This is a genomic window from Arthrobacter cavernae (assembly GCF_017368795.1).
In the GTDB taxonomy this organism is placed as follows: domain Bacteria; phylum Actinomycetota; class Actinomycetes; order Actinomycetales; family Micrococcaceae; genus Arthrobacter; species Arthrobacter cavernae.
Genome location: NZ_JAFNLL010000014.1, coordinates 56,250 through 112,789 on the forward strand (window position 1 = coordinate 56,250; position 56,540 = coordinate 112,789).

The following is a 56,540-nucleotide window of genomic DNA, read 5'->3' on the forward strand; positions in this document are numbered from 1 at the left end:
CCGAGTCCTCGGCAGCACGGGTGTGCCGGGTGACGGCGTAGACCGCCATCAGCGCCACGAAGAACATGCTGAACATCTGGACGCGCCAGGTCACGAAGCCAATCGCCGTGGTGAGCTCCGCGGCGGGTCCGAACAGCAGCGTGAACGCGGGGTTGGTGCTCAAGGTGGCCTGGAGCAGCATGGCCTCGGCGGGTGAGGTGAAGATGGAGCCGTAGGCGGCGTAGGTGGCTGCGGGGATGGCCCCGAAAATCAGCAGCCAGGGAAGCAGCTTCCAGCGGTCCAGGCGGATGGCGTGCCGCAGCAGGGGCAGGGTACCGGTAAACCCTGTGCCGGTGAACCCTGTGCCGGCAAGCCTTGTGCCGCTGACTTGGATTCTGCTCACTCCGGGCGCCTCCCCTCGGCGTCGTCGGCGTCTTCGGGGTGGAGGCGCTCGCCGTAGTGCTGCAGGAAGAGGTCCTCCAAACTGGGCGGCGTGACGGTCAGGGCGCTGAGGCCGTGCAGGGCGAGGGCGCCCATGGCTGCCGCCAGCGAGCCGTCGTCGACGCTGAACCGCACGCGCCGGCCCTCGATCCTAAGATCGTCGACGCTGGGCAGCCCGCCGAGCGGGGCGGCGCCGTCGCTGAGCGTGGCGGTGACGTTGGTCCGGACGTGGCGGCGCATCTGCTCGAGGCTGGCCGTCTCCACCACTTTTCCCCGGCGGATGATGCTGATGCGGTCCGACAACGCCTCCACCTCGGCGAGGATGTGGCTGGAGAGCAGCACGCTGCGGCCGCGTGCCCTCTGCCGGCGGATCTCCTCGCGGAAGATCGCCTCCATGAGTGGATCCAAGCCCGCTGTGGGTTCGTCCAGGATGAGGAGTTCGGCGTTCGACGACAAGGCCGCCACAATGGCCACCTTCTGCCGGTTGCCCTTGGAGTAGGCGTGGCCGCGCTTGGAGGGGTCCAGCTCGAAGGCCTCCAGGAGCTCCGCGCGCAGTTTCCGGTCCAGGCCGCCGCGGAGCCTGCCCAGCAGGTCGATCGCTTCGCCGCCCGTCAGGCTGGGCCACAGGCTGACGTCCCCCGGCACGTAGGCGATGCGCCGGTGCAGCGGGACAACATCCCGCCACGGATCGCCGCCCAGTATTTCGACCCTGCCGGAATCGGCCCGCAGGAGGCCCAGCAGGATGCGGAGGGTGGTGGACTTGCCCGCACCGTTGGGGCCGAGGAAGCCGTGGACCTCGCCCTCGCGGACGTCAAGGTCCAGGCCGTCCAGGGCCCTGAATCCGCCGAAGGACTTGACGAGACCCGCGATGCTGACAGCAGCCGACATGCACTGAGCCTACGCTTGCCGCGCCGCCGCGGACAGGCGCCGCAGGGGTTGCCTGCGGCGCCTGTGGAACCGGGTGGGACAGCTACACGACGGCGGGTTCCACCACGTGGCCATGCCTGAAGAGGTTCTGCGGATCCAGGCTGGCCTTGGCCTCCACCAGCCGGTCATAGGCCTCGGGCGTCCACGCCCTGGCCCGGTCTGCGGCGTCACCGAAATGGCCGTGCAGGTTGACGAAACTGCCGCCCGTGGAGAACGGGGCCAGGGCCTCGCGGATCCGCGCGAATTCGCCGGGCAGCGCCTCCGCGAACGGCGGCACGGCCAGCCCGGCTCCGAAGAAGCTGAAGGCCGCGTCCCGTGGCCCGATGCAGTCGCCGCCTGCAGGCCTGGTGGACAGCTCGCCGCCCATGAGCCGTAGCTCGGCCAGCAGCAGCGGGCTCTCGACGCCGGGACCCAGCAGTTCCAGCAGGGCCTCAACGGCGTCGTCGTCCAGGCGCTCCATCATGAAGCCGCCTTCCCGGACAGGCACGGGCTGGTCCGGATCCTGGTGGATCGAGTCCACCTCCGAGTACGGCAGGGGGCGCACACTGTCCATGGCGATGGGCGCGCATTCCCGCATGGGCCGCAACAGTTCGGCCCCCTCGAATTCCGTTCCCTGGTGCGCAAAGCGCAGGTGCATCACGAACTGCCCGCGCAGCGGTTCCGGCACCATTTCGAGATCGGGCAAGCGCAGGAAAGCGAGCGACGCCGACACCTCAGCGGGGAGCGACTGCGCCCAGGCCTTGAACGCCGTGAGGACGTCCCGGGCATGCCCGCCTGGGTAGTAGATGCCGCCGGCGTAGAACTCTCCGAGCAGGAACAGCTTGAATTCCATGGCCGTGACAATGCCCAGGTTTCCCTTGCCGCCGCGCAGCAGGGAGAACAGCCGGGGATCGCCTCCCGCCGTGACCCGCTGCTGGGTGCCGTCCGCCGTCACCAGTTCAAAGGCAATCACGTGGTCGCTGGCGAAGCCGTACTTGCGGCCCATGACCGGCAGGCCGCCGCCCAGAGTGTAGCCCACCACTCCGACGTCGGTGGTGGAGCCGTGGAGGCCCATCAGTCCGAGCGGGCCCGCGGCGTCAACCACGGCCTTCCACTGGACGCCGGCGCCCACCCTGACGGTCATTTCGAGCGGATCGATCTCCAGTTCCTGCATGCGCCGGGTGCTGATGAGGAGCCCGCCCTGGATGGCATTGGTGGCGCCATGGCCGGTGGCCTGGACGGAGATCGAGAGGCTGCGTTGGGCCGCCCACGCAACTGCCACCGCGACGTCGTCGGCGTCCAGGGCCCCGACGACGACGTCGGGAGTGTGCCTGGTGGAGAGGTTGAAGGCCGCCACTTCGGCGTCAAAGCCAGGGTCCGCCGGCGTGAAGACCGGGCCGCGGACGCTGTAGCGAAGGGCAGAGATTTCCTGGGCATCAATGAGGGGGAGCATAAGCATCTTTCGTGTTGAAGGACGGCTCCCAGCAAGCCTCAATCAGTTTATCCATCGAATAGATATGAGAGAAGGCTTTTAAATCACGCATAATCCCATTTGTTCCCCCCCGGCGCTTAACGGGGTGGCTTGTGAAAAAGTGAAATATCCGACTGTGACTGCCTGTGTACGGTAAGGATCGTTCGCAAGACACCGTATGAGGCTTCCCGGGGCACCCGGAAGCACGAGCATCGCCGTGTATCACTTGGCGTGTACGCACCAAAGTTACAGTTGCCTCCATTTGCGATACGCCACACGGCGAAGACCAGCCCCGTGGTTGAACCGAGGCAAACGGCGTGGCCAACAAGGGGTGGCCGTTTCTGGCGGAATCTTGCGCTAGCGTTGGGCTAATGCCCGCTGGCCCAGATCTGTCGGTTGAGGGGCAGATACCGCGCTATCAAGCGCTTTAAGGGGGATTTTAGCAACATGACTTCCAACCGTTTCGGACTCTATGGTGCCGTGACTATGGCCGGTCTTACCATCAGCCTTATCCTTACAGGCTGCGGACCTCAGCCGGCAGAAAATGCGGCTGCGGAAAGTGCGGCTCCCAGCCTGACGGCCGCTGCGAAATCGGCGCCCACGGCCCTTGCTACCGCCACTCCCACTCCCACAGCGTCTGCCACGACCGTTGCGCCTGCTCCTAAGCTTCCCGCCCAGCAGGTTGCCCTTGCCGCACCGGTCCAGCCGGCACCGGTCCAGCCGGTCCGGCCGGCACCGGTCCAGCCGGTCCGGCCGGCACCTGCCGCACCTGCTCCTGAGCTTCCCGCCCAGCAAGTGGCGCCGGTCGAGCCGGTCCAGCCGGCACCGGTCCAGCCCACACTGAAGTCCTTCACGTTCCCCGATGGGCACATTTCCTTCTCCTACCCGGCTTCCTGGTCCGTCAGAACACAACGGGGGCCGGGCCTGGAGGTGCCTCCCTGGCAGCCCGTTGACGCGATTGTCTCGGACCAAACCGGCACCGACCTCTTCAGCGTCTCAAGCGGCGCCAACGGCATCGGCTGCGTGGGTGCACCCACCAACCGCACAGTGCTCGACAGTGCAGCCGTCCCAGGAATGCGTGAAGTTGATGGCACCACGCCGATGTTCGGATTTATCGTGGAAAACATCGGCGGTGAAGACTGGTACAAAATGGCGGTCATGAACCCCCGCAACCTGGAGGAGGGCGCCGTCGGGCAGTCCTGCACGTTGCTCGTTATGGGAAACGGCGGCGTTGCCAACGGGGTCATCTTCGACCAGACGTTCTGGCCGAGCCCCCAGTCGGCGTTCCCGAGCCGACAGGCGGCGGAAGCGTGGATGGCCACAGAACAGTACGCACAGCTCAAGGCCCTGATCATGAGCCTGAACTACTCCTAGCGGTCTCGCAAGGGACGGCGCGACGGCGATGTTCGCCGTCGCGCCGGCGCTGACCGTCATGGCTAGCGTCTGGCGGCAACTCCTCTAGCCTGCCTCTGCAAGAGGGACCGGGGGAGGTGGGCCGTGCGTCTGGGCCGGAAACAAGAAGGCGACGGCGGCGCGGGCACGCCCCGGTCTTAGGCACCCAGGGGGTGGGGGAGGGGACTCTCTCGGCCCGGCTTCGGCGCCCGATCGTCATAGCGGCCGGCATGTCGAACGCATCAGGAAGTCGCGGGATCACCAAGATTCCGTTGCACCCCACCAGCAAAGGCTGCCTGCACGGCAGCCTCGAGCAGGCCCGCCTTCCCCGCGGCTGATCGGTACACCGTTTCCACGGCACCTCCGCTCCGGCATGCGCCGGCCGAATCGGTCCTACGCGTCCCTCACTTGGTCAAGCTGAATCTCTTCGATTGATCGGAAATTGGTGCAAGAACTGAAGTCGGGGACGCCGGGGAAGCCGGGGAAGCCGGGATCGCATAGCAACAGATCCACGATCGCCAGCGCCGTTCCATTCTTGAACGCGGAGGATTCAGCAATGACCGTGACCGTTTCTGTCTGAAGGTCACCGGTGCAGGGCTCAAAGCCGCCGGTGTTACTGCCAAAACCCCTGGCTATACGGCCCGCGTTGACCCGCTGGGAGATCATCAGATTTGAGGTAACGTTCCGGCCTTTGTCGCAGGTGAACGAGAACGACACTTCAACCGCCACGCCTTCTGCGAGGAGGGTGCCGTCGCTGATGTCGGTCACCGACGTGGCCGCGCTGGCCGGTCCGGCCATGGCGAACAGGCCAACACCAAGGGTCAGGAGCAAAGCGGCGGAACGCATGGCTGTATTCATGACTTAACTTCCTCCTCATTTGGGACAAGCGGCATCGCCTGCCCTGGGTGCCCTCCAGTCAGGGATCTGACTGGGGGAGCCCAAGCACCCGGACTTAAACCATAATCTTGGGCGTTGTAGCCGTCCCCTGCAAGGGGGTGGGGAGGGGTCCCTCTTCCGATTGCCGACGCTGACCGGTGGTCTTAGAGCCTCAGGTCGCGAACGCTTCCCAGGGATTTTGGAATCGACCAAGATTGGCATGGCCACTTAACAGGCGCTGCCCCCGTCGCGCCACAAGGGCACGGCGGGGGGCAGCGATCGAAAGAAGCTAGGAAGCCAGCCGGCGTTCCACGTCCTCGATGGCCGGGTAGGCGGCCTGCGTGCCTTTCTTGGTGGCGGCCAGGGCGGCGGCCACGGAGGCGAAGGACGCGGCCTCGGCCAGGGAATCCCCGGCCGCCAGCCGGGCGGCAACGGCGCCGGTGAAGGCATCGCCCGCGCCGGTGGTGTCCACGGCGTTGACCTTGGTGGGCGCAACCCGGGTGATCCGGGAACCGGCGGCCGCCTGCGAGTCGAGAACCACGGAGCCGTGGGCGCCGAGCGTCACCAGCACACGCTCCAGGCCGCGCGCGGCGAACTGCAGCCGGACCGGCTCCCACGCCGCGGCGTCGGCGTCGGCGTCTGGCACCTCGGCGTCGCCCAGGAACAGCGAGGCCTCGTGCGCGTTCACCAGCAGGACATCGCTCAAGTCCGCGAGGCTTTGCGGGATCTCCGCGTACGGCGAGAGGTTCAGCAGAACCGTTGCGCCGGCGTCGTGCCCTGCCTGTGCGGCGGCCGCGACCGTCTCGAGGCTGACCTCAAGGCAGAGGCAGACGACGGCCGCACGGTCGAAGGCATCCGCGGCGGCAGTGATGTCGGCGGGGGACAGGGTGCCGTTGGCGCCCGCCGAGATGATGATGTTGTTCTCGCCGTGCGCGTCCACGGAGATGACCGCGACGCCGGTGGCCGCAACGGAGGAGCTGCGGACGCGGGAAATATCCACGCCGGCGCTGGCGGTGGACGCCAGGAGCATGGCCCCGTTGGCGTCGTCGCCCACCGCACCGACCAGGCTCACGTGTCCGCCGAGCTTGCTGGCGGCCACCGCCTGGTTGGCGCTCTTGCCGCCGGGGTTGACGGCAAAGCCGTTGCCGTGGACAGTTTCGCCCGGCAGGGGGAGCCGCTCGCAGTAAATGGTCAGGTCCGCGTTCAGGGACCCGACGACGACGATCCGGCCGGCTGTGCCTTCTGGCGTCACTTGGCGACCTCGGCCTCGACGGGCTTCGGGATCAGCAGGGAGGCCGCGAAGGCCGCTGCGGTGATGGCCAGGCCGGTAACCACGACGGTCAGGTAGGAGGCCTTGGCGTCGCCCAGCGCGGAGGTGGCCACCAGGATGGCTGGCAGCACCAGGAAGCTCAGGCCTGCGCCGAGGTTGAAGGCGCCGGCGTTCATGCCCGGCAGGAAGCCGGGGTTGCCGTGCGGCGAGAGGACGACGCCGAGTCCGTTCAGCATGATGTTGACCGTACCCGCATACATGATGCCCAGCAAGGCTGTTCCGGCGATCATCATGGGCAGGCTGCTGAGGCCGAAGAACGCGATGATGGCCAGGGCCGCGATGCTGCCGACCATGCCGATGCGCAGCACCTTGGTGTAGCCGAGGACCGGGGCCAGGCGGCCGCTGACGGGGCCGACCGCCCAGCCGAGCAGGGCATACGGGGTGAGGATGATGAGCGACATTTCGGTGGGTCCCAGGCCGAAGCCCGGGGCCGCAGCCTGCACGTAGGCCGGGACGATGCCGTTGATGACGGCGAAGATGCCGGTCATGGTCAGGGTTGTGGTCAGCAGCGGCGCCCAGGTGGAGCGCTGGCGCAGGTGGATGGTTTCCACCATGGGTTCCTTGGCGCGCTTCTCCACGGTCCAGAAGGCGAAGAACGCTGCGGCGGCAACCACGATCAGGCCGATGGCGAGCATCAAGGTGCCGGCGGAGAACGCCCCCACCAGCTTTGAGCCTTCGTTGAGGGCCGTGAGCAGCGCGCCGACGGCAATGACGATGAAGAACACGCCCAGCCAGTCCATGGTAGTGCCTGCCGCGGGCTTGCTTTCGCCGGCCAGGAGGGCGATCAGGGCGGTGGCCACGAGGGCCAAGACGACCATGAGCCAGAAGATGCTGCGGAAGCCGAAGTTCTCGGCGAAGTAGCCGCCCACGAAGGAGTCGACGCCGGCCACGCCGCCGTTGACTGCCGTGATCAGGCCCATGAGGGTGCCGTACTGGCGCGGATTGCTGACGGCGGAGCGCAGCATGATCAGGCACAGGGGCACCGTGGGGCCGCTGACACCCTGGATGATGCGGCCCACGAAGAGCCAGGTGACGTCCGGGGCCATGGCCGCGATGACCGAGCCGATGGCCATCAGCAGCATCATGCCGATCAGGATCTTCTTGCGTCCGATGATGTCGCTCAGGCGCGGCAGGAACAGGGAGAACAGGGCCGCGGCCGTGAAGAACCAGGTCTGGGACAGGCCGATGACGGCCTGGTCCGTCTGCAGCTCGTTGCCCATGGTGACCAGGGCCGGGCTCAGCATGGAGGCGTTGAGCTGGAAGGCCACGCAGGCGGCCAGCAGGGCAACCATGAGGGCGGTGACGTTGGCGCGCGTGCCCTTGGTTTCAGAAAGGAGGGTGCTCATTACTTGGCCTCTGCGGTTGCTGCTGCGAGGTCTGCGGCTGCGGCGAGGTCTGCTGCGGGCGCGGCAGCGGGCTCGCCCGGCTCGCCGATGCGGACGAGGGCGTCCGTGACGAGGTTCCAGAACTTCTCGTGGTCAAGGTCGACGGCGACGGAGGTGTGGCAGTCTTCCGGTGCCGGGGCGCGGAAATCGGCCACGGTCATGCCGAGCGTGAGCTTGCCCTGCAGCTCGATGTCCACGGGGACCTTGCGGGTGGTCATGACGGTGGGGTCGATGACGTAGGCCACGGCGCAGGGATCGTGGACCGGCGGGTAGTCGAAGCCCTGGGCGTCCTTGTAGGTCTTGGTGAAGAACTCCATCAGTTCCATCACGAACTGGGCCGGATTGGTGCCCACGGCCGCGATCTTCTCGACGACGTCCGGGGTGGCCAGCGCCTGGTGTGTGAGGTCCAGGCCGACCATCACCACGGGCCACTTCTCGTTGAACACGATGTGTGCGGCCTCGGGGTCGATGATGATGTTGAATTCGGCCACGGCGCTCCAGTTGCCCACGTGGTAGCCGCCGCCCATGAGGACGACTTCCTTCACGCGTTCAACGATGCGCGGTTCCTTGCGGGCAGCCAGAGCGATGTTGGTGAGGCCGCCGGTGGGGACCAGGGTGACCGTGCCGGGCTCGTGGGCCATGATCGTCTCGATGATGAGGTCGACGGCGTGGCGCGGGTCCAGTTCGATGGTGGACGCGGGCTGGGCGGGGCCGTCCATGCCGGTCTCGCCGTGGATGGACGGCGCGGTTTCGATGGTGCGGACCAGGGGCCGGGCGCAGCCGGCGGCGAAGGGGACTCCTGTGATGCCGGCGATGGTGCCTACAGAGAGGGCGTTGCGGGTGACCTTTTCGAGGGTCTGGTTGCCCACTACGGTGGTGACGGCGAGCAGCTCGATGTCCGGGTTGCCGTGCGCCAGGAGCAGCGCCACGGCGTCGTCATGTCCGGGGTCGCAGTCCAGGATGATCTTCTTGCGTTCAGGGGTCATGGTGTTGGGGTCCATGTTCATCTCCACGTCATTGGGGCCTGCCGGGGCAGGGCGCTAGGTCATTCAGAGGAATTCTGGCACTGCATGGCCCGTCACGTCAAGCGCTTAACGTGAAATGCGTCAAGCGCTTGATGCCATGTGGCGGCAGAAGTGGCGAAATCCCGGCTACGATCGATGCATGGAACCCGCGGAACGAGTGCAGCAGCCCCCTGCAGGTGGACCACCCCCTGGGCGTGCGCACCGCGTCACCGCGGCGATGGTGGCCGCCCGGGCCGGGGTCTCGACGGCCACGGTGTCCCTCGTGGCCAACGGCAAAACCCGGGGGCGCGTCTCCGATGACAACATCTCCCGTGTCCGCCAGGCCATCTCCGAGCTCGGCTACGTGGTGGACGGCATCGGGAGTTCCCTGTCCAAGGGCGTCAGCTCCATCGTGATCCTGGTGGCCCCGGACATCGCCAACCCCTTCTTCGCCAAGGTCATCGCGGGCATCCGCGAATCGCTGGGTTCCGAGTACCAGCTTCTGCTTTCCGTGACCGACGCCGGCGAATTCCCCCGGGCCGACGACGTCCGCAAGCTCCTGGCCCTCCGTCCCGCAGGCCTGCTGGTGGACGCGCCCAGCGCCGGCTTCCTGGAGGACCTTTCGGTGGCAGGGCCCATGGTGCTCCTGGACGCGCCGGGCATGGAAAGCTACGCCCCGTCCGTGAACCTCGACGTCGCCCACGGTGCCCGAGAACTGGCGGCGCACCTGGCCGCCACGGGACACCGGCGAGTGGCCTATGTGGACAGCGTTACGGGCACGGCAACGTTCGAGATCCGCCGCGCCGCGTTCCTGGACGAGGCCGCCGCTTGCGGGATTGCCGTGGCCCATGAGCACATCATCAGCACCACCATCGACGTCGGGGCCGCCGCCGTCGCGTTCGCCGCCGCCTGGCCGCGGTGGCAGCAGGCCGGCGTCACCGCCGTCGTCTGCGGCACGGACACGCACGCCTACGGCGTGCTGCAGGAAGCGCGGGTTGCCGGGGTCCGCATCCCGGAGGAACTGGCCGTGGCGGGCTTCGACGACCTGCCGTACTCGGCCACGTCCAACCCGGGCCTGACCAGCGTGCACCTGCCGGCCACGCCGCTGGGGCTCAAGGCCGGCGAACAGCTCCGCGGGCTCATGGAGGGCCGGGTGCTGGAACAGCCGCAGCTCACACTGGAGAGTTCGCTGGTGGTGCGCGGCTCCACTGTGTAGGGTCTGGACTGCATCGGTCCCGGCGCCGGGCGCGCCGGACTTTTAGTGGATGACAGCGAGGAGCACGCCCACCAGCACGAACAGCACACCGAAGGTCCGGTTGAGAACCTTCTGGCCGAGCTCATTGTGGGTGAAGCGCTGGAAGGAACGGGCCGCCAGGGCGAAGAAGAACCACATGACGGCGATGTCGATGAGCACAACCGTGGCGCTGAGGACCAGGTACTGCGGGATGAGCGGCTGCTCCGGGCGGATGAACTGCGGCATGAAGGCCAGGAAGAAGACGATTGCCTTGGGGTTGAGCAGATTGACCCAGACGCCGCGCTGGAACATGGACCAGGCCGGCTCGTTCCGCCGGGCCTCGACCTTTTCCTTGTCCAGGTCAGGCCCGTGCAGGAACTGCCGGATGCCCATGTACACGAGATACGCCGCACCAGCGTAGCGGATCACGTTGAAGATCACGGGCGAGCTGGAGACCAGGACGCCCACGCCGAGGGCCACGATGACAATGTGGATGATCAGGGCGGCCTGCTGGCCCAGGACTCCCCAGATGGAGCGGCGGAATCCGGAGTTCAGCGAGTTGCTCATGGTGGAGATGGCACCGGCGCCGGGCGTGAAACTGATGAGGGTGCCAGCGCCTACCAGGGCCAGCCAAAGGGAAAACTGCACCAAACAAGCCTATGCCGGTGACGTGGGTGCTGCGGACGCGGCCAGGCTCGTTGGAGAGCCGATGCTTAGCAGAGACGTTTAGGGCAGACTGGTGGCGTGAGCGGAATCCGGTGGGTGCTGCACGTCGATCTCGACCAGTTCATCGCGGCGGTCGAAGTACTCCGGCGGCCCGAGCTTGCGGGCAAGCCGATCATTGTCGGCGGTCGGGGGGACCCCACGGAACGTGCCGTGGTGTCGACGGCATCCTACGAAGCCAGGGCGTTCGGCGTGGGTTCCGGAATGCCTCTGCGCATCGCGGCCCGGAAAGTGCCCGACGCCGTGATCCTGCCCGTCGATCAGGAGGCTTACCTCGCGGCGTCGGACATGGTGATGGCTACCCTGCGCGCGCAGCCGGGCGCGACCGTGCAGGTGCTGGGTTGGGATGAAGCCTTTGTGGGCATTGAGACCGAGAACCCGGAAGCCTACGCCCGGCAGGTGCAGGCTGCTGTCCTGGAGCGAACGCAGTTGCATTGCAGTGTCGGCATCGGCGACACATTGGTCCGAGCCAAAGTCGCCACGGGTTTCGGCAAACCGGCCGGTGTCTTCCGCCTCACTGCCGAGAACTGGCTCGAGGTCATGGGCAGCCGGCCCACCATGGACCTGTGGGGTGTTGGAACCAGAGTGTCGAGCCGGCTGGCCAAACTCGGCATCGACACAGTCGCCGAGCTCGCTGCGTCCGACCCCCAGGACCTGGTCCCGGAGTTCGGCCCGAAGATGGGTCCTTGGTACGCACAGCTGGGACGCGGGGACGGAGCCCGCGTTGTTGACGACACCCCGTGGGTTGCGCGCGCGCACGGCCGGGAGACCACTTTCCAGCAGGATCTGTCCGAGCCCGCCCAGGTGGACGAGGCCGTACGGGAGTTGGTGGCGCGCGTCGTTGAGGATGTTGTGGCCGAAGGGCGGCCCGTGGTCGGGCTGACGCTCAAAGTCCGGTATGCGCCGTTCCTCACAAAGACCTACTCCAGAAAGATTCCCGAGACATTCGACCGGAAGGTAATCCTCACGCGAGCCTTGGACCTCACAGCAGGAATCGAGCCGGACCGGCCGATCCGGCTCCTTGGATTGCGGGCGGAGATGTCGATGCCCGAAGATGCCAGAAAGGGACATACGCCGACGCGCGGTGGCTGGTGAGGTGGCAGCGCCTGCTACCAGCGCCGTCGGGCGGGCAGTGCCACGTTCCAGCCGGCTACCAAAGAGCCTCCACCAGCGGGAACTCGTGAAACACCCGGTCCGCCGTGATGACCACCATCGACTCAACTATGGCTTGGGACGCGATCATCCTGTCGAAGGGATCCCGGTGCTCCCAGTCGAGTTGGCCGGCGGTCAGGGCATGTGCTCCATTGATGGACAGTTCCTCATTGCAGAGTTCGGCGACGTGCCGGGAGTACCCCAGAAGCAGGCCATCCAGCTCAGGAAGCCGTCCCAGCCTGTGCTTGTAGGCGAGCTCGTAGGCAGTGGCCGCCGACGCCACCAGGTGGTGGTCCAGCGACTGGATGACGCGGCGTGCCTTGGCCGAGAGCTTCCGGGGTTCGGTGAGCGCCCAGGCTAGGACATGGGTGTCGAGGAGGTAAGCGGTGCTTCCCATTGTGCAAGTTCCTCCTCACCCATCGGCTCGAGGAAGTCTTCGGGGAGCCGGCCCTTGACGAAACCGAGGCGCCGTTTGGTGGGCCGCTCGATTTTGACAAGCCGGGCAACGGGCCGTCCGGCCTTCGCGATCACCACATCCTCGCCGCGCTCAACCATGTTGAGGAGCTCGGAAAGGCGGGTCTTGGCATCCTGGACGTTGTATTGTCCCATGTTGACCAAGTCTACTTGGTCAACCTCTGCGAAGTAAGGTTCCGCCGAGTAAAAGGGAGGAGGATCGTCTGCGTAGTAGTAGCTCATGAAACGAGCCTAGAGACGCCACACCACTGCCGGCAGAGGCCACTTTCCTTATGTGGACAACGGCCCCAACTCGGCCGCCTTCAGCAGCAGATACTGCCGCTCCTGCAGGCTCCCCGTCTTCTTCGCCGCGGCCACGAACGAGGCCCGGGCGCCCACAGCATCCCCTGCCATTTCGAGCAGATGCCCGCGGACGGCGTCGAGCCTGTGTGTTTGGGCCAGAGCGGCGTCCAGCCCGGCCAGCAGCTCAAGCCCGGCCGACGGGCCCTCCACCATGGCCAGCGCCACGGCACGGTTCAATGTGACCACGGGGTTGGGGGTCAGGGCCTCGAGCACCATGTAGAGCGCCAGGATCTGGGGCCAGTCGGTGTCTTCCGCCGTGGCCGCCTCCGAGTGCACCGCCGCGATGGCCGCCTGCAGTTGATAGGGGCCGGCCGGGCTGCGGCCGAGCGTTGCGGCCAGCAGGGCCAGGCCTTCGCCGACCTGGTCCCGGTTCCACAGCCCGCGGTCCTGCACGGCGAGGGGCACCAGCGTTCCATCCGCCAACGCGCGGGCGGGACGGCGTGAATCCGTGAGCAGCATGAGGGCAAGCAGCCCCGCCGCTTCGTGCTCGCCCGGCAGCAGCCCGTGCAGCAGGCGGGCCAGGCGGATCGCCTCCGCCGTCAGGTCCTCGCGCTGCAGCGACGGCCCCGAACTCGCGGCGTAGCCTTCGTTGAAGATCAGGTAGAGGACATGAAGCACGACGCCGAGCCGCGCCTTGCGCTGGTCCGCTTCCGGCAGTTCGAAGCGGGCTCCGGCCTTCTTGATGGCCTGCTTGGCGCGGCTGATGCGCTGGCCCATGGTGGCTTCCGGGACCAGGAAGGCGCTGGCGATTTCCGCCGTCGTCAGCCCGCCCACCGCCCGTAATGTCAGTGCCAGCTGGGATGGTGCAGACAACGCCGGATGACAGCAGAGGAACAGGAGGGTGAGGGTGTCATCGGCGTCGGGCGACCACCCGGCGTCGGGCGCTTCAGGCGCGGCAGGTTCCAGGGCCACGGCCCGTTCTTCCCGGGCACGCCGGGCGCTCTCGCTGCGCCACTCATCCACGAGCCGCCGGGACGCCACGGTCAGCAGCCACGCCCCCGGGTTCTCCGGAACGCCTGCCGCGGGCCATTGCAGGGCGGCCTCCAGCAGGGCCTCCTGGACGGCGTCCTCGCAGGCGTCGAACTGCCCATGCCGGCGCGCCAGCACGCCAAGGACCTGCGGCGCGAGCGCGCGCAGCAGGTCCTCGAGCTGCGGTGCCGCGGTCAAGCGGCTCGGGCAAGCATGGCTAGACCTCCGGCGGTTCGTCCTGGACGCGGCGGAGCTCCACAACAGGTGCGTACTTGACGATGCTGGCGCAGATCTCCACGGCACGTTCCTCGCTGGCCACGTCCACCACCCAGTAGCCGATCAGCGACTCCTTGGCCTCGGCGTAGGGCCCGTCCGTGGTGATCACGCCGTCGGGGGTCTGCTTGACGAGCTTGGCGGTACTGCCGTCGGCCAGGCCGGCGTTGAAGACCATCTCGCCGGAATCACGCAGATCCTTGTCGACCTGGATCATGAAACCGATCATTTCCTTGACCCACTCGGGGTCGGCGGTCGCCATCATGCCCTCGGCTGAGCCGAACATCATGATCATGTACTTCATCTCGAACTCCTTATGAAGGGCGCCCTGTTTGGGTGCTTTCACTCATGGGTCGGAACTGCGCCGGACATTTCTACATAGGTGGCGGATTTTTTGATGGAGAGCGTTCGTTCCTGACCTTCTTTGGCTTCAGCGCGGCCCTGTGAAAACCGATTGGGTTGATTTCAAGGCAGATCGAGGTCAAACAAGGTCAGGGAGGGCGCCCTGCAAGCTCAGGCTCGGGCGATCACCTCGCCGTTCGGGATCAGGAAGAAGCCGTCGTCGGTGGCGCCCCAGCGGTGCCAGCCGGCAGCGATCCTGGCGAGGTCGGCCTCGTTGGCGAAGCCGTATTCGAGGGCCTGTTCGGCAAAGGCGGAGTGCAGCACGCGCTCGCTCCACACTCGGGACTGCCAGGCCCTCTGCTGGGCCGTGGCGTAGAGCCAGTTGCTGCTGGTGGGCGCCACCTGGGCAAAGCCGGCCTGCTGCGCCCAGGACACGAGGCGACGGCCGGCGTCGGGTTCGGCCCCGTTGCGGCGCGCGATCTTCTGGTACAGCTCCATCCAGTCATCGAGTTCCGGGACGGCCGGGTACCAGCTCATGCCGTGGAAATCGGCGTCGCGCACGGCCACGATCGCCCCTGGTTTGGCCACGCGGCGCATCTCGCGCAGCGCGGCGACCGGGTCGGTCAGGTGCTGGAGGACCTGGTGGGCGTGGACGAGGTCGAAGGTCTCGTCCTCGAAGTCGAGATCGTAGATGTTGCCGGTGCGGAACTCCACGTTGGCCACCCCGCGCTCGGCCGCCAGTGCGGTGGCCTGTGCCAGCACATCCGCGGAACGGTCCAGCCCGATCACCTGTGCCGGCGCCACGAGCTCCGCGAAATCGCACGTGATGCTGCCCGGCCCGCACCCGACGTCGAGCACTGACGTCCCGGCGGTGAGATGGGGCAAAACGAACGCCGCGGAATTCTCGGCGGTCCGTGAGGCGTGGGCCCGGACAACCGACTCGTGGTGCCCGTGGGTGTAGACATCTTCAGGCTGCTGCGCGTTCATAGGGAAACGCTACCCCCAGCCCGGCGGATTTAGGCGGATCCTGCACCCAGAGATGCGGGAAGTACTCTTGCCGGGAAGCGGCCCTTTCCGGGAGCCGCACATGTACCGGATAATCGGGGCTGTGACTCTTGCTTCCCTGATCGCCTTCGCCGGGCTCTGCCTCATCCTTTCCGTGACTCCCGGTCCGGACACTTTCCTGGTGCTGCGCATCGCATTGAACCGGCCCAGCGCGGGCATTGCCGCGGCGGCAGGTTCGGCGGGCGCGGCCATCGTGTGGGCTGCCCTCGTGGGCATCGGCCTGGCTGCGCTCCTGGAACAGTCCGCCGAGCTGTTCCGCTGGCTCAAGATCGCGGGCGGACTGTACCTGCTGTACCTCGGCATTTCCTCGTTCATCAAGTCCCGGAAGGCCGCCAAAGCCGGCATTGACGGCACCGGTCCGGATACGCCTCTTCCGTACAGCAGGCTCGCAGGTCTTGGCGCCGGGGCGTTGTCCACGCTGCTGAACCCCAAGGTGGGCCTGTTCTACCTCGCCGTCGTCCCGCAGTTCATTCCGCACGGCGGCGACACCATGGGCACCGCCCTCATCCTGGGCGTCGTGGTGGCCGTGATTGCGTTCGCGTACCTCTCGATGGTGGCCGTCGTCGCGTTCAAAGCGATGCGGTGGCTGAAGCGACCCAAGGTGAGCACCGTCGTCGAACGCACCAGCAGTGGGATCATTGCCGCCCTGGGCCTTGGCGTGGTCGCTTCCGGCGCCAGCAGCTAACCGGTTCACCTGCCTCCCCAGGGCCAAGACCCCCGGGCCGCCATCAACTGAAGGCCTCCCGCCGGACCGTCCGGAGGGAGGCCTTCCGTGTGGAGCATGTACGGAAGCACCTCACCAATTTGAGTTAGGTTAGCATTACCTACTACCATTGAGGCGGTGACCATACAGCCAGACTTGGCCGGTATCTCCTTCGCCGCCGATCTGGCAAGGTTCGGAGACCGGACCGCACTTCGCATCAACGGCAGCTCAGTAAGCTATCGCGAGCTTGCTGACCAGGTGGAGTCCACTGCACGATCCCTGGGACCTGTTCGCCGGCTCGTAGCCCTGGAGGCGGACAACACCTTGCCGTCCCTGCGGGTGTACCTGGCAGCGCTGGCGGCAGGACATCCGTTGCTGATCCTGCCCTCGGGAGGAGGCCCGGCCTCCGAGGCCCTTGTTGCCGCCTACGATCCCGACGTCGTTGTCCGCCTTGCGGACGGCGATGCTGTGATGGAGGGGCGGCGCGAAGGGACACGCCACCAACTGCATCCCGAACTGGCGATGCTCGTGAGCACGTCAGGGTCAACGGGCTCACCGAAGCTCGTGCGCCTCTCCGCTGACGGCCTCCAGGCCAACGCGGCGGCAATAGCGCAGTACCTGCATTTGCGTCCCGACGATACGGCGGCCACCACACTCCCACTGTCGTACTGCTATGGGATGTCAGTCGTCAACAGCCACCTGTCGGTAGGTGCATCGCTCGCCCTCACGGATCTGTCAGTGGTGGATCCGTGCTTTTGGGACCTCGTACGTGCACAAAACGTGACATCCTTTGCGGCCGTGCCATACACCTTCGAGCTCCTGGAACGCGCGGGGTTTGCGGACATGGAGCTGCCGAGCCTGCGGTACATCACGCAGGCGGGCGGCCGCCTGGATCCGGAGCGCGTACGTGCGTATGCGGAATTGGGGACCCGCCGGGGCTGGGACCTGTTCGTCATGTACGGGCAGACGGAAGCCACCGCCCGCATGGCCTACCTGCCGCCGGACCTGGCGTCCGGGCATCCGCAGGCCATTGGCGTTCCGGTTCCCGGCGGCGAGTTCCGGCTTGAGCCGGTTCCTGGCCTGGACGACTGCGAACTCGTCTACTCCGGACCCAACGTGATGCTTGGCTATGCCGAGCGGGCTGAAGACCTGGCACTGGGGCGCGTCGTGGAAGAACTCCACACCGGAGATCTTGCGAGGCGCACCAACGACGGGCTGTATGAAATTGTCGGGCGGCGCAGCCGTTTTGTGAAGATCGTCGGGTTGCGCGTGGACCTGGGCCAGGTGGAGCGGCTCCTGGACGGCCTGGGCGTTTCCGGGGCCGTGGCCGGCACCGATGAGCGCATCGTGGCTGCGGTTGAAGGTACCCACGACCTTTCCTTGCTTGCCAAGACCCTTGCGCAGGACCTCGGCCTCCCGCGTGCCGCGGTCCGGCTTCACGCTGTGCAGGCGATCCCGCGCCTGGGCAACGGAAAGCCGGATTACCCGGCAGTCCTGGCCTTGCACGCCGAACATGACGACGACGGCGGCGCGCCCGGCGCCCACGCTGACGGCGCTGGCCTCCAGCGAGACGATGCCCGGCGGATTTTCGCGGATGTCCTGGAGCGGGAAGACATTCAGGATTCCGATACCTTTGTTTCCTTGGGCGGCGACTCGCTGTCCTATGTTGCTGCTTCGGTCCGGCTGGAGCGGTTCCTCGGGGAGGTTCCTGCTGGCTGGCACCTCATGCCGGTAGGCGACCTGGTTCCCCGTGCCGGGCGGCGCGGCTCCACTGAAGAGGCTCCCGGAGGCCTTCCGAAGGGCGGTACCGATGGCCGTTTCCAGTCGTGGCGCCGCCGGCTGCTGGCGCCGATGGAGACCGGGATCGTGCTGCGGGCCGTTTCCATAGTTTTCATCGTTTCCACGCACATCGGATGGTTTTCCTGGGAGGGCACGGCACACGTGCTGATGGCCCTTGCCGGCTACAATTTCGCCCGCTTCCAATTGGCTGGAGCGCGCCGGGAGCGGCTGCGGAGGCACATGCGGACGCTTGCCCGGATCGTCGTGCCAAGCATCGCCGTGATCGGCTTTGCGTTCGCTGTGACCGATACCTACAGCTGGGCCAATGTATTCCTGATGAACGCCATCCTCGGTCCGCCGGGGTGGAGCGACTTCTCCCGCTTCTGGTTCGTGGAAGTGCTGGTCCACATTCTGATCGGCGTAGCGGCCCTCCTGGCCATACCCGCAGTGGACCGCGCCCAACGCAGGTGGCCGTGGGCCTTCCCGCTCGCCCTCGTGGCCGCTGACCTGCTGGTCCGATTCCATGTTGTGGTCCTTCCGTTTCAGGGGCAGGGCCCTGTCCTGTGGCTTTTCGCACTTGGCTGGGCCGCGGCTGCCTCTGCAACCATGTGGCATCGGGCCGTCGTCACGGCTCTGGCACTCCTGGCCACACCGGGGCTCTTCGACGACGAATACCGCAACGCCACCATCCTGGCCGGGTTCCTTGTGCTTGTCTGGGTGCCGACGCTGCTGGTGCCGCGGAGACTGCACGGGCTCATCGCGGTATTGGCCAGTTCTTCGCTCTACGCGTACGTCACGCACTGGCTCGTCTATCCGTTGTTCGAGGAAGCAGGAAAGGGCCTGGCGGTCGCTGTATCCTTGGCGGTCGGCGTCGGCTACTGGGCACTTGCCACGCGCGTCATGGGCGCCGTGGAGCGCTGGTGGCGGCGCCGAGGCAGCCGAACGGCTACCTGACGGGTGGCCCCGGGAGGCCGGGCTCAGCGGTTCCGGTACACCGCCAGGAAATGCGCGATCCTGCGCACCGCTTCCTCGATGTCCTCCACGGCAGGCAGGATCACAAAGCGGAAGTGGTCCGGCGATGGCCAATTGAATGCGGTGCCGTGCGAGACCAGGATCCTCTGCTCCTGCAGCAGGTCCAGGACGAATTTCTCGTCGCTCGCGATCGGGTAGACCTCGGGGTCCAGCCTCGGGAAAAGGTACATGGCGCCAGCCGCGGGGACGCAGCTGACGCCGGGGATCGCCGTGAGCAGTTTCCAGGCAAGGTCCCGCTGCACTCGCAGCCTGCCGCCGGGCCGGATGAGTTCTTCGATGCTCTGGTAGCCGCCCAGGCAGGTCTGGATGGCGTGCTGCGCTGGAACATTGGAGCAGAGCCGCAAGGAGGCCAGCAGTTCCAGGGATTCCCGGTAGGCCGCCGTCGCCGCGCGCGGACCTGTGACGGCCACCCAGCCCGCACGGTAGCCAGGCATGCGGTAGGCCTTGGACAGCCCGCTGAACGTCAGCACGCAGACGTCGTCCGCCACCGCGGCCGTGTGGATGTGCGGGGCGTCTCCGTAACGGACCTTCTCGTAGATCTCATCGGAGAACAACACGAGCTCGTGTTTGCGGGCGAGCGCAGCGAATTTTTCCATGATGTGCCGTGGGTACACGGCGCCTGTGGGGTTGTTCGGGTTGATGATCACGATTGCCCGGGTGCGCTTGGTGATCTTGGCCTCGACGTCGGCCATGTCCGGCCACCAGTTCTCGTCCTCGTCGCACAGGTAGTGCACCGGCTTGCCGCCTGTAAGCGTCACCGCAGCCGTCCACAGCGGGTAGTCGGGGGCCGGGATGAGGATCTCGTCGCCGTTTTCCATGAACGCCTGCAGGGTCATGGAGATGAGTTCGCTGACGCCGTTGCCGATGAAGATGTCCTCGACGCCGATCTGCATGAGGCCGCGCGTCTGGTAGTACTGCGAGATGGCCGTGCGTGCTGTGAAGATGCCCTTTGAATCGCTGTAGCCCTGGGCGCCGCGCAGGTGGTGGATCATGTCCACCACCACCGACTCCGGCGCCTCCAGCCCGAACGGTGCGGTGTCCCCGAGATTCATTTTCAGGATCCTGTGACCCTCGGCCTCCATGGCCTTGGCAGCCTGGAGGATGGGGCCGCGGAGTTCATAGCGGACGTTCTGGAGTTTGCTGGAGTGCTGCATCGGGCGCATGGTTGATCTTTTCACGGCCCGGCCCCTTTCCGTACCGGCCGGATCATCCCTTTACCGCCCCGGCCGTGAGCCCCTGCACGATGTACCGGATCGCGAAGGCGCCACCGTTTCTGCAGGAACGGACGTAAACTTGCGGGACAATCCGGTATAGGAAGGCTGCTGGAGTGGGCAGGGCCGCTGGACGAAGCGAAGAAGCGGACATCGCGCTGCTGGAAGGCAGCGGGATGCGGGAGCCGCTGGCCATTGCGCTGCGGACCGTCGGGGTGCGGCTGGAAACCTGGAAGTTGGCGCAGTTGCACCACCGGCCAGGTGCCGGCGTCACCGGTATTTACGAGGTGAGCTACGACGGCGGGCCGCCCGGAACGCTGACGGACTACCTGTGTGCCACGACAGCGAGTGTCCCGGCGGACGCGGCAACGGTGGTGCGCTTGCGGGCCGGGGACCGGCAGCTCACCATCTGGCGCCACCCGGCTGATCCGATGCTGCCAGGGCTCCCGTGGGCTTGTGACGGTGCTGCCGTGGCCACTGAACTGTTCGGCCGGCCCGGCGAGGTTGCCAGCCTGCGCACGCTCAGTTACCGGCCGTTGCGGCGGGCGGTCCTGCTGGCGGAACTGCGGGGGACCCGGATTTACCTCAAGGCCGTGCGGGCACAACAGGCCGAACTGCTCTGGACCCGGCACCGCATGCTGGCCGACGCCGGGCTTCCGGTCGCGGTTCCGCTGGGGGATTGGCACCGAAGCGTTGTGGCGTTGTCCGAGCTCGGCGGGGAGCCCCTGGCCGAGCTGTTCATGGCCGATGGCGCAGCGCAGCTGGATCCCCACGAGGTCATCGACTTGCTGGGGCGGTTGCCCGCAGGGGTCAAGTCCCTGCCGTCGCGGCCTGCCTGGGCGCTCCGGTCAGCGGATTATGCCCGGGCTGCGGCGGCCGCGCTTCCGCAGGCGAAAGGGCGGATCGCAGTGCTGGCGGACACCATCTCAGCACTGCTTCCCAAGACCGACGCCGGGCCGGTGGTGCCCTCGCACGGAGACTTGTATGAGGCGAACCTGCTGGTGGTGGGGTCCCGGATCACGGGACTGCTGGATCTGGATTCCCTTGGCCCGGGGCACCTGGTGGACGACCTCGCCTGCTTCCTCGGGCATCTGGCCGTGCTGCCTGCGCTCCACCCGGGCTACGTCCACGTTCCGGCTGCCGTGGACCGGTTTGCCGGGGTTTTCGACGGCGCCGTCGACCCGGCGGCGCTGCGGCTTCGGGCCGCCGGGGTGGCGTTGTCCCTGGTTGCCGGGGCGAAAACGCACGACGGCGGCAGTTGGGTTCCGGGGGCAATGTTGCGTCTGGCGGCGGCCGAGAAGCTGGCTGCCGAAGGCGCCGGGCTGATCCGTGGGCGGTAGGAATATCCTCAAAAATTCGCACGCATTCCTGTATAAGCGCGGCACAATTAACGTATCAGCGATCAAGAAAGGCAAATATTCAGGGGCTGGCCATGAATAAGCGAAATGTTTGGATTGCAAGCGGAACTCTGGGACTCATGACGCTGAGCCTCACTGGCGCAGGTGCATCTCAGATTGCCCTGTCGAGGGAAGTAATCGAGATTCAGCGGGCGGCCGTGGTTCAGGTCAGTGGCGATGCCGCAGTTCCCGCGATGGTGCCGGCCATGATGCCCGCGCCTATGAGCGTGCCGTCGCCGATGAGCGCGGCGTCGCCGGTGTCCGCACCGTCGCCCGTGTCGCCGGTGTCCGCACCGTCGCCCGTGTCGCCGGTGTCCGCACCGTCGCCCGTGTCGCCGGTGTCCGCACCGTCGCCCGTGTCGCCGGTGTCCGCACCGTCGCCCGTGTCGCCGGTGTCCGCACCGTCGCCCGTGTCGCCGGTGTCCGCACCGTCGCCCGTGTCGCCGGTGTCCGCACCGTCGCCCGTGTCGCCGGTGTCCGCACCGTCGCCCGTGTCGCCGGTGTCCGCACCGTCGCCCGTGTCGCCGGTGTCCGCACCGTCGCCCGTGTCGCCGGTGTCCGCACCGTCGCCCGTGTCGCCGGTGTCCGCACCGTCGCCCGTGTCGCCGGTGTCCGCACCGTCGCCCGTGTCGCCGGTGTCCGCACCGTCGCCCGTGTCGCCGGTGTCCGCACCGTCGCCCGTGTCGCCGGTGTCCGCACCGTCGCCCGTGTCGCCGGTGTCCGCACCGTCGCCCGTGTCGCCGGTGTCCGCACCGTCGCCCGTGTCGCCGGTGTCCGCACCGTCGCCCGTGTCGCCGGTGTCCGCACCGTCGCCCGTGTCGCCGGTGTCCGCACCGTCGCCCGTGTCGCCGGTGTCCGCACCGTCGCCCGTGTCGCCGGTGTCCGCACCGTCGCCCGTGTCGCCGGTGTCCGCACCGTCGCCCGTGTCGCCGGTGTCCGCACCGTCGCCCGTGTCGCCGGTGTCCGCACCGTCGCCCGTGTCGCCGGTGTCCGCACCGTCGCCCGTGTCGCCGGTGTCCGCACCGTCGCCCGTGTCGCCGGTGTCCGCACCGTCGCCCGTGTCGCCGGTGTCCGCACCGTCGCCCGTGTCGCCGGTGTCCGCACCGTCGCCCGTGTCGCCGGTGTCCGCACCGTCGCCCGTGTCGCCGGTGTCCGCACCGTCGCCCGTGTCGCCGGTGTCCGCACCGTCGCCCGTGTCGCCGGTGTCCGCACCGTCGCCGGTGTCGCCGGTGTCCGCACCGTCGCCGGTATCCGCGCCTTCGCCGGTGTCCGCGCCTTCGCCGGTGTCCGCGCCCTCTGCGGTTAGCGCAGCCTCAGCTGGACATGGACATGGCGACGAGGGGCATCACTGAGCAGTAAGGGCACCACAGAGCAGTAAGGGCACCACAGAGTAGTCCGGGGCTCTTGATCGGCGGATGGCATCGACGTCCAGGCGCTCGGTAGCCCACCCGCTAGGGCAAGGGTGGGTTGCGTGTCGCCTTCATTCCCACCGGATGATGACCGGCAGGCTGCTGGTGCTGGCCGAGACCTCACGTTCGGTGCCGCGGACTGCCACGGCAAAATGCTGGATTTCGTCCGCCGAGGCCAGGACCTCGAAGTGGCCGGTGGCGTCGCTCACGACGGCGGTGGCGGAAGAATGGGCGCGGATGTAGGCGTTGGGGATGCCCTTGTTGTGGATGTCGACGAGCCTGCCATGGAGGCGGCGGGCGACCACCGCAGTGGCGACGAGAGGTTCTAGGACGAGAGGGCTGGACGGCTCATCGAAGCGAAGCGCTACGGGGATGCGGACGAGGAAGCCCAGGCCATGGCGGATGCCGGCTTCGTATTCGTCTGGCTGGAATTCGCCGCTGGAGACCACAGAGTACTGGCTGCTGCGTTCGACGGCCAGCAGGAGTTGCTCCATGTTGTCCAGCTGTTTGGGGCCGTGGCACTCGACGGCGACCCTCAGCTCGAGGTCCAGCAACGGTCCTTCCCGCCGGGACCTGCCCACCCGATTCAGGGCGACGGCGTGGACGGTGACGGGGGCTTCCGGGGTCTCGGGGGCGGGTGGTACGGAACCGTCGTCGAAGCGGACACGTTCAGGGGACACGGCGTCGGACAGCACTCCGAGCAGCTCGGTCAACGATGAACGCACAAATCCCACGGTGACACCCCAGTCCAAGGTGGTCCTCTAGAGCCGATGTGCTCTAGATTACTCCCGCACTGGCCTGCGAGTCACCGGGCTCCAGCCGCCGTCGAATCCCGCCCGACTGAGTAGCATTTGATGTCGTTTTGAACCCTCAAGCGACATCTGCTGCCTACTTGGGCACGCGCGCCGGTTCCCGCTGAGCCACCACCCCACCGTCGCGGCGGCGGCTTCGGCCAGCGGGGTCGGTTCCAGCCCGAGTTTCGCCTGGCTGGCCGAGGAATCCATCACGAACGGCCGCTCGAACTGATATAGCATTTCCGCGAGCTCGCGCATGTCCGCGGAAAACAGTCCCAGGCCGCGCACTACCCAGCCGGGGATGGCACCGACCCTCGGGGCGGGCTTGCCCGCGGCGCTGGCGAGCACCGTCGCCAATTCCCGCATGGTGAGTGGCGCGTTGCTGGGGGCGTGCAGCACCTGGTTCCGCAGCTCCGGCAGCTGGGCGGCCCTGATCATGGCGGCGGCCAGGTCCGGGACATAGGTGAAGGAGTGCGGCTGCGCGGCACTGCCCATGGCCTGGACCGCCTTGCCCTCGAGGACCCGCGGGACCAGGCGTTCCCCGGCGTGCGCCATCAGCACCCGCGGCCCGAAGAAATCGCCCGCCACCACGCTGACGGTGTCGGCCCGGTGTGCCTGCCGGGCGCGGAGCAGTTCGGTGCGGACACCGCGCTTGCCGCCGGAGGCGTCCCGCGGGCTGCTTTCGGTGATGGGGCCATCGGGCTCGCTGTAGGAGTAGAGGCTTTCAGGGAAGACGACGACGGCGCCCGCGGCTGCCGCTGCATCCATCACCGCCTGCTCGGCCCGGGGGAGTTCGGCGCGCCAGGCCTTGGCGGAGTAGGCCGAGCCGTGGATGCAGTGGAACACAGCTGCTGCGCCGGCGAAGGCCCCGCCCAGCTGCGCGGGATCCGAGACGTCGGTCCTGCGGCGTTCGATCCGGGCGTGCTCCGGGCCGGACCCGGAGCGGGTCAGGACGCGGACCTCGTGACCCTGTTCGGCGAGCTGTTCGGCGACGGTCCAGCCGACGGGTCCGGCTCCGGTGACTACGTACAAGGTGGGCATGGCGGGCTCTCTTTCGGACGTTCAGGAATTGCGAGAGCGGTGCTCTCTCAATTCAGAATGGCCTCGCTCTTGGATTAAGTAAAGAGCACTGCTCTTTTTTGTTGACGGCGCTCTATCTTGTGGCATGCTGGGTCCATGAATCCCGCAGCCCCGCCCGCTAACGAAGCATCGCCCGCCAAGCCCCAGACTCCACGTGAGCGCGCCCGCACCCAGACAATCGCCGACATCGTCCGTCTGGGCCGCCAGCACCTGGCGCTCCACGGGGCCGCGGCGTTGTCCCTGCGGGCCGTCGCCCGGGACCTCGGCGTCGTCTCCTCGGCGGTCTACCGGTACGTGGAAAGCCGCGATGAGCTCCTGACCCTCCTCCTGATCGATGCCTACAACGAGCTGGGCGACGAGGTGGACGCCGCCGTCGACGCCCTTCCCGGGGACGATTTCGCCGGGCGGTTTCGCGCGCTGGGCCGGGCCGTGCGGAGCTGGGCGCTGCGTGAGCCGGCGCGCTATTCGCTGCTGTTCGGCAGTCCCGTGCCCGGGTACCAGGCTCCCGCCGGGCGGACTACCGTGCCCGGCACGCGCGTCATCTACCGCCTGGTGGGCAACTTCGACGCCGCCTACCGGGCCGGTGCGCTCACAGCGCACGCGGCTCCCGTCGTCGTCGTTCCTCCCGCGCTGCTCCCCGACCTTCAGGCGATCCGTGCGGAACTGGGGCTCGCCGTCCCCGAGGCATCCGTGGCCAGGGGCGTCCTGGTGTGGACCTCGGTGTTCGGGGCGATCAGTTTCGAGGTGTTCGGCCAGTACGGACGGGACACCTTCTCCGCCCGCGACGAACTGTTCGAGCACCAGCTCAGTGTTCTGGCGGAAGTCGTTGGGCTAACCTCCGGACGGTAAGGTATCCAGATGGTCCGTGGACTGGCTGACATCGGTGCGGAGAGCGTCCTGCTCGCCGGGGCCGGTCGTGCCATCCTGCTGCAGATCGCCGATCCCGCGGTGGGCCACGGCGTCGCCGAGCACAGCAACTTCGCCGAGCGTCCGCTGGACCGGCTGCGCGCCACTATGACGTACGTGTACGCGGTGGTCTACGGCTCCGAGGAACAGTTGGCGGCCGTGCGCCGCGCCGTGAACCGCGCCCACGCCCCCGTCCGCCGCGAAGCAGATGCCGCGTCCGCCGGGTACAACGCCTTCGACGAACAGTCCCAGCTGTGGGTGGTGGCCACCCTCTACGACACCGCCGTCACGGTCTACGAAAAGATCCACGGAACGCTCGACGACGACGCCGCCGACCGCATTTATCGCGACTATGCGCAGATCGGCACGGCCCTGCAGCTTCCCGCCGAGCTCTGGCCGGCCGACCGGGCGGCCTTCGCCCAGTACTGGGACGCGCGCGTGCAGAGGCTCGCCCCGGACGCCGCCGCCAGGCGCGTGGCGCGGGATCTGCTCGAGCCCGCCGGCGGACCCATCTTGTGGCGCCTGTCGATGCCGCTGGCCCGCTTCCTTACCGCGGGACTCCTGCCGGAGCACCTCCGTGCAGGCTTCGGATTGCCCTGGGGCCACCGGCACATGCGGCGCTTCGAGCGCACCATGCGTGTCCTGGCGGCGGTCTATCCCCGGCTGCCGCAGAAGATCCGGCACTGGCCCAAGAACCACTACCTCGGGCAGCTCGTCATGGCCGACGAAATCGCCCCGAAAGCTACACCTCGCCGCGGACGGCCTTGATCGCTGCCCGGCGGGCAGTGCTGCGACGTTCACGCTGGGCGAAATCGCCCGGAAAACCCGCAATCAAGCGGATCCTCGAGCCGCAAAAATCAAAGTTGAGCGAACTTGACTCAACTTTGAATTGACATCGATCCGACCCCGAGTACAGTTGAGTGCAGAACGCTCAACTAGCCGATTGTTGAGTGCCCCCCCGGATCCGGAACCCGCCCTGCGGGCCCTGCTGACGGGTGAAATCTCCGGCATCGGCATTGAAAGGAAACAACATATGTCACGCGCAGTAGGTATCGACCTCGGAACCACCAACTCCGTGGTTTCTGTCCTTGAAGGTGGCGAGCCCACCGTCATCGCCAACGCCGAAGGCGGCCGCACCACGCCGTCCGTCGTCGCGTTCTCCAAGTCCGGCGAAGTCCTGGTCGGCGAAATCGCCAAGCGCCAGGCCGTCAACAACATCGACCGCACCATCGCCTCCATCAAGCGCCACATGGGCACCGATTGGAGCGTTGCCATCGATGACAAGAAGTACACGCCGCAGGAAATCTCCGCGCGCGTTCTGATGAAGCTGAAGAACGACGCCGAGGCCTACCTCGGTGAGAAGATCACCGACGCCGTGATCACCGTTCCGGCGTACTTCAACGACGCCGAGCGCCAGGCCACCAAGGAAGCCGGTGAAATCGCCGGCCTCAACGTCCTGCGCATCGTCAACGAGCCCACCGCGGCTGCTCTGGCCTACGGCCTGGACAAGGGCAAGGAAGACGAACTCATCCTTGTCTTCGACCTCGGCGGCGGCACCTTCGACGTCTCCCTGCTGGAAGTCGGCAAGGACGAAGACGGCTTCTCCACCATCCAGGTCCGCGCGACCGCCGGTGACAACCGCCTCGGCGGCGACGACTGGGACCAGCGTGTTGTTGACTTCCTGCTGAACCAGCTCAAGGTCAAGGGCATCGACCTGTCCAAGGACAAGATCGCCCTGCAGCGCCTGCGCGAAGCCTCTGAACAGGCCAAGAAGGAACTTTCTTCCTCCACCAGCACCAACGTCTCCCTGCAGTACCTCTCCGTCACCCCCGACGGCCCGGTCCACCTGGACGAGCAGCTGACCCGCGCCAAGTTCCAGGACCTCACCAAGGACCTGCTGGAGCGCACCAAGAAGCCGTTCCACGACGTCATCGCAGAGACCGGCATCAAGCTCTCCGAGATCGACCACATCGTGCTGGTGGGCGGCTCCACCCGCATGCCCGCCGTCTCCGACCTCGTCAAGGAAATGGCAGGCGGCAAGGAGCCCAACAAGGGCGTCAACCCGGACGAGGTCGTGGCCGTTGGTGCCGCACTGCAGGCCGGTGTGCTGAAGGGCGAGCGCAAGGACGTTCTGCTGATCGACGTCACCCCGCTTTCCCTGGGCATCGAGACCAAGGGCGGCGTCATGACGCACCTGATCGAGCGCAACACCGCCATCCCCACCAAGCGTTCCGAGACCTTCACCACGGCTGACGACAACCAGCCGTCCGTGGCCATCCAGGTCTTCCAGGGCGAGCGCGAATTCACCCGCGACAACAAGCCGCTGGGCACGTTCGAACTGACGGGCATCGCCCCGGCACCGCGTGGCGTTCCGCAGGTCGAGGTCACCTTCGACATCGACGCCAACGGCATTGTCCACGTCTCCGCCAAGGACAAGGGCACCGGCAAGGAACAGTCGATGACCATCACCGGCGGCACTGCGCTCTCCAAGGAAGACATCGAGCGCATGGTCCGTGACGCCGAGGAGCACGCAGCCGAAGACAAGGCACGCCGCGAGGCAACCGACACCCGCAACACCGCCGAGCAGCTCGCCTACTCCGTGGACAAGCTCATCGCCGAAAACGACGACAAGCTGCCGGAAGAGGTCAAGACCGAGGTCAAGGCCGACGTCGCCGCCCTCAAGTCCGCGCTGGAAGGCACCGATGACGCCGCTGTCAAGACGGCGTTCGAGAAGCTGCAGGCTTCCCAGTCCAAGCTGGGCGAGGCCATCTACTCCCAGGCCGGTTCGCCGGACGGCGCAAGCAGCGCTGCCGGCGCCCCGGGTGCCCCCGCCGGTGACAAGGCTGCCGACGAGGACATCGTCGACGCCGAGATCATCGACGAAGACACCGCCGACGAGAAGAAGTAGCCATGCCGAACGGCAACGACGCAGGAAACGCGGGCCGCGAGGAACGCGAAGCCAACGAGCAGCACAAGCCGGTCATCCGGGACAACCGCAAGGTTGACCCGGAGACCGGGGCTGCCCGCCACCCGCAGGGCGAAGCCCCGGCTTCGCCCGAGGGCGACGCCCTGTCCCAGGCTGAGGAAATCCTCAATGGGATGGAGGTTTCGGCCGAGGAAGCGGTGGCCCCGGGTGCAGCAGCTGAAGCCGAGGCGGCGGAGCTCCGCAACGATCTCCTCCGCCTGCAGGCCGAGTACGTCAACTACCGCAAGCGCGTCGAACGCGACCGCGCCGTGGCAGGGGAGATGGCCGTCATCGGCGTCCTGAACTCCCTGCTGCCGGTGTTGGACGACATCGACGCCGCACGCCAGCACGGTGACCTCGAGGACGGCCCCTTCGCCGCGATCGCCGCCAAGCTGGAGACCGCGCTGAAGACGTACGGCCTGGAACGCATCGCGGAAACGGGCGTCGAATTCGACCCCACCATCCACGAGGCCCTCATCCAGCAGCCGGCCGAGGACATCGAGGTTGACACGGTCAGCCAGGTGCTGCGTTCGGGCTACAGGTCCGGCGAGCGGGTCCTCCGCGCAGCCCAAGTCATCGTCGCGGTTCCTGCGTAAGGTGAGCTGACAGCGACGCGAAGCAGGGGATGGGGCCCGGGCGGGGCCCCATCCCCTGCGAAGCGTCAAACGCAACACATATTTGAAAGGAAACGCCCTTGGCCAGCCAGGACTGGGTTGAGAAGGATTTCTACGCGATCCTTGGTGTCGCCAAGGACGCTTCCGACGCCGACATCAAGAAGGCGTACCGCAAGCTCGCGCGCCAGTACCACCCGGACACCAACTCCGGTGATGCCGCGGCCGAGAAGAAGTTCAAGGACATCTCCGAGGCGTATTCGGTGCTTTCCAGCGCCGAGGACCGCCAGCAGTACGACGCCGTCCGGGCCATGGGCGGAGCGCGTTTCGCCCCGGGCGCGGGGCGTGGGGGCGCCGGCGCCAATGGCGGCTTCGAGGACCTGTTCGGTGGCCTGTTCGGTGGCGGACGGCATCCCGCCGGCGCGGGCGGCCTACCGCCGGAGTTCGCCGACCTGTTCGGCAGCGGTTTCGGCGGCGGCCAGACCGGCTTCCAGCGCGCCCCGCAGAAGGGTTCGGACCGCACCGCGTCCACCAGCATTTCCTTTGCCGGTTCGATCCGCGGCACCACGGTGAGCCTGCGCGAGTCCAACGGCAACGTGATCGACGTCAAGATCCCCGCGGGCATCAAGGACGGCCAGAAGGTCCGCCAGCGTGGCAAGGGCAATCCCGGCCCGGCGGGCAACGGCGACCTCATCATCACGGTGAACGTCAAGCCGCATGATTTCTTCACGCGCACGGATGACAACATCCGCATCCATGTTCCGGTCACCTTCGCGGAGGCCGCCTTGGGTGCCAACATCCACGTGCCAACGCTCGACGGCGATACCGTCACCGTCCGCGTCCCGGCCGGCACGCCCTCCGGGCGCACGCTCCGGGTCAAGGGCCGCGGTGTCACCACCTCCAAGGCGACGGGCGACCTGCTGGTGACGATCGACGTCGCCGTCCCGCAGAACCTCAGCAGGGAAGCGGAGGAGGCGGTCAAGGCGTTCGCCGCGGCCACCGCCGACGCCGATCCGCGCCACGACCTGGCCGCCAAGGCCCGGCTGTAGGGACGCCGTGATGGGCATCGACGCGTACGATCCGATCTTCGTCATCTCGGTGGCGGCGGAGCTGGCCGACATGCACCCGCAGACGCTGCGCCAGTACGACCGGCTGGGCATCGTCTCGCCCAGCCGTGCCCCGGGCAAGTCGCGCCGCTACTCCCAACACGATATCGATGTCCTGCGCGAGGTCCAGCGCCTCTCTCAGTCCGGGGTTTCACTCGAGGGCATCAAGCGGATCCTGGACCTTGAGAACCAGGTGGCGGCGCTGAAGTACCGGGTGGCCGAGTTGACGGACGAGCTGTCCCGCCGCCGGAGTTCCGTGGATGCCCGCGTTTTCGCGGCGGGAGCAGCCGGCGACGTCGTCAGCCTGGCCCGCGGCCAGCGCCCGCGCGCGCGGTCCCAGGCCGTGGTGGTGTGGCGCCCGAAGCCGGGGGAGCCGCAGGCGTAGGCCCCCGCACAACAGCTGTCACCCGGCCAGGTTGTCACCCGGTCACGGTGTCGCCATGACGATGTGCCACTTTCCACTCCCCGCCTTCGCGGCGATACACCTGCGTGGCCCGCAGGACATAGCTGCGCGGTTCCCCGTTGACGGAGACCGAGGTGTGCTCCAGGCCCATCGTGTAGGCCATGTCGCCCACAACGTCATAGGACTGCACTTCGAACTCGTACGAGGTGCAGTCGGAGAAAATCTTTGCGAGGTCGGTGAAGAGATCGTTCAGTGCATGCTGCCCTAAGGCGTTTCGCCACGCACCCAGGACACTCACGGGTTCGTTGCGGGACCAGAGCGCCCGGCGCGGGGCCGAGTCGCCGTTGTGAAGGGCCAGTTCCGCGTGGTGCAGATCGGACGTGACCCAGGCCAGGAATTCATTGCGGTCGGTCATGCTTTAGTATGCTCCGGCCCAACGGCCGGCGCAGCCCTCATCGCCTAGAGCGGCCCCGGTTCCCTGGTGAAACGCTCTCTCACTTTTGGGGGCCAAAAACGGAACGCTCTCTCACCCGGTGCGAGAGCGTTGGAAGAAAACGCACCATACGTGAGAGAGCGTTGGTCTAGTGTATAGATGTATACAAGTACACTTCTGGCGGAGGCTAACGAACCATGGCAGACCCACAACCCCGCAACACCGGGGCGCACCTTGTCTACAGCGAGCTCAAGCGCCGGATCCTCAGCCTTGAACTCAAACCGGGCGAACGCATCTACGAGCCTGCCATGGCTGCAGCATTGCAGCTCAGCCGCACGCCGCTGCGGGAGGCCATCCGCCGCCTGATCTCGGAGGGCCTGCTGGAGCAGCAAGCCACCGGGGGAGTGCTGGTGCCGCTGCTGGATGAGAAGGCGATTTCCGAACTGTACGACGTCCGTGCTGCCTTGGAATCGCTGATGGCACGGGAGGCATGCGCCAGGGCGACGACGGCGGACATCGAGAAGCTGCAGGGGATCCTTGAGCGCAACGCGGCCATGGTCGGGTTTGCCGACGAGGCCATGAAGTACGGCGTCGCCCTCCACGCCACGATCGCCGGCATCGCCGCGAATTCCTGGGCCCAGCGTTTCCATGAACAGATTTCCAGCCACGTGGAGCGCTACCGGCACTTCACCAACAACTCACCGGAACGCCGGGAACAGGCCCTCGCCGACCACCGCATCCTGGTGGAAGCCGTCGCGTCAAAGGAACCGGAAAAGGCAGCGAAGATCGCCTTCGACCACGTCATCGGCGCCCGGGACGAGACCCTGCGTGCCATCTCCGGCAAGGGCCTGGTCGTCGAATGATCGGCGAACTCGGGCGGCGCTCGTCCGCTGCACTGCTGGTTCATTCGGCATTGATCCAGGCAGTCACCTTCCTGGTCCGGCCGGCCACCACCTACCGGGCCTTGGAATTGGACGTTCCCGGATTCGCGCTGGGTCTTCTCGCTGCCAGCTATGCCGTCTTCCCCTTGCTCCTCGCGGTTCCGACAGGCAGCCTCGTGGACCGCCTGGGCGAGCGTCGGCTCATGGCGATCGGCTCCGCCGTCGTGCTGGCCTGTTCGGCATTCCTGCTGTTTTGGGGGACGTCGGTCCCGGCGCTCGTGGCCGGCACCGCGCTTCTTGGCGCCGGGCAGCTCGCTTGCGTGGTGGGGCAGCAGGCGGTGGTTGCGAACAACGCCGCCTCCTCGCAGATGGATTCAGCCTTCGGGTACCTGACCTTCGCCGCATCGCTGGGACAGGCCCTGGGGCCGCTGGCCATTTCCTTGGTTGGCGGTGCTTCGGTCCGCCCGGACACGCAGGCCATCTTTGTCTTGTCGGTATGCATGAGCCTGGTGCTTTTCGTGACGACGTTCGGCGTCTCCGCCAAGGTCAGCAGCCGGAAGCGTGCGTCCAAAGCGGCAGACGGCAACCCGGGTGGCGTGGCATCGCTGCTCAAGACTCCCGGCCTGGTGCGCGCCCTGGCGACCAGTGCCACCGTTCTGGCGGTCGTCGATCTGACCGTGGTCTACCTTCCGGCTCTGGGCACGGAACGCGGACTCCCCGCGGCAACCGTCGGCCTGATGCTGACCGTCCGTGCCGTGTTCTCCATGGTGTCCCGCATTGGCCTGGGGCAGATGTCCCGGAAACTCGGGCGGATGAGGCTGCTGGTCCTGAGCCTTGCCCTGTCCACCGTTGCCCTGGCTGTAGCGGCCATTCCCATGCCCATGTGGTTGCTCTTCGTCGTCATGGCGTTGCTCGGTCTGGGACTGGGCATCGGGCAACCGCTGACCATGTCCTGGCTATCGTCGCAGGCACCCGAGGGGCAGCGCGGCAAGGCCCTCGCGATGCGGCTGGCCGGCAACAGGGTGGGTCAGGTGGTCCTGCCCAGTGCCATCGGTGTGGTGGCAGCAGGGCTGGGGGCTGCAGGGGTGTTCCTGGCATCGGCCGTGGTGGTTGGAGGAACACTTTTGCTTCTCCGCGGGGTGCGGCTGGACTGACCCGCGGCCCCGCCCGGCGTTACGAGGCCGTTCCCGAAGCCGTGGTCCGGGTGGCCGGGCCATCCAGGGCAGCGGTGACGGGGAGTCAGATCAGGCGGACGTGTCCGGGGCGCCGCCAAACCCGATGCCCCGGTAGATGTCCGGGCGGACCGTCTTCAGCCGAAGTCCCCAGAGCAGCCCGGCAATGCCGGGCACCACCGCCAGCGCCGGCAGGATCCAGGAAAGCGGGGAGAAGCCGTCCGAGCCGATCAGGACATTGAAATTGACCACGATCAGCACGAACACTGTGCCGAGCGTCAGCGCCGCCAGGGCGGGCGCGACCACCCGGGTCCACAGGGAATACCCGGCAGCGTGCTTGCGGAAGTAGCCGATGGCGGCCACCGAGATGAGGACCAGGAGCAGCACCAGGCCGAAGGCCGCCGTGTTGGTCAGCCACGTGAAGAATGTCAGGACCGGATACATCTCGCCCAGCTCGGAGCCGGTGCCGGCAATGGCAAACACGGCCAGCATGGCCAGGGCCAGCACGGACTGGGTCAGCGAGCCGGCAACCGGGGCGTGCCGGGTGTTGATGCGGGCAAAGCCATGCGGCAGCACGTTTTCACGGCCCAGCGAGAACACGTACCGAGCCACCGCATTGTGGAAGGCGATCAGGGCGGCCAGCAGGCTGGTGATGAACAGGAGCTGCGCAATGTCGGAGACGATCACGGCGCCGTGGCTGGTGAGGAAGGCGAACGGCAGGTCCGGGCCAAACTCCTGGGACTTCGCCACAATCTGGCTCGGGCCCGTACCGACGGTCATGGCCCAGCCGGAGAAGGCGTAGAAGAGCGCGATGATGCCGACGGCGATGTACGTTGCCCGGGCGATGGACCGGCTGGGATCCTTGGCCTCTTCGCTGTAGATTGCGGCGGACTCAAAGCCCATGAACGCCGCCATGCTAAAGGCCAAAGCGGCGCCGACGCCGGCCGTGAACAAGTTCGACGGCGCCAGTCCGGCACCGCTGACGCCTTCCGGACTGACGGCAAAGGAGACAATGTCGAAAACGATGACCGCCAAGAATTCCAGCCCCACAAGGACGCCGATGATCTTGGCCGACAGGTCGACCTTGTTGATTCCCAGCCAGCCGACAATGACGAAGCCCACCAGCGCGGCCAGCCACCACGGGACGTTGAGCCCAAGCTTGGCATTGACAAAGGATGCCGATGCAAAGCCGAAGAGGCCGTAGATTCCGATCTGCATCGCGTTGTAGGAAACGAGCGCCGCCCATGCGGCGCCCACCCCCGCGGCACGGCCGAGCCCCTGGGCAATGTAGGCGTAGAACGCCCCGGCATTGCGGATGTGTGAACTCATGGCCGCGTAGCCGACGGCAAAGAGCGCCAGGCAGACCCCGAGCACAATGAACGACAGCGGGATGCCGACGTTTCCGGTCACGGCGAAGTTGCTGGGGATGCCGCCGGCCACTACGGTCAACGGGGCGGAGGCAGCGATGATCATGAAGACGAGGGCGGGCACGCCGAGCGTGCGCTTGCTCAGGCCGTTGTTGCTCCCGTTGCCGGCGGCGGTGCCGGTGGACGGGAGGGTTTGTTCGTGTGACATTAAAACCTCCATTGGGAGAATAACAATGCTTTGAGTGTGGCATCTGTCACATGGCCATGGTTTGTTTTTCCCTGCACTGCCATTGACTACCCGTGCAGGACTTCCGCGCCTAGGAAACCCTGGGGACGAATGCGGAGGGGGCCGCCGCCACGCACGTGGCGACGGCCCTCCGTCTTGGCTTGTTCCGTCGGAGTCCTTAGCCGTTGATCACCTGCGGGACGCCGAGGGCTTTGAGGCCTTCGACGCCGAATTCGAGTCCGTAGCCGGACTGCTTGGCGCCGCCGAACGGGATGCGGGGGTCCACGGCGCCGTGCTTGTTGATCCAGACGGTGCCGGCCTCGATGCGGGCGGCGACCTTGCGGGCTTCGGTGGGATCGGAGGACCAGACCGAGGCGCCGAGCCCGACGTCGAGGCCGTTGGCCATGGCCACCGCCTCATCGACGGTGCTGTACCGGATGATCGGCAGGGCCGGGCCGAACTGTTCCTCCGCCACGAGCGGGTTGTCATTGTCGATGTCCGCCACGAGCGTGGTGGGGTAGAAGTAGCCGGGCTGACCCGCCTCCGGGTTCCCGCCCACCAGCACCCTCGCACCAGCGCCCTTGGCCGCGTCTACGAGCCGGGACACGATGTCGAACTGCTGCTTGTTCTGCAGCGGGCCCAGCACGTTGGCCTCGTCCAGGCCCACGCCCATGGGCATGGCGGCGGCAACGGCGGTGAGTGCCTCGCAGACGTCGTCGTAGATGTCCTCATGGACGTAGAGCCGCTTCAGGGCCGCGCACGTCTGTCCGGTGTTGATGAAGGCACCCCAGAACAGGTCCTCGGCGATGGCCTTCGGATCGGCGTCGGGGAGCACGATCCCGGCGTCGTTGCCACCGAGCTCAAGGGTCAGGCGCTTGACGGTGCCGGCCGAGGACTTGATGATCGCCTTGCCCGTGGCGGTGGAGCCGGTGAACATGACCTTGCCGATGGCGGGGTGTTCGGCCAGCCGGGCGCCCACCTCGCGGCCGCCGGAGACGACGGTGAGGAGGCCTTCGGGGAGTTCCTCGTTGAGGACCTTGACCAGGGCCAGGACGGACAACGGGGTGTATTCGGAGGCCTTGACCACCACGGCGTTGCCCATCCGGAGGGCGGGGGCGATCTGCCAGACGGTGATCATCATGGGCCAGTTCCACGGGCCGATGGCACCGACCACGCCGATGGGCTTGTAGTGCAATTCCGCGTAGCTTTCGCCGTCGTCCACCACGGTTTCGGGGTCCAGCGGCGTGGCGGCGGTGGCGCGCAGCCAGGCGGCGCAAGCGCCGACCTCGAAGCGGGCGTTGGGGCCGTTGAGCGGCTTGCCCTGTTCGCGGGAGAGCAGCCGGGCAAGTTCTTCGGCGGAACGTTCGACGGCGTCGGCGGCCTTGAGGAGCGCGGCGCTGCGGGCGTCGTGGCCCAGTGCCGCCCAGGCGGGCTGGGCAGCGGTGGCGGCAGCGATGGCACGCTCCAGGTCCCCAATATCGTGAACCGGTGCCTCGCCCACCGTCTCCCCCGTGGCGGGGTCGAATATGGTCCGGGTTTCGCCGGAGACCGGGGTGATCGCCGAAAGAATGTCAGTGAACGTTTCCATGCTTCAAGCTTCTTTGACCATCAACGCCCCGTCTTGTCATTCAGCGAAGGCCTGTTGACTGAAGGCGAACAATCACTGCGGTACGCGGGGCCAGGCTCAGGCGCCGCGACGCCAATCGCTGGGGGACACGCCGAAGGCGTCCCGGAACGAGCGGCTGAAATGCGCCGCGTCCAGGAACCCCCAGCGGGCGGCGACGGCGCCGACGGCAGTGCCGGTATGCAGCGGGTCCCTCAGCTCGCGGCGGATCCGTTCGAGCCGCTGACTCCGGATCCAACTGGCCACAGTGGCGCCCGACTCATGGAAGATGTTGTGCAGGTGCCGCGTGGAGATGAAGTGGGCCGCGGCAATGCTGGCGGGGGACAGCTGAGGATCCGCCAGGTTGGCCTCGATGTATTCGCGGACGGACGTTGCCAGCACCACTTGCGGCTTCAGGCTGTCCCCCGCGATGTCCAGCTCCGAGTGAAGCATCGTTGAGACAAGATCAAGGGCGTTGGCAGCCAAGCGGGATCCGCTGGGGCCGCCGAGGAGCCCGGGGTTTGCCGCAAGCTGGGCAATGAAGGGTCCAACAACGCCGGCAACCCCACTGCCGCAGGCCAGGCGGATCGCGGAAAGCTGTCCCACATAATCCGGCGGCAGTGTCAGTGCGTCATGGGGGAACATCACCACCATGACCCGGGCCTGCTCCTCGAAGGCAAGGGTGTACGGACGGTTGGTGTCGTAAATGGCGAGGTCGCCGGGGCGCAGCACTGCCTCTCGGTTGTCCTGGATGAGGAGTCCGGTGCCCTCCAGTTGGAGGTTGAGCTTGAAATAGCGCTGGCCCGGCCGGGCCACCAGGGCCGGTGTGCGGTGGACGCTGTGGCCCGAGGCGGAGACTTCCACGATGCACATGCGGTCCAGCACCCTGGAGCGCATCCGGCCGTGGAAGGTGTCGGGACGGTCCGTCTCGGCGGCCAGCGGCACAAAGGATTCAGCCACCAGGTGCCGCCAGTGGTCAAATGAGGCGGCCACGCTGGAGGTGAGTTCCTGGCCCGCGGGGCGGGCTGTGGTTGCAGACATGGATGTTCCTGACGCCGGATAGCCATCTGAATTGTGGTCCCCCAGGCCGTGTCCTGCGACACAGTGATTTCAGGTTAGCGGCGATGGCGGGCGTTGTCATCTTTTTTCGACGGTCGGCGAAAAAAGAATTAGGAGCCGGCCTGCAGGAGGGTCAGGAATGCTTCCAGTTGGTCGCCCAGGCCCAGGTCTGTCTCGATGCCCGGGGCCAGGGCTGCGGCTATCTGCGCGCCCAGCAGCATGTTCAGCAGGTGGCCGGACACCACTGAATCGTCGACGGCGGCATTCACGTCCCCCTGCCGCCTCGCCTCGGTCAGGTACCCCTGGATCGCGCCGCGCCATTGATCCATAGACTCGCGGTGGATGGCGGCTTTTTCCGGGTCATTGATGGCCTTCTGCCAGAACGGGACCACAATCCGCGCTTCATTGACGCGCTCGGAGTCCAGTGGCAGCACCTCCACGCAGAAAGCCCGAAGCGCCGTAATTCCGGCCTTGCCCGCCGTGACCTCCCTGATGCGCTCGTTGGTCCTGTTGAACACGTGGCGGAACGCAAAGGTCAGCAGCGTGTCCTTGGTGGGGAAGTAAGGCTTCAGTGCGCCGTTTGCGAAGCCAGCCTCGAGGGCGATCTCCCGCATGGTGGCGCCCTCGATGCCCAGCCTGGCGATGATCCGCCACGTCGCATCCACCAGTTCCAGGCGCCGTTCATCATGGTCAACAATCTTTGGCACTCTGGTGATCCCCCGGAACTTTTTTGTATCGAACCCTTGTGATCCATCTTACGGATCGTTTATTCTCTACAACTATAGAAAATAAAACTTCCGACCCCAACACGGTCCCGGACAAAGGCAGCGCTCATGACTCTTGCACCAGCTGATACAGCCACTCAGTACCGCCTTGCGGCGGCCGCGGAGATCACGGAAGTCCAGGGCATCCTGCGTGCCGGGGGACTCCTTGGTCCGCACAAGCGGATCGCCTACCTCGGCCTGCTGGATCCGGCCCGGGACAGCTCCAAGGATTCCGAGGACCGGCGGTTCCGGGTCTTCGTCCACGATGTTTCCAGCGGCCGCCCCCTCGACGTGACGGTCTCGGCCACGCGCGGCGAGGTGATCTCCGCCGTCGAACTGGACACTGCCGTCTCCGGCGAGCTCCCTGTCCTGGAGGAGGAGTTCGCGGTGGTCGAGGAACTCCTGGCCTCGGACGAACGGTGGCTGAAGGCCCTGGCCGACCGCGGACTCGACGTCAGCAAAGTCCGCGTTGCGCCGCTGTCCGCCGGCGTCTTCGAGTACCCCGAGGAGAAAGGCCGCCGCATCCTTCGCGGGCTGGCTTTCGTGCAGGACTTCCCCGAGGACAGTGCCTGGGCGCACCCCGTGGACGGACTGGTGGCGTACATGGATGTGGTCAACAAGGAAGTCACCCAGGTCCTGGACCTGGGCGCCGTTCCGGTCCCCGCGGAGCACGGCAACTACACTGACCCCGAACTGACCGGCCCGCTGCGCACTACCCAGAAGCCCATCAGCATCACCCAGCCTGAAGGCCCCAGCTTCACCGTCACCGGCGGCAACCACGTGGAGTGGGAAAAGTGGAGCGTGGACGTCGGCTTCGACGTCCGCGAAGGCGTGGTTCTGCACAACCTCGCCTTCCAGGACGGCGACCGCAAGCGGCCCATCATCAACCGGGCCTCGATCGCGGAGATGGTGGTTCCCTATGGCGACCCGTCACCGATCCGGTCTTGGCAGAACTACTTCGACACCGGCGAGTACCTGGTGGGCCAGTACGCCAACTCGCTGGAACTGGGCTGCGACTGCCTCGGCGACATCACCTACCTGAGCCCGGTCATCAGCGACGCCTTCGGCAACCCCCGCGAGATCCGCAACGGCATCTGCATGCATGAGGAAGACTGGGGCATCCTTTCCAAGCATTCAGACCTTTGGACGGGCATCAACTACACCCGCCGCAACCGCCGCCTGGTGATCTCCTTCTTCACCACCATCGGCAATTACGATTACGGCTTCTACTGGTACCTCTACCTGGACGGCACCATCGAATTCGAGGCCAAGGCCACCGGCGTCGTCTTCACCAGCGCCTTCCCGGAAGGCGGCTCGGACAACATTTCCCAGCTCGCCCCGGGCCTCGGTGCCCCCTTCCACCAGCATCTCTTCAGCGCCCGCCTGGACATGGCAATCGACGGCTTCACCAACCGCGTGGAAGAAGAAGACGTGGTCCGTCAGCCCATGGGCGAAGGGAATGAGCGCGGCAACGCGTTCTCCCGCAAGCGCACGGTGCTGGGCCGCGAATCCGAAGGTGTCCGCGAGGCCGACGCGCGTGCAGGCCGGACCTGGATCATCTCCAACCCGGAGTCCCGCAACCGGCTGGGCGAGCCGGTGGGCTACAAGCTGCACTCCCAGAACCAGCCCACGCTGCTGGCCGACCCTGGATCGTCCATCGCGCGCCGCGCCGCTTTCGCCACCAAGGACGTGTGGGTCACCCGGTACGCCGAGGACGAGCGCTACCCCACGGGTGACTTCGTGAACCAGCACTCCGGCGGCGCGGGCCTCCCGGCCTACGTTTCCCACGACCGCGAGATCGACGGCCAGGACATCGTGCTCTGGCACACCTTCGGCCTGACGCACTTCCCGCGCGTGGAGGACTGGCCGATCATGCCCGTGGACACCGTTGGCTTCAAGCTGCGCCCGGAAGGCTTCTTTGACCGCAGCCCGGTCCTGGATGTGCCGGCCAACGCCTCGGGTGAGGCTTCATGCCACAGCGCGTCCGAAGCTGCGGGCGAGCCTGCCGGCCACTGCCACTAAGCGGATCCGGGAACAGAGGAAATGACCACGACGGCGGGACGGGTCCGGCCAGCCGGGCCCGTCCTCCATCCCCGGATCTGCGCGGCCCTCACGGCTGTCTCCGGTCTGGCGCATCTGTGGCTCGCGGCCTCGGGGCACCACGGCGCCTGGCTGGGCATTCTCATGATTGCGCTGGCCGCCGTCTGCATGCCGTGCACCGTGCACATTTGGCGCCACAGCAGGCTCGGCGCCCTCCATCAGGTCACGGTTTCGGCATTGGCGATGGTCCTCCTCCACGCTGTCCTGCTTCTGGGAGCGCGCGGTGCCGGGCACGCCCACGGCGGGGGCCCGGCGTCGGGCGCCGGTGACGTTTCCGGTGCCGCCGGACTGTTACTGGTGATCGGACTGGAACTCACGACGGCGTTGCTCGCCGCAACGCTCGTGGCCCGGCTCCGGCGGCGCAGGGCCCTGCGGCCTGTCTGAGCAGCCTGGCCAGGGACGCCCCACGGAGCCCTACTCCGCGAACAGCCCCGCCAGGTCCTCCGCCGTCAGGGCCCCGCCGGACAGGGCGTCGCCCTCCATCACGTCCGCGAACAGCTGTGATTTCTTGGCCTTGAGCGTCATGACCTTTTCCTCGATGGTGTCCTTGGCCACCAGCCGGTAGACCATGACGTTCCGCGCCTGCCCGATCCTGTGCGTGCGGTCCACGGCCTGCGCCTCATGAGCCCGGCCCAGGGGAGCGAGGCATAGGTGTCGTAGTCGATCCGGAACAGCGCATAGGAGGTTATCACAATGTCGCCCCGGGCAAGTCCCGCCGCTACTCCCAGCACGACATCGATGTCCTGCGCGAGGTCCAGCGCCTTTCGCAGTCGGGCGTCTCCCTCGAGGGCATCAAGCGGATCCTGGAACTCGAGAACCAGGTGGCGGCGCTGAAGTACCGCGTCGCCGAGCTGACGGACGAGCTGTCCCGGCGCCGGAGCCCCGTGGATGCCCGCATTTTCGCGGCGGGAGCAGCCGGCGACGTCGTGAGCCTGGCCCGCGGGCAGCGCCCGCGCGCGCGGTCCCAGGCCGTGGTGGTGTGGCGCCGAAGCCTGGGGAACCGCGGGCGTAGGCCCCTCTTCAGGTACGGGCCTTGCTGTAGTTACGGGGCGCCGACTGTGGCGCTCTCGGGCACCGTTGCGGAAACCGGATCCTCGGCACGGCGCTTCGGGATCATCGCCACGGCACCGGCCGCCACAACGGCGATTCCGGCGAAGATGGCGAAGTTGTACTCGAACGGCAGTTTCGCGCTGCCGATCCATCCACCGATCAGTGGCCCGGAGATCGCACCGATGCGGGCGAAGCTCAGCGCCCAGCCAGTTGCCGTCGCGCGGATCTTGGCCGGGTAGTAGTCGGCGATGTAGCCGGTCAGGACCAGCGACGTTGAAATGGATCCAATGCCGGCGAACGCGACGAACAGCAGGTTCACCACCATGTTGTTCGGGAACATCAACAGCATGATGCCCAGGCCGCCGAGCACGTAGAACACCACCAGAATGAGCTTCTGGCCGTACTTGTCGGCCGCGCGGCCCAGGACCAGGCCCCCGACGGCGGACGCGAGGCTGAACACCAGGAGGAACGTCAGCGACGAACCGAGGTCGTAGCCTGCCTGCTTCATAATCGACGGCAGCCAGGTATTGAGCCCGTAGACCAGCACCATGCCGCAGAACAGTGCGATCCAGAAGAACACAGTGGACCGCAGATACTTCGGGGAGAACATGGTGGTGATGGTCTTCCACCACGGCTCGGAGCGCTCCTTGGGGGCTGCTGCCAAGGCTGACACGGGTGCGTATTCGGGTATGTTCAGCTTCGCCGCGAGAGCATGGGCTTCCTTCCGGCGCCCCATGGATTCGAGGTACTCCAGCGACTCGGGAAGCAGCTTCCAGATGACGGGCAGCAGGACAACCGGCAGCGCGCCGAATCCGATGACCCAGCGCCAGCCCGCCGTCGGAAGCACAAAGAGTGCGACGAGTGCTGCGGCGACGATGCCCAGCGAGTACCCGGAGTACATCAGTCCGTAGTTAAAGGACCGCTTCTTCGGGGCGGAGTACTCGATGGTCAGCGCAGCCGCCACCGGGATGACGCCGCCCATGCCCAGGCCGCCGATCAGCCGGAACAGTCCGAACATTTCAGGAGTCGTGGCCAAGGCCGCTCCGGCCTGGGTGAGCGTGAAAATGAGCATGGATGCCAGAAGCATCTTCTTGCGGCCCACGACGTCGCTGAGCGTGCCGATGAACAGGGCTCCGATCAGCATGCCGACGAGCGCATAAGCACCGAGCCCGCCTAGCTGCAGCGGGCTCAGGTTCCATGCCTTGTATTCGGCCAGCGCAGGGAGCACCGCTCCCAGGACGCCGACGTCGTAGCCTTCGGCGAGAATCGCCAGCCAACAACAGAACAGGACTATTCCTGTGGTCCGTTGCGGCACTTTCCAATCGTTTACGGGTGCGTTGGCCATATTGCCCTCAGTTCACTTGGAGGTACGGGAGATGATGCTGTGCTATTTGACCAGTGCCGGGCGGGCGGCGGACAGCGGCGTCCAGCGCAGGTGGGCGTTGACGGCGTCGGACTCCGGCTCCTTCAACAGTGACAGCCGCGGCCGCACGGCATCCGTGCGGGAGCTCGGCGGCTTGCGCCGGCCGGCCCGGAACTGCGGCGTCCACTGGGCGCCCGGGCCCTGGTATTCCTGCTCGGCGGCAGCATGCAGGGTCCACTGCGGGTCGTACAGGTGGGTGCGACCCAGCGCGACGAGGTCTGCCCGTCCCGCCAACAACACGGAATTGACGTCGTCGTAGCTGGAGATGGCACCCACGGCGATCACGGCGACCCCTGCCGGAGCTGCCACCTCCTGGCGGATGCGGTCGGCAAAGGGGGCCTGGTAGCTGCGGCCGTAGGCCGGCTTCTCTTCCTTGGCCACCTGGCCCGTGGAGACGTCGATGCCTGCGGCGCCGTGCGCGACGAACGCCCGGGCAATCTCGACCGAGTCATCCGAGTCGTTGCCGCCCTCGACCCAGTCGGTGGCAGAGATCCGGACGGTGACCGGCTTGGCTGCAGGCCAGGCGGCGCGGACGGCGTCGAAGACCTCCAGGGGGAAGCGCAGACGGTTCTCCAGGCTGCCGCCGTACTCATCGCTGCGGCGGTTGGCGAGCGGTGAGAGGAAGGAGGAGAGCAGGTAGCCGTGGGCGGCGTGGACCTCGAGGAGGTCGAAGCCGGCGTGCTCCGCGCGACGGGCGGCGTCCACGAATTCGGCCTTGATGGCGTCCATGCCGGCACGGTCGAGTTCGCGCGGGGTCTGGCTGCCCGGGCCGTAGGCCAGCGCCGAGGGGCCGACGGCTTCCCAGTTACCCGATTCGAGCGGTTCGTCGATGCCCTCCCACATCACGCGGGTGGAGGCCTTGCGGCCGGCGTGGCCGATCTGGGCGCCGATCTTCGCCGTCGAGTTGGCGTGGACGAAGTCCACGATCTCCTTCCAGCTCTCACGCTGGCCGTCCGTGTACAGGCCGGTGCAGCCGGGGGTGATGCGGCCTGCCTCGGACACGCACACCATCTCGGTCATGACCAGCCCGGCGCCGCCGAGCGCCTTGGAGCCGAGGTGGACCTTGTGGAAGTCGCCCGGGACGCCGTCGACGGCGGAGTACATGTCCATGGGGGAGACCACGATGCGGTTTTTCAGTTCCAGGTCGCCGATGCGGTACGGCTGGAACATGGCCGGGGCCGCATCTGCAAGGCCCTGGGATTCGGCGAAGTGGCGGTCCACGGCGTCGGCGAATTCCGGATCGCGCAGGCGCAGGTTCTCCTGGGTGATGCGGCGGCTGCGGGTGAGCAGGTTGAACGCGAACTGGGTGGGGTTCTGGTCCTGGTACTGGCCGATCCGTTCGAACCATTCCAGCGAGGCCTGGGCGGCACGCTGGGTCGAGGCGACGACGGGACGCCGCTCGGTCTCATACGCGGACAGGGCGGACTCCACGTCTGGGTGTTCGTGCAGGCAGGCGGCGAGGGCCAGAGAGTCCTCCATGGCCAGCTTGGTGCCGGAGCCGATGGAGAAGTGGGCGGTGTGGGCGGCGTCGCCGAGCAGCACCACGTTGCCGTGGCGCCAGCTCTGGTTCCGTACGGTGGTGAAGTTCTGCCACTTGGAGTTGTTGGCCAGCACCTCGTAGCCGTCGAGTTCCTCGGCGAAGATCGAACGGATCTTGTTGATCGCCTTCTCGTCGGAGACACCCGGTGCGAACACCTCGCCGGCGGTCTCGTCGAAGCCAGCGGCACGCCACACGTCCTCGTGCATTTCGACAATGAAGGTGGAGCCTTCGTCGGAGTAGGGGTAGCCGTGGATCTGCATCACGCCCCACTCGGTTTCCTTGACGAAGAACTTGAACGCCTCGAAGACCTGCTCGGTGCCCAGCCACATGAACTTGTTGGGCCGGGGGTCAAGGCTGGGGCCGAACGAATCGGCGTACTTGGCGCGGATCTGGGAGTTGATGCCGTCTGCCGCGAGCACTAGGTCGTAGCCCGCCTCGAGTTCCTCAACCGGCGGTGCCATGGTCTGGAAGCGCAGGTCGACGCCGAGCTCGGCGCAGCGGCCCTGGAGCAGTTCCAGCAGTTCCTTGCGGCTCATGGCCGCGAAACCCTGGCCGCCGACGGTCACCGTCTCACCGCCGAAGTGGATGTCGATGTCCGACCAGCGGGCGAAGCGCCGGCTCATGTAGTCGGCCACGACGGCGTCGGCGTCTCCGATGCCGCCGAGTGTCTCATCGGAGAACACGACGCCGAAGCCGAAGGTGTCGCTGGCGGCGTTGCGTTCCCAGAGGGTGATGCTGTGGGACGGGTCGAGCTGCTTCATCAGTGCTGCGAAGTACAGGCCACCCGGGCCGCCTCCGACGATTGCGATTTTCATGGTTCTGCTCCTTCTTAGGCCTGGCACAGGCCTGCGGCGGCAAGCTGCTGGGGGTTGTTGTTGAGGCGGTCGCGCAGCTTGAAGTGCTGCAGCTTGCCGCTGGGGTTGCGGGGCAGTTCGTCAACGAACTGGATGTCCCGCGGGTATTTGTAGGGGGCGATCGTCTGTTTGACGAAGTCCTGGATGTCCTTGCGCTTGGCGGCGTCGCCTTCGACGCCCTCGCGCAGGACGATGAACGCGCAGACAACGCTGCCGCGTTCCGGGTCCGGGCGGCCGATGACGGCGTTCTCCACGACGTCCGGGTGCTGGTCGATGGCCGATTCCACCTCGGGAGCGCCGATGTTGTAGCCGGAGGAGACGATCATGTTGTCCGAGCGGGCCTGGTACGTGAAGTACCCGTCCTCGTCCATCGTGAAGGTGTCCCCGGTGACGTTCCAGCCGTTGATGACGTAGCTCGCCTGCCGGGCATCGTCGAGGTACCGGCAGCCGGTGGGGCCGATCACGGCCAGCCGGCCGATCTGGTGGGGCCCGAGTTCCACGCCGTCGTCATCGAGGATGGTGGCCCGATACCCTGGCACGGCCCGGCCAGTGGTTCCGGGCCTGATGTCGTCGCCGGCGGCGGAAATGAACACGTGCAGCAGCTCCGTGGCGCCGATGCCGTTGACCAGGCGCAGGCCCGTGGCCTGGTGGACTGCTTCCCAGGTTTCCTTGGGCAGATGTTCACCGGCGGAGACGGCTATCCGCAGATTGCGGAGCAGATCGCCCCGGCCTTCCTTGAGGATGGCGCGGTAGGCGGTGGGTGCGGTGAAGAGGATGGTGGCCCCTGCGGCGGCAGCGTTCTCGGCCAGTTCCACGGGTGCGGCCCGCTCGGTCAGCAGCGAGGACGCGCCGAACCGCAGCGGGAAGACCACCAGCCCGCCGAGCCCGAAGGTGAACGCGAGGGGCGGCGAGCCGGCGAACACGTCGTCGGCGGTGGGCTGCAGGATGTGGCGGGCGAACGTGTCCGAGTTGGCGAGGATGTCACGGTGGAAGTGCATGGTCACCTTCGGCACGCCGGTGGTGCCCGACGTCGGGCCGAGAAGCGCGACGTCGTCCGCCGCGGTCTGCACGGTGGCGAACTCGCCGCTCTTGGCGGCACAGCGGGCGATGAGATCGCCGGCGTCGTCGGATCCGTAGGAGAGGACGGCGACGTCGTCGCCTGCTCCCGCGTTCAGCTCGTCCATGAAGCGGTGGTCGGAGATCGCGACCGCCGGCCGGGTGAGCTCGATCAGGGTGGCGACTTCGCTGGAGCGCAGCATCGGCATGGTGGTCACGACCACGGCGCCGGCCTTGAGCACGCCGAGCCAGGCCGCGACGATCCACGGATTGTTCGGCCCCCGCAGCATCACACGGTTGCCGGGGACCACGCCGTAGTCCTCGGTAAGCACCTGGGCCACCTGGTTGGAGCGCTGCAGCAGTTCCCCGTACGTCCAGACCGTGCCGTCGGGCGTCCGCAACGCGGGCCGGTCCGCGCCGTGCTCCGCGACGGCGTCGTCGATGAGGACCGCTGCGGCGTTGAGCCGTTCGGGGTACTGGAGCTCCGGAAGTGTGAATTCGAGCGCCGGCCAGGTGTTGGCCGGTGGCAGGTGGTCACGGGTGAAGGTGTCCACGTGGGCCGATGTCGTCATTGTCATGGCCTTTCCTTTCAGTGGTGCGTCGTTGAAGCTGCTTGGGTTGGGGGCGGCCGGTCAGGCGCGGATCATGCCTTCTTGGGCGACTGTTGCCAGGAGCCTTCCCTGCCGGTCGAAGAAGCGGCCCATGGCCAGTCCTCTGTTGCTTTGGCCTGACACGGCTTCCTGCGCGTAGAGGACCCAGTCGTCGGCGCGGCCGTCGCGGTGGAACCACATGGAGTGGTCGAGGCTGGCGGTAGCGAGCCCGGGGCTGGACCAGTTCAGTCCATTCACCCTCAGGAGCGGTTCAAGAATGGTGTAGTCGCAGGCGTACGCCAAGGCAGTGCGGTGGAGGTCGGCGTCGTCGGGCAGGCTGTCGAAAGCCTTGACCCAGATGGCCTGCTGCGACACAGACCCGCCTTCCAACTCGACGTATACCGGTCCAGGAATATGCCGCATGTCGAAACTACGGCCCGTGGACCAATAGTCTGCGGCCGGTCCGGCGGTTCCGTCCAGCACTTCGGCGGCGCTTCGCAGCGAATCGGGCTCGACGGCGGCAGGAGCCTCGGGCTGGAAGTCCGGGCCGTCTTCGGGAACCTGGAAGGAACCCATCGCGGCATAGACTGCCTTGCCGTTCTGGAAGCCGCGGACGGTACGGGTGGAGTACCCGCGGCCATCCCGTAAACGCTCCACTTCGTAGCGAACGCTGGAACCGACGTCGACCGGCCGCATGAAGTAGCTGTGCATCGAGTGCAGTGAACGGTCCGCGTCCACCGATCGCATCATGGCCGCGGCTGCCTGCGCCACCATGTCTCCGCCGTAGGCCTTGGGCCACGGCACGTACTGGGTGGTTGCCTCATACGCTTCATCGTGAACCTGGGCCGGGACGGCCGTCAGCTCGATGGCCTTCAGGAACGTTTCGGACGTCAGGACGCCGATGGCAGGGGATCCGGTGCTCATGTCCGCTACGCCCGGCGGTAGTCGGCGAGGGTCTCGTCCGCCACGTCTTCAAGGTTCACCACGAGGTTCTCCGGCGTGCGGGCGGTCAGCCACACGAGCTCCTCCGTGACGGACATGTTGGCCTCGACGTGAGGCATGAACGGCGGGACGAAGACCCAGTCGCCGGCCTTCATGTCGATGAATTCCGCGTAGTTCTCGCCGAAGTAGATGCGTCCGTGGCCGCGGAGCACGTAGCCGCCGGTTTCCGCCTCGCCGTGGTGGTGCGGCAGCGATCGGTAGCCGGGGGTGTTGGAGACCTGGCCGAACCAGATCTTCGTTGCCGGGGTGTGCTGGATGCTGATTCCCGAGACACGGATGCAGTCGCCGGACTGGGCGGTGTTGGTGTCTTCGGCACCAGCCCGGGTTACGACAGGCACAACCTTGCCGTCAGCCTGGGCGTAGATGGAGTTGTCACCTTCGAGGCGGTATTCGGTAGCGGTCTGGCTCATTGTTCTCTCCCTTGGAGTGGTTGGGTCTAAGCGTTGGCGGGGACGGGGGCGTGGATCCGGAACTGGTTCTCAAGCCGGCCGATTCCATCGATCTCGGTGGCGAGGACGTCGCCGTCGTTCAGGAAGCGCGGGGGAGTCATACCCATCCCGACGCCGCCGGGCGTGCCGGTGAGGACCAGGTCCCCCGGGCGCAGGATGGTGAACTGCGAGATATAGGACAGGAGCCGTGCGGGGCCGAACACCAGGGTGCCCGTGTTCCCCGACTGCACCAGCTCGCCGTTGACGTAGCCGCGAACCTCGAAGTCGCCGTCGACGTTGTCCGCGGTCACCATGACCGGTCCCACGGGGGTTGTCGCGTCGAAGGCCTTGCCTTGGAACCACTGCAGGGTGCGGCTCTGCCAATCGCGCATGGAGACGTCGTTGGCGACGGTGTATCCGGCGATTGCCTGCTGCGCCTCGTCTTCGTCAGCCCGGAACAGCTCCGAGCCGACGACGACGGCCAGCTCGGCTTCCCAATCGACCCGCGCGCTGCCGTGGACTTCGATCGTGTCGGCCGGGCCGGTCAGGGTGTCCGCGTACTTGGCGAAGAGCGTGGGGTGTTCGGGCAGCTCGCGGCCCATCTCTTGGATGTGGTCGCCGTAGTTCAGCCCGCAGCAGATGACCTTGCCGGCCCGCGGCAGCAATGGTGCCAACTCGGCAGCGGAGACGGAAACGATGCGGGAGTCCGGTGCGGCCGCGGCCGCGGCCGTTGCCTGGACGATTGCGCGCCAGTCCGGATCGGCGAGCAGCGCTCCGACGTCGGTGGCCGGCAGCGGCAAGTAAGTGTCGGCGCCCATGGCGAGCGCCGCCGTCGTGCCGTTCTCGCCCGTCCGCAAGGTGGCCAGTTTCATGCGTTGTGTCCCTTCGAATTGGATATGTCGACTTTTTTACGATCGTCACATATCCTCAACGTAGCACGACAGAAAAGATCTGCACAGAGGTTTTTCGAAGTTTTCGCAGTCGCCACCACGAGGAGGAACAGCATGAGCCACAAGACCATCAATCCGGAGTCGCTCCCGAAGCCGTCCGGCTTTGCACACGGCATGCTTGCCGGAAACACTGTGTTCCTGGGAGGGCAGACGGCCCTGGACAAGAACATGAACATCGTCCCCGGCGGCATTGTTGAACAGTTCACGCAGGCGTTTTCAAACGTCCTGACCACGCTGCGGGAGGCCGGCGGGCAGCCCGAGGACCTGGTCAGCGTGACCATCTACCTCACGGACGTGGACGACTACATGGCGAACGGACGCGAAATCGGCCGGATCTGGCGTGAGATGGCTGGTTCGGAGTACCCGGCAATGGCCGGCATCGGCGTCAGCCGGTTGTGGCAGAAGGAAGCCCTGATCGAGATCCAGGGCATCGCGGTGATTCCGGAGGGCTAAAGCGCCACTGAAGGTGAAGAGGCTGGACTCCAAAAGGGCCGGCCGCTTGTTGCGGCCGGCCCTTTTCGCCCTACTGGGTCGCTTCGGTGCTACGGTGCTACGGTGCTACGGTGCTACGGTGCTACGGTGCTACGAGGTCAACGTGGCCGTGGATGAGTTCGCGGGCATGGGCCGCCGCGAGGGGCGCGGCTAGCCGGTGCACCGCCTGGAAGGTCTTCCGGACCGCCGGGCCCTTCCAGTCTTCAGGCAGGTATTCCAGCGGCAGGTTCGGGTCCCGGTACGGGAAGCGGCGCCACACCGTCAGCATGGGGACGTAGTAGCGGAACGCGTCGCGGCGCAGCTCGGCCGTCGATTCGGCCAGGGCGGCCTCGGGATCGTCGCCGACCAGCCCGGACCACAGCTCCCCGGCGCCCTCATAGAGGTCCAGGAACTCCGCGAACTGCTCGTCGATGGCTTTCAGGTCCCACCACTCGGCGATCTTCGGCCGCATGGGCCCGTCAAACAGGTAGTCGCCCCGGAAGAAGTCCACGAACTGGGTGAGGCCGCGCGTGGTGAGCCGCTCGCGGGTCTGCTCCAGGATCTGGGCCGGAGCTATCCAGACGCCCGAGGCCACAGAACCGAAGCCCAGCCCGGACAGTTCGGAGCGCAGCTGGTGCCGCCGGTTCCGCATGGATTCCGGTACCGAGAAGACGGCCAGAACCCAGGCGTCCAGCGGGGTGGCCCGCTCCGGCGCGAAGATCCTGCGGTCACCCTCCCGGAAGACGTCAAGGACTGTGTCGGAGAGTTCGTACTTGGCAACGCCGTCCTGGCGGATGCTCTTGAGGACACCTTTGGCCTTCAGCCGGGAGACGGAGGACCTGACTCCGGGGGCGTCGTAACCGAGGGAACCCAGCATGGATATCAGCACGGATACCGGAAGCGCGTCGCCCGAGCTGCGGCCGTAGAGCCCGTAGATCGTGACAATGAGCTGCTGGTGGCGCACCGGTGGTGCGGGGGCGGCCAACATGGGTGGATCCTCGTTTCTGCGCCAAGGGTGAAGGCAACAATCGTTTTCATCATAGGGGCGGGAGCCGCCTGGCTCTGCGATGAGCCCGACGGCGGCGCCCGCTCCCGGCGCTTCGGCGAAGGTCCTCAACCCTTAGCGTGTGGTCTGCCCGGCCATCCATGCCGCTGCCGCCGGCCAATGGGACGCCGACGGATCGATCGCCGTGACATGGTCCAGGCCCGGAACTTCCCGGTATTCGACCACATCACCGGCGGCGCGGGCCATCCCCACGAAGCCCCGGCTGTGGTCCACGGGAACGCGCGAATCGACGTCGCCGTGGACGACCAGGACCGGACGGCCCAAGGGCAGCTGCCGGACCGGAGACGCTGCGGCATATTCGGATGGCAACTCGGCGGCGCGGGCGCCCATGAAGGCCACGGCGGCGTCCTCGCCGAGCCGTTCGTCGTCGGTCCTGGAAACATCAGTCACCGGGGCCAGCGCGACGACGGCGTCCGCTGCCGCAGAGTTCAAGAGGGCCAGCTGGCCGCCCACCGAATGCCCCACGGAGATGAACGGAACCACGCCGTTCCATTCCCGCCAGTGTTCCCGGACTAGGGTCATCGCCTCCTCCACGTCCCGGCCGGTGGTCGGCCAGCCTCCACCGTTGCCCATCCTGCGGTACTCGACGTTGGCCACGGCCATCCCGCGGCCAAGCGCATCGGCCACCAGGAGGTCCATCAGCGAGAGGTCGAAACGGTCGCGCCAATAGCCACCATGGATCAGGACCGCGACGGCGACGGGACGTTCCGCCTCCGTGGGCAGGTAAAAGTCCACGAACTGCGGTTCCGCGGCTCCGTAGGCAATCCGCTGGCCGGTCGTTCGTGACGGTTCCGGGGGTGCCGATGTCATGCTTACCTCCTCAGGAGCGATTGCCGGGCGAGGGCCGGCGGCTATGCGCCCGGAACCGAACCCTGCGGCAGGAAGTCCACACCGTGCAGTGCGGAGCGCCGGACAACCTCGTCCGGGTCCGACAGATTGTGCAGCTGGTCGAACAGCTGGGCGAGCTGGCCGGACGGGCTGACCCAGAAGAGCGCCTTGGCTGCGGCGTCGGCCTTGTTGAAGTAGGCATGCGGCAGCCCCATCGGCATCCGGACGGTGTCGCCCGGGCCCGCGGTCATCCATTCGCCGTCGAGGTAGAGGGTGTAGACGCCCTCGAGGACGTAGATGTGTTCGTCCTGCGTGGGGTGGACGTGGGGCGGAACGCCGGTGCCGGTGGGGTCGAGGGAGAGCCAGGCAAAGCTCGTGGCGCTCTCGACTTTGGAGAGGTACGTGTGGCCGAGGACGTTCCAGACCTTGTTGCCCATCGCTTCGCTGGCGAGGGTGATGCCCTTGTGGAGCGGGCCGAGGATGATTTCCTGATCGAGCTGGGGTTCCATCGTGTCTCCTGACTGAAGTGGGTTGCTGACAGCGCCAGCCTGCCAGATCAGCAACAAAATGTATAGACCCTATTGCGATCGTCAAATTAACTACATACTCTGTGAGGTGTACCACAGGCCATCCGGATGAGCCGGCGCCGGCAGCCCCATGGCCGGCGCCGCGTCCGAGAGCAGATCCATGCGGGCAGTTCCGCAATTCGAGCAGTTCCGCAACTACAGTGAGGTAGTTTGATGAACCACAAAATGAAGAAGGGCTTGTCTGTCCATACCCTGGGCACCGGCGGCGGGCCGATCGTGTCCAGCAGCCGTGCGGGCACCAGCACGGCCATCCGCGTCGACGACGCCACCTACGTGATCGACGCCGGAATGGGCAGCATCAGGAACTACCGCAGGCACGCGTCCTGGGGCGAGCTCCGGGGCATTTTCCTGACCCACCACCATTCGGACCACATTTACGACCTCGGTTCGTACCTGCTCACCGGGTGGCAGGTCCCGGGGGAATCATTCTCCCGCCCGGTGCATGTCTACGGCCCCGGCCAGCCGCCGAGGACACCAGCCCTCGACGCCGAGCATGCCAGACTGGTGGACGCCCGCACGGCAGGCCGCTCCATGTCCGGGACCAAGGACATTGTGGATTCACTGCTGGACACGGTGTTCGCCTCCGACGTCGTCATCCGGATGGCGGACGAAGGCCGCTCGGATCCGGGCGAATGGGTCATCGGCCACGATATTGAGATTCCCGCAGAAGCCCAGTCCGACCCCGTGCTAGCCCGGCATCCGGTGATGGAGCCGTTCGAAATCTACAAGGACGAGCTGGTCCGCGTAACGGCCATTCTGGTGGACCACCGGCTCTGCTTCCCGGCCTTCGGCTTCCGCTTCGACACTCCCTATGGCTCGGTGGTGGTGTCCGGGGACACCGCATACTCGGAAAACTGCATTCGGCTGGCCCAGGGGGCGGACATCCTGCTTCACGAGGTCATCGACCTGGACGCGATTCTGGATACCTTTCCGGACAGCGGGACGCGCGAAGGAATCGCAGTCCACCTGCGCGAATCGCACACGCCCTTTGACGAGGTCGGTAAGGTCGCCCAGGCCGCCGGCGTCGGCCGTCTCGTGCTGCACCACATCGTCCCCAACGTCCCGGGGGCCGCTGACACAGGCAAGATGGAAACTTTTGCCCGGAAGGACTTTTCCGGGCCGGTGACGGTAGCCGAGGACAACGACGTCTTCACGGTGCCGCCCTCTCCTGAAAGCTCCGCCGACGTCGAGGGGTGGGCCGCTGTGCCTGAACGGCTGACGGCGGAGGTCCAGGCATGAGCGCCGAGCGCACGCTCCCACCGCATACCTTGCGGGCGGCCGTCAGCAACCGCCGCATGAACCGCCGGGCATGGTTGGTCACAGGACTCCTTGTGCTCTTCCAGATCATCAACTTCGCCGACAAAGCCGTGCTGGGGCTGGTGGCCGATTCGGCCATGCGGGATCTGAAGCTGACTGCCGGCGAGTTCGGCTTCATCGGCAGCGCCTTCTTCTTCCTCTTCGCGATCGCCGCGGTCCTGGTCGGATTCCTGGCCGGGAAGGTGCCCACCCGCTGGATCCTCCTGGCCATGGGCATCTCGTGGGCCGTGCTCCAGTTCCCCATGCTGTTCGGCGGCGGCGCAGCCATCCTGCTGGTCACCCGCATCCTGCTGGGTGGCGCGGAGGGACCGGCCACCCCCATCACCCTCCAGCACGTCCACGGCTGGTTCTCGGCCAAGGAGCGCGGCCTCCCCAGTTCGATGGTCGCCGTCGGGTCCACCCTGGGTCCCATCATCGCTGCCCCGGTCCTGGCGGCCATCATCGCGCACCCGGACCTCGGGTGGCGCTGGGCCTTCGGCTTCTTGGGCATTGTCGGGCTTGTCTGGTCCGTTTTGTGGTTCCTGATGGGCCGCGAAGGGCCGCACAGCCACACCGCCAAGAAGACCCGCGCCGCAGCCGGGCCGGCCGCAGAAGCCAGCGACGCCGACGCTGCGGACGCCGACGCCCGGCCCGCCAAGGAAGCCGCCAGCATTACCGAGCGCGCCGACATGCTCAAGCTCGTTCCCATCCGGGCCGTCCTCGGCTCGAAGATGTTCATCGTTGCCGTCCTGGCCGGCGCTGGCTGCTTCTGGACGCAGGGATTCCTGACAACGTGGTCGCCCAAGTATCTTGCGGCTGTCGTTTCGCTTCCGCCGGCAACGATCGGCCTGGTCTCGACATTCCCCTGGATCCTGGGCGCACTGGCACTGCTGGTCCTCGGCTATTCCTCGCGGTTCCTGATGCGCCGCGGCGTCACCGTTCGCTGGGCCCTTGGGGCGCTGTTCGGAGCGACCCTGCTGGTTTCCGGCATCTGCTTCCTGGTGCTCCCGAACGTATCGGGCGGGGTTGCGGTGGCGGTCATGACAGTCGGCGCAGGCCTGGCCATGATCTACCCGTTGGCGCCGACGGCTGTGGCGTTCTGTGTCGGTTCGAAGCAGCGCGCGGCCATCATGGCCACGCTGACGGGCCTGGCGTCGATCGGCGGCGTGGTGGCCCCCGCCATGGTGGGCGCGCTGATGGACAAGTCCGGCTACATCCCGGCCCCAAAGGGCGTGCGCGAGAGCGCCGAAATGGCGGCACGGCTGGCGGACGGCATGAACAGCTCGTTCGGTTCGATCGGCCTCTACCTCGTGGTCGTCGGCATCATCTGCGTGCTGTTTCTCAACCCGGACCGCACGGCGAGTTCGCTGCAGAAGAAGTTCGTCTTCAACGGCTGACGGCATTCAACGCCAAGGGGGCCAGCCGGGATGCGTGTCCCGCCTGGCCCCCTTGGCGTTGCGGAGGCAACGCCGCCCGTCAGTGTCCCTTGAATGCCTCAGCGAGCCACCAGGCGCCGCCGTCGGACGCGATGCGGGCGTCGATAACCAAGGGGGTGTCCCGGGGCCCGTTCAGCCACGAAGTCACGCCCTCCAGATCAGCGACGGACCGGACCAGCAGGCCGGTTGCCCCGTAGCCGCGGGCGATGGTGGCGATATCCACCTGCGGGAACTTGACTACCTCCAGGTCGGCCTCGTCGGTGGTGAAGTGGTGCACCTCGGCACCGTAGGCGGAGTCGTTGTAGACGATCGCCACCAAGGGGATGCGTTCGCGGACCGCGGTTTCGAGCTCGGAGATGGACATGAGGAATCCGCCGTCTCCCGCGCCGAGTACGGGGAGCCGGTCGGGGCGGGCAATGGCTGCGCCAATGGCCGAGTAGAGGCCCAAGCCGATCGATTGGAAGGCCTGGGTGAAGCAGAAACCGAACTCGTCCGGGACGGACAGGTACGTGCTCGGATAGCCCATGAAGTTTCCGGAGTCGACGGAGACGATTCGGTCTGCCGGCAGGATCTTGTCGAGCTCGCGGCTGAGTATGCGGGGGTCGATCGCTTCCGGCGTCGAGATGTCGCCTGTATCAACGGTGTTCCAGCGTGCGTTTTCGAAGATGGTGATCGCCATCTCGGGCGTGCGGAGTCCCGTGGCACGGTGGCCGGAGGAGCGCAGGCTGTCCAGCACCGCGGCTGCCGTCTGCGCAGAGTCTCCCAGCACGCCGAGATCAATGGGCCGGTTGGCCCCCAGTCCCGAGTCCTCGACGTCCACCTGGACCACCCGTGCGGAGGGCCCGATCAGCGATCCATGGCGCATGGTCCACATGTTCAGTGCGCACCCGAAGCCGACGATCAGGTCGGCGTCGGCAATCGTGGACGCCGTGAACGGGGAAGAGAACCCGCCGGAGATGCCCAGGTTGTAAGGATCACCCATGAACAGACCATGCGCGACGGCGGAGGTTGCCACGAGCGCGCCGCTCGCCTCCGCGAGGGCGGAGATTTCAGGGCCGGCGTTGCGGCCTCCACGGCCTGCTATGAACACCGGTCGTTCGGCAGAGCGGATAAGGGCGGCCAGGGCGTGGACGGCTTCGTCATTCGGTTTCACCGCTTGGGGCGCAGCCACGGACACGATGGCGGCGCCTTGGCTGGGGGACACTGGTGCTGCCTGAATATCGGTCGGCAGGGAGAGAACCACGGTGCGCCGTTCGTTGACGGCCGTGCGGAACGCGCGCAGGGTGTCCGCCACGGCACTCTCGGGAGTGTGGATGCGTTCGGCGATGGCACCAACGCTGCGGGCGAGTGCATCCTGGTCAATGTTGAAGTTGGAGCGGACGGCCGAGGCCGCGGTGTCGGCGGTGAGCACAATCATCGGCGTGCGGCTTTTTGCGGCTTCGCCGATGCCTGTAATCGCATTGCTCAGCCCGCAGCCCTGGTGGGTGGAGACGACGCCCACTTTGCCGGACATTCGTCCGTAGGCGTCCGCCATCGTGGCAGCCCCGCCTTCGTGGCGGGCCGCGGTGAACGGTACGCCGTGCCGGCGGAGCGCATTGGTGACC

Annotated in this window: 51 protein-coding genes and 2 pseudogenes (2 of these 53 cut by a window edge); 21 read left to right on the forward strand and 32 right to left on the reverse strand. The window is 66.9% G+C overall.

Annotated elements, in window-relative coordinates:
* From J1902_RS07855 to J1902_RS07865, 3 genes are all read right to left on the reverse strand, one after another.
* A protein-coding gene (locus tag J1902_RS07855) for an ABC transporter permease (protein WP_207615690.1) crosses the window boundary here: on the reverse strand, window positions 1-382 show its 5' portion. The gene continues 1,259 nt to the left of window position 1, outside the view; the window shows 382 of its 1,641 coding nt (coding positions 1-382); its start codon is at window positions 380-382; the stop codon falls past the left edge of the window.
* On the reverse strand, window positions 379-1,308 hold the full coding sequence (locus J1902_RS07860; protein WP_207615691.1) for an ABC transporter ATP-binding protein: 930 nt from the start codon (window positions 1,306-1,308) through the stop codon (window positions 379-381). Before J1902_RS07860 ends, J1902_RS07855 begins: the two co-directional genes overlap by 4 nt.
* A gap of 82 nt (window positions 1,309-1,390) precedes the next feature.
* The gene (locus tag J1902_RS07865; RefSeq protein WP_207615692.1) at window positions 1,391-2,779 is read right to left on the reverse strand and encodes an FAD-binding oxidoreductase; all 1,389 of its coding nucleotides are present in this window, start codon (window positions 2,777-2,779) and stop codon (window positions 1,391-1,393) included.
* Window positions 2,780-3,592: 813 nt separating this feature from the next.
* Here J1902_RS07865 and J1902_RS07870 point away from each other — a divergent pair.
* Window positions 3,593-4,171 (forward strand): hypothetical protein, encoded by a 579-nt coding sequence (locus J1902_RS07870; protein WP_207615693.1) that lies wholly within the window; start codon window positions 3,593-3,595, stop codon window positions 4,169-4,171.
* Between the two features lie 411 nt (window positions 4,172-4,582).
* Here J1902_RS07870 and J1902_RS07875 read toward each other — a convergent pair whose 3' ends face one another.
* The 4 genes from J1902_RS07875 to uriH form a co-directional block, all read right to left on the reverse strand.
* The gene (locus J1902_RS07875) at window positions 4,583-5,047 is read right to left on the reverse strand and encodes a hypothetical protein (RefSeq protein ID WP_207615694.1); all 465 of its coding nucleotides are present in this window, start codon (window positions 5,045-5,047) and stop codon (window positions 4,583-4,585) included.
* A gap of 307 nt (window positions 5,048-5,354) precedes the next feature.
* On the reverse strand, window positions 5,355-6,317 hold the full coding sequence (locus J1902_RS07880) for a ribokinase (RefSeq protein ID WP_207615695.1): 963 nt from the start codon (window positions 6,315-6,317) through the stop codon (window positions 5,355-5,357).
* Window positions 6,314-7,741, reverse strand: coding sequence for a uridine transporter UriT (gene uriT, locus J1902_RS07885; protein WP_207615696.1), 1,428 nt, complete (start codon window positions 7,739-7,741; stop codon window positions 6,314-6,316). Before uriT ends, J1902_RS07880 begins: the two co-directional genes overlap by 4 nt.
* Window positions 7,741-8,781 (reverse strand): uridine-preferring nucleoside hydrolase UriH, encoded by a 1,041-nt coding sequence (gene uriH, locus J1902_RS07890; protein WP_207615697.1) that lies wholly within the window; start codon window positions 8,779-8,781, stop codon window positions 7,741-7,743. Before uriH ends, uriT begins: the two co-directional genes overlap by 1 nt.
* 241 nt (window positions 8,782-9,022) lie before the next feature.
* Between uriH and J1902_RS07895 the strand changes: the two genes are divergently transcribed.
* Window positions 9,023-10,000 (forward strand): LacI family DNA-binding transcriptional regulator, encoded by a 978-nt coding sequence (locus J1902_RS07895; RefSeq protein ID WP_207615747.1) that lies wholly within the window; start codon window positions 9,023-9,025, stop codon window positions 9,998-10,000.
* Between the two features lie 42 nt (window positions 10,001-10,042).
* Here the strand turns inward: J1902_RS07895 and J1902_RS07900 are convergent, their stop codons facing one another.
* Window positions 10,043-10,666, reverse strand: coding sequence for a LysE family transporter (locus tag J1902_RS07900; RefSeq protein ID WP_207615698.1), 624 nt, complete (start codon window positions 10,664-10,666; stop codon window positions 10,043-10,045).
* A gap of 96 nt (window positions 10,667-10,762) precedes the next feature.
* Here J1902_RS07900 and J1902_RS07905 point away from each other — a divergent pair, with 96 nt between their 5' ends.
* On the forward strand, window positions 10,763-11,836 hold the full coding sequence (locus tag J1902_RS07905; protein WP_443623199.1) for a DNA polymerase IV: 1,074 nt from the start codon (window positions 10,763-10,765) through the stop codon (window positions 11,834-11,836).
* A gap of 55 nt (window positions 11,837-11,891) precedes the next feature.
* Here the strand turns inward: J1902_RS07905 and J1902_RS07910 are convergent, their stop codons facing one another.
* From J1902_RS07910 to J1902_RS07930, 5 genes are all read right to left on the reverse strand, one after another.
* Window positions 11,892-12,290: a type II toxin-antitoxin system VapC family toxin gene (locus tag J1902_RS07910; RefSeq protein ID WP_207615699.1), complete on the reverse strand. Its 399-nt coding sequence runs from the start codon at window positions 12,288-12,290 to the stop codon at window positions 11,892-11,894.
* On the reverse strand, window positions 12,251-12,589 hold the full coding sequence (locus J1902_RS07915; protein WP_242701751.1) for a type II toxin-antitoxin system Phd/YefM family antitoxin: 339 nt from the start codon (window positions 12,587-12,589) through the stop codon (window positions 12,251-12,253). Before J1902_RS07915 ends, J1902_RS07910 begins: the two co-directional genes overlap by 40 nt.
* A gap of 48 nt (window positions 12,590-12,637) precedes the next feature.
* The gene (locus tag J1902_RS07920; RefSeq protein WP_207615700.1) at window positions 12,638-13,876 is read right to left on the reverse strand and encodes an RNA polymerase sigma factor; all 1,239 of its coding nucleotides are present in this window, start codon (window positions 13,874-13,876) and stop codon (window positions 12,638-12,640) included.
* Between the two features lie 19 nt (window positions 13,877-13,895).
* Window positions 13,896-14,255 carry a YciI family protein gene (locus J1902_RS07925; protein ID WP_207615701.1) on the reverse strand — a complete coding sequence of 120 codons (360 nt, stop codon included), beginning with the start codon at window positions 14,253-14,255 and terminating at the stop codon, window positions 13,896-13,898.
* A 209-nt stretch (window positions 14,256-14,464) separates the two neighbouring features.
* Entirely contained in the window at window positions 14,465-15,280 is an 816-nt protein-coding gene (locus J1902_RS07930) for a class I SAM-dependent methyltransferase (protein ID WP_207615702.1), read from the reverse strand.
* A 121-nt stretch (window positions 15,281-15,401) separates the two neighbouring features.
* On the opposite strand from J1902_RS07930, the gene J1902_RS07935 reads away from it, so the two are divergent.
* Both J1902_RS07935 and J1902_RS07940 read left to right on the forward strand, forming a co-directional pair.
* Window positions 15,402-16,043: a LysE family translocator gene (locus J1902_RS07935; RefSeq protein ID WP_207615703.1), complete on the forward strand. Its 642-nt coding sequence runs from the start codon at window positions 15,402-15,404 to the stop codon at window positions 16,041-16,043.
* A gap of 156 nt (window positions 16,044-16,199) precedes the next feature.
* Window positions 16,200-18,794, forward strand: coding sequence for an AMP-binding protein (locus J1902_RS07940; RefSeq protein ID WP_207615704.1), 2,595 nt, complete (start codon window positions 16,200-16,202; stop codon window positions 18,792-18,794).
* Window positions 18,795-18,817: 23 nt separating this feature from the next.
* Here J1902_RS07940 and J1902_RS07945 read toward each other — a convergent pair whose 3' ends face one another.
* Window positions 18,818-20,035 carry a pyridoxal phosphate-dependent aminotransferase gene (locus J1902_RS07945; protein ID WP_207615750.1) on the reverse strand — a complete coding sequence of 406 codons (1,218 nt, stop codon included), beginning with the start codon at window positions 20,033-20,035 and terminating at the stop codon, window positions 18,818-18,820.
* Window positions 20,036-20,199: 164 nt separating this feature from the next.
* Here J1902_RS07945 and J1902_RS07950 point away from each other — a divergent pair, with 164 nt between their 5' ends.
* Both J1902_RS07950 and J1902_RS07955 read left to right on the forward strand, forming a co-directional pair.
* Window positions 20,200-21,423, forward strand: coding sequence for a phosphotransferase (locus J1902_RS07950; protein ID WP_307794394.1), 1,224 nt, complete (start codon window positions 20,200-20,202; stop codon window positions 21,421-21,423).
* A 109-nt stretch (window positions 21,424-21,532) separates the two neighbouring features.
* The gene (locus tag J1902_RS07955; RefSeq protein WP_207615705.1) at window positions 21,533-22,786 is read left to right on the forward strand and encodes a hypothetical protein; all 1,254 of its coding nucleotides are present in this window, start codon (window positions 21,533-21,535) and stop codon (window positions 22,784-22,786) included.
* Between the two features lie 174 nt (window positions 22,787-22,960).
* On the opposite strand, the gene J1902_RS07960 is transcribed toward J1902_RS07955, so the two are convergent.
* On the reverse strand, window positions 22,961-23,614 hold the full coding sequence (locus J1902_RS07960; RefSeq protein ID WP_307794395.1) for a hypothetical protein: 654 nt from the start codon (window positions 23,612-23,614) through the stop codon (window positions 22,961-22,963).
* A gap of 57 nt (window positions 23,615-23,671) precedes the next feature.
* On the reverse strand, window positions 23,672-24,724 hold the full coding sequence (locus J1902_RS07965; protein ID WP_207615706.1) for an NAD-dependent epimerase/dehydratase family protein: 1,053 nt from the start codon (window positions 24,722-24,724) through the stop codon (window positions 23,672-23,674).
* Between the two features lie 135 nt (window positions 24,725-24,859).
* Here J1902_RS07965 and J1902_RS07970 point away from each other — a divergent pair, with 135 nt between their 5' ends.
* From J1902_RS07970 to J1902_RS07995, 6 genes are all read left to right on the forward strand, one after another.
* Entirely contained in the window at window positions 24,860-25,612 is a 753-nt protein-coding gene (locus tag J1902_RS07970; RefSeq protein WP_207615707.1) for a TetR/AcrR family transcriptional regulator, read from the forward strand.
* 9 nt (window positions 25,613-25,621) lie between these two features.
* Window positions 25,622-26,437: an oxygenase MpaB family protein gene (locus J1902_RS07975; RefSeq protein WP_207615708.1), complete on the forward strand. Its 816-nt coding sequence runs from the start codon at window positions 25,622-25,624 to the stop codon at window positions 26,435-26,437.
* 265 nt (window positions 26,438-26,702) lie between these two features.
* Entirely contained in the window at window positions 26,703-28,577 is a 1,875-nt protein-coding gene (gene dnaK, locus J1902_RS07980; RefSeq protein ID WP_207615709.1) for a molecular chaperone DnaK, read from the forward strand.
* 2 nt (window positions 28,578-28,579) lie between these two features.
* Complete coding sequence (locus J1902_RS07985) at window positions 28,580-29,230, forward strand: nucleotide exchange factor GrpE (RefSeq protein ID WP_207615710.1); 651 nt, start codon at window positions 28,580-28,582, stop codon at window positions 29,228-29,230.
* 98 nt (window positions 29,231-29,328) lie between these two features.
* Entirely contained in the window at window positions 29,329-30,294 is a 966-nt protein-coding gene (locus J1902_RS07990) for a DnaJ C-terminal domain-containing protein (RefSeq protein WP_207615711.1), read from the forward strand.
* Between the two features lie 10 nt (window positions 30,295-30,304).
* A complete protein-coding gene (locus J1902_RS07995; RefSeq protein WP_207615712.1) occupies window positions 30,305-30,736 on the forward strand; it encodes a heat shock protein transcriptional repressor HspR in 432 nt (143 codons plus the stop codon).
* Between the two features lie 34 nt (window positions 30,737-30,770).
* Here the strand turns inward: J1902_RS07995 and J1902_RS08000 are convergent, their stop codons facing one another.
* Window positions 30,771-31,169: a nuclear transport factor 2 family protein gene (locus tag J1902_RS08000; RefSeq protein ID WP_207615713.1), complete on the reverse strand. Its 399-nt coding sequence runs from the start codon at window positions 31,167-31,169 to the stop codon at window positions 30,771-30,773.
* A 215-nt stretch (window positions 31,170-31,384) separates the two neighbouring features.
* Between J1902_RS08000 and J1902_RS08005 the strand changes: the two genes are divergently transcribed.
* Together J1902_RS08005 and J1902_RS08010 are read left to right on the forward strand one after the other, a co-directional pair.
* Window positions 31,385-32,050 (forward strand): GntR family transcriptional regulator, encoded by a 666-nt coding sequence (locus tag J1902_RS08005; protein WP_207615714.1) that lies wholly within the window; start codon window positions 31,385-31,387, stop codon window positions 32,048-32,050.
* Window positions 32,047-33,222 carry an MFS transporter gene (locus tag J1902_RS08010; protein ID WP_207615715.1) on the forward strand — a complete coding sequence of 392 codons (1,176 nt, stop codon included), beginning with the start codon at window positions 32,047-32,049 and terminating at the stop codon, window positions 33,220-33,222. The genes J1902_RS08005 and J1902_RS08010 overlap by 4 nt, the downstream gene beginning before the upstream one ends.
* Before the next feature lie 90 nt (window positions 33,223-33,312).
* Here J1902_RS08010 and J1902_RS08015 read toward each other — a convergent pair whose 3' ends face one another.
* From J1902_RS08015 to J1902_RS08030, 4 genes are all read right to left on the reverse strand, one after another.
* Window positions 33,313-34,815, reverse strand: a complete 1,503-nt coding sequence (locus J1902_RS08015) for an APC family permease (protein ID WP_207615716.1) — start codon at window positions 34,813-34,815, stop codon at window positions 33,313-33,315.
* 196 nt (window positions 34,816-35,011) lie between these two features.
* Entirely contained in the window at window positions 35,012-36,421 is a 1,410-nt protein-coding gene (locus tag J1902_RS08020; protein ID WP_207615717.1) for an aldehyde dehydrogenase family protein, read from the reverse strand.
* 96 nt (window positions 36,422-36,517) lie between these two features.
* Complete coding sequence (locus J1902_RS08025; RefSeq protein WP_207615718.1) at window positions 36,518-37,477, reverse strand: AraC-like ligand-binding domain-containing protein; 960 nt, start codon at window positions 37,475-37,477, stop codon at window positions 36,518-36,520.
* A 128-nt stretch (window positions 37,478-37,605) separates the two neighbouring features.
* A complete protein-coding gene (locus J1902_RS08030) occupies window positions 37,606-38,202 on the reverse strand; it encodes a TetR/AcrR family transcriptional regulator (protein ID WP_207615719.1) in 597 nt (198 codons plus the stop codon).
* A 126-nt stretch (window positions 38,203-38,328) separates the two neighbouring features.
* On the opposite strand from J1902_RS08030, the gene J1902_RS08035 reads away from it, so the two are divergent.
* On the forward strand, window positions 38,329-40,281 hold the full coding sequence (locus J1902_RS08035; protein WP_207615720.1) for a primary-amine oxidase: 1,953 nt from the start codon (window positions 38,329-38,331) through the stop codon (window positions 40,279-40,281).
* 21 nt (window positions 40,282-40,302) lie between these two features.
* Window positions 40,303-40,743, forward strand: coding sequence for a hypothetical protein (locus J1902_RS08040; protein WP_207615721.1), 441 nt, complete (start codon window positions 40,303-40,305; stop codon window positions 40,741-40,743).
* A gap of 30 nt (window positions 40,744-40,773) precedes the next feature.
* On the opposite strand, the pseudogene J1902_RS08045 reads toward J1902_RS08040, so the two are convergent.
* Window positions 40,774-40,986, reverse strand: a pseudogene (locus J1902_RS08045) (hypothetical protein); the annotation flags it as partial.
* A gap of 71 nt (window positions 40,987-41,057) precedes the next feature.
* Between J1902_RS08045 and J1902_RS08050 the strand changes: the two are divergent.
* Window positions 41,058-41,357: pseudogene (locus J1902_RS08050) on the forward strand (MerR family transcriptional regulator); the annotation flags it as partial.
* A 44-nt stretch (window positions 41,358-41,401) separates the two neighbouring features.
* Here J1902_RS08050 and J1902_RS08055 read toward each other — a convergent pair.
* From J1902_RS08055 to J1902_RS08080, 6 genes are read right to left on the reverse strand one after another with little or no spacing between them, the layout of a single operon-like run.
* Window positions 41,402-42,754 (reverse strand): MFS transporter, encoded by a 1,353-nt coding sequence (locus J1902_RS08055; protein WP_207615723.1) that lies wholly within the window; start codon window positions 42,752-42,754, stop codon window positions 41,402-41,404.
* 42 nt (window positions 42,755-42,796) lie between these two features.
* Window positions 42,797-45,187, reverse strand: a complete 2,391-nt coding sequence (locus tag J1902_RS08060; protein WP_207615724.1) for a bifunctional salicylyl-CoA 5-hydroxylase/oxidoreductase — start codon at window positions 45,185-45,187, stop codon at window positions 42,797-42,799.
* A gap of 14 nt (window positions 45,188-45,201) precedes the next feature.
* Window positions 45,202-46,860, reverse strand: a complete 1,659-nt coding sequence (locus J1902_RS08065; protein WP_207615725.1) for an AMP-binding protein — start codon at window positions 46,858-46,860, stop codon at window positions 45,202-45,204.
* Window positions 46,861-46,914: 54 nt separating this feature from the next.
* Window positions 46,915-47,796 (reverse strand): acyl-CoA thioesterase, encoded by an 882-nt coding sequence (locus J1902_RS08070; protein WP_207615726.1) that lies wholly within the window; start codon window positions 47,794-47,796, stop codon window positions 46,915-46,917.
* A 5-nt stretch (window positions 47,797-47,801) separates the two neighbouring features.
* Window positions 47,802-48,284 (reverse strand): cupin domain-containing protein, encoded by a 483-nt coding sequence (locus tag J1902_RS08075; RefSeq protein ID WP_207615727.1) that lies wholly within the window; start codon window positions 48,282-48,284, stop codon window positions 47,802-47,804.
* Between the two features lie 26 nt (window positions 48,285-48,310).
* Window positions 48,311-49,174, reverse strand: coding sequence for a fumarylacetoacetate hydrolase family protein (locus J1902_RS08080; protein ID WP_207615728.1), 864 nt, complete (start codon window positions 49,172-49,174; stop codon window positions 48,311-48,313).
* A gap of 132 nt (window positions 49,175-49,306) precedes the next feature.
* Here J1902_RS08080 and J1902_RS08085 point away from each other — a divergent pair, with 132 nt between their 5' ends.
* Window positions 49,307-49,705 (forward strand): RidA family protein, encoded by a 399-nt coding sequence (locus J1902_RS08085; protein ID WP_207615729.1) that lies wholly within the window; start codon window positions 49,307-49,309, stop codon window positions 49,703-49,705.
* A gap of 121 nt (window positions 49,706-49,826) precedes the next feature.
* Here J1902_RS08085 and J1902_RS08090 read toward each other — a convergent pair whose 3' ends face one another.
* The 3 genes from J1902_RS08090 to J1902_RS08100 all read right to left on the reverse strand — a co-directional run bounded on the left by J1902_RS08090 (window position 49,827) and on the right by J1902_RS08100 (window position 52,126).
* Complete coding sequence (locus J1902_RS08090; protein ID WP_207615730.1) at window positions 49,827-50,711, reverse strand: PaaX family transcriptional regulator; 885 nt, start codon at window positions 50,709-50,711, stop codon at window positions 49,827-49,829.
* Window positions 50,712-50,843: 132 nt separating this feature from the next.
* Window positions 50,844-51,599, reverse strand: coding sequence for an alpha/beta hydrolase (locus tag J1902_RS08095; protein ID WP_207615731.1), 756 nt, complete (start codon window positions 51,597-51,599; stop codon window positions 50,844-50,846).
* Window positions 51,600-51,640: 41 nt separating this feature from the next.
* Window positions 51,641-52,126 carry a cupin domain-containing protein gene (locus tag J1902_RS08100; protein WP_207615732.1) on the reverse strand — a complete coding sequence of 162 codons (486 nt, stop codon included), beginning with the start codon at window positions 52,124-52,126 and terminating at the stop codon, window positions 51,641-51,643.
* Between the two features lie 231 nt (window positions 52,127-52,357).
* On the opposite strand from J1902_RS08100, the gene J1902_RS08105 reads away from it, so the two are divergent.
* Entirely contained in the window at window positions 52,358-53,443 is a 1,086-nt protein-coding gene (locus J1902_RS08105; RefSeq protein WP_242701754.1) for an MBL fold metallo-hydrolase, read from the forward strand.
* Complete coding sequence (locus tag J1902_RS08110) at window positions 53,440-54,897, forward strand: MFS transporter (RefSeq protein WP_207615733.1); 1,458 nt, start codon at window positions 53,440-53,442, stop codon at window positions 54,895-54,897. Before J1902_RS08105 ends, J1902_RS08110 begins: the two co-directional genes overlap by 4 nt.
* 79 nt (window positions 54,898-54,976) lie before the next feature.
* Here the strand turns inward: J1902_RS08110 and J1902_RS08115 are convergent, their stop codons facing one another.
* Window positions 54,977-56,540: the 3' portion of a thiamine pyrophosphate-binding protein gene (locus J1902_RS08115; protein ID WP_207615734.1), read on the reverse strand. It continues 152 nt past the right edge of the window; the window shows 1,564 of its 1,716 coding nt (coding positions 153-1,716); its start codon lies off the right edge, out of view — the gene reads right to left on this strand; its stop codon occupies window positions 54,977-54,979.

Coding starts and splice junctions, on each gene's coding strand:
- J1902_RS07860 (WP_207615691.1), bottom strand. CDS start 1,308: ATGTCGGCTGCTGTCAGCATCGCGGGTCTCGTCAAGTCCTTCGGCGGA.
- J1902_RS07865 (WP_207615692.1), bottom strand. CDS start 2,779: ATGCTCCCCCTCATTGATGCCCAGGAAATCTCTGCCCTTCGCTACAGC.
- J1902_RS07875 (WP_207615694.1), bottom strand. CDS start 5,047: ATGAATACAGCCATGCGTTCCGCCGCTTTGCTCCTGACCCTTGGTGTT.
- uriT (WP_207615696.1), bottom strand. CDS start 7,741: ATGAGCACCCTCCTTTCTGAAACCAAGGGCACGCGCGCCAACGTCACC.
- uriH (WP_207615697.1), bottom strand. CDS start 8,781: ATGGACCCCAACACCATGACCCCTGAACGCAAGAAGATCATCCTGGAC.
- J1902_RS07895 (WP_207615747.1), top strand. CDS start 9,023: ATGGTGGCCGCCCGGGCCGGGGTCTCGACGGCCACGGTGTCCCTCGTG.
- J1902_RS07910 (WP_207615699.1), bottom strand. CDS start 12,290: ATGGGAAGCACCGCTTACCTCCTCGACACCCATGTCCTAGCCTGGGCG.
- J1902_RS07915 (WP_242701751.1), bottom strand. CDS start 12,589: ATGAGCTACTACTACGCAGACGATCCTCCTCCCTTTTACTCGGCGGAA.
- J1902_RS07925 (WP_207615701.1), bottom strand. CDS start 14,255: ATGAAGTACATGATCATGATGTTCGGCTCAGCCGAGGGCATGATGGCG.
- J1902_RS07930 (WP_207615702.1), bottom strand. CDS start 15,280: ATGAACGCGCAGCAGCCTGAAGATGTCTACACCCACGGGCACCACGAG.
- J1902_RS07945 (WP_207615750.1), bottom strand. CDS start 20,035: ATGCGCCCGATGCAGCACTCCAGCAAACTCCAGAACGTCCGCTATGAA.
- J1902_RS07965 (WP_207615706.1), bottom strand. CDS start 24,724: ATGCCCACCTTGTACGTAGTCACCGGAGCCGGACCCGTCGGCTGGACC.
- J1902_RS07970 (WP_207615707.1), top strand. CDS start 24,860: ATGAATCCCGCAGCCCCGCCCGCTAACGAAGCATCGCCCGCCAAGCCC.
- J1902_RS07975 (WP_207615708.1), top strand. CDS start 25,622: ATGGTCCGTGGACTGGCTGACATCGGTGCGGAGAGCGTCCTGCTCGCC.
- dnaK (WP_207615709.1), top strand. CDS start 26,703: ATGTCACGCGCAGTAGGTATCGACCTCGGAACCACCAACTCCGTGGTT.
- J1902_RS07985 (WP_207615710.1), top strand. CDS start 28,580: ATGCCGAACGGCAACGACGCAGGAAACGCGGGCCGCGAGGAACGCGAA.
- J1902_RS07995 (WP_207615712.1), top strand. CDS start 30,305: ATGGGCATCGACGCGTACGATCCGATCTTCGTCATCTCGGTGGCGGCG.
- J1902_RS08000 (WP_207615713.1), bottom strand. CDS start 31,169: ATGACCGACCGCAATGAATTCCTGGCCTGGGTCACGTCCGATCTGCAC.
- J1902_RS08005 (WP_207615714.1), top strand. CDS start 31,385: ATGGCAGACCCACAACCCCGCAACACCGGGGCGCACCTTGTCTACAGC.
- J1902_RS08010 (WP_207615715.1), top strand. CDS start 32,047: ATGATCGGCGAACTCGGGCGGCGCTCGTCCGCTGCACTGCTGGTTCAT.
- J1902_RS08015 (WP_207615716.1), bottom strand. CDS start 34,815: ATGTCACACGAACAAACCCTCCCGTCCACCGGCACCGCCGCCGGCAAC.
- J1902_RS08020 (WP_207615717.1), bottom strand. CDS start 36,421: ATGGAAACGTTCACTGACATTCTTTCGGCGATCACCCCGGTCTCCGGC.
- J1902_RS08025 (WP_207615718.1), bottom strand. CDS start 37,477: ATGTCTGCAACCACAGCCCGCCCCGCGGGCCAGGAACTCACCTCCAGC.
- J1902_RS08035 (WP_207615720.1), top strand. CDS start 38,329: ATGACTCTTGCACCAGCTGATACAGCCACTCAGTACCGCCTTGCGGCG.
- J1902_RS08040 (WP_207615721.1), top strand. CDS start 40,303: ATGACCACGACGGCGGGACGGGTCCGGCCAGCCGGGCCCGTCCTCCAT.
- J1902_RS08055 (WP_207615723.1), bottom strand. CDS start 42,754: ATGGCCAACGCACCCGTAAACGATTGGAAAGTGCCGCAACGGACCACA.
- J1902_RS08060 (WP_207615724.1), bottom strand. CDS start 45,187: ATGAAAATCGCAATCGTCGGAGGCGGCCCGGGTGGCCTGTACTTCGCA.
- J1902_RS08065 (WP_207615725.1), bottom strand. CDS start 46,860: ATGACAATGACGACATCGGCCCACGTGGACACCTTCACCCGTGACCAC.
- J1902_RS08070 (WP_207615726.1), bottom strand. CDS start 47,796: ATGAGCACCGGATCCCCTGCCATCGGCGTCCTGACGTCCGAAACGTTC.
- J1902_RS08075 (WP_207615727.1), bottom strand. CDS start 48,284: ATGAGCCAGACCGCTACCGAATACCGCCTCGAAGGTGACAACTCCATC.
- J1902_RS08080 (WP_207615728.1), bottom strand. CDS start 49,174: ATGAAACTGGCCACCTTGCGGACGGGCGAGAACGGCACGACGGCGGCG.
- J1902_RS08085 (WP_207615729.1), top strand. CDS start 49,307: ATGAGCCACAAGACCATCAATCCGGAGTCGCTCCCGAAGCCGTCCGGC.
- J1902_RS08090 (WP_207615730.1), bottom strand. CDS start 50,711: ATGTTGGCCGCCCCCGCACCACCGGTGCGCCACCAGCAGCTCATTGTC.
- J1902_RS08095 (WP_207615731.1), bottom strand. CDS start 51,599: ATGACATCGGCACCCCCGGAACCGTCACGAACGACCGGCCAGCGGATT.
- J1902_RS08100 (WP_207615732.1), bottom strand. CDS start 52,126: ATGGAACCCCAGCTCGATCAGGAAATCATCCTCGGCCCGCTCCACAAG.
- J1902_RS08105 (WP_242701754.1), top strand. CDS start 52,358: ATGAACCACAAAATGAAGAAGGGCTTGTCTGTCCATACCCTGGGCACC.
- J1902_RS08110 (WP_207615733.1), top strand. CDS start 53,440: ATGAGCGCCGAGCGCACGCTCCCACCGCATACCTTGCGGGCGGCCGTC.